This is a genomic window from Aeromonas cavernicola (assembly GCF_002795305.1).
Lineage (GTDB): Bacteria > Pseudomonadota > Gammaproteobacteria > Enterobacterales > Aeromonadaceae > Aeromonas > Aeromonas cavernicola.
This window is the reverse complement of record NZ_PGGC01000097.1, coordinates 1-52,381: the sequence shown is the minus strand read 5'-3', so window position 1 is coordinate 52,381 and position 52,381 is coordinate 1. Positions and strand designations below refer to the sequence as shown.

Genomic DNA, 52,381 nt, shown 5'->3' with positions numbered 1-52,381 from the left:
CAGGCGGATAGAAAGAGCCCACGGACAGGGGGGCAGGGGGTGGATGGCGTCCCCGCCGCTGGCCTTTATGGCCAGGCTGGGCGCCACGTTTTTTACCGCAAGCCGGACGCAGCCGGGCAGATGGCGTGCTTCCCGGCCCGTCACTGGAGGGGGGCTTGGAAGAGTTGCCACTGTGCTGATTGAGGCGGTCCTCCAACTCGGTAATACGGTCCAGCAGCTTATGTATCAGCTCGTGGGCCTGTTCGAGGGTGAGTGAATTAACGGCCGGTGTCGGGTGCTTTTTGGTCATGCCAGTGATGATGCAACACGAGCGGGATCATGCAAGAGGCAAAGGCGGATCAAGAGACGATCGTCTCTTTTTTCCTGTCAAGCCACTCTCGGTGAACGGTTACCCCTTGGCGGGGAACATCCGAATGCCAAGATCAGCATATTCACCAATCTGTTGCCCCCAAATACCCGCGGCGTTGATCACCTCTTGGCACTCGACCTCGAATGCCTCGCCGGTGCGGGTGTTGATCGCCTTGACGCCATGGACTCGCGCCTGATCGCGCAGTAATCCCACCACCTGACTGTGGGTGAAGATCCGCGCGCCATGCTCTTTGGCGTCCAGCACGTTAGCGGCCGCGAGGCGGAACGGATCGACTGTGCCATCTGGCACATGGATAGCGCCGATCATCGCTGGGTTGGCGTTGGGCTCAAGCCGCAGCGCTTCGTGAGGCTCAAGCTGGCGAGTGTCGATACCGGCTAAGGTACAGGCGTCCATAAAGGTGTTCTGAAACCCAATATCATCTTCTGGCAGGGTGATGAAGAGGCCGCCAGTGTCTTCGACACAGTGACTGGCAATCCGTTTGAGGATGCGGTTCTCCTGAATACACTCGCGGGCGGATTCTTGATCCGTCACCGCGTAGCGCGCCCCCGAGTGGAGCAGGCCGTGGTTGCGGCCGGTGGTGCCAGCTGCGATATCATCGCGCTCGAGTAAGATGCAATCGATACCGCGCAGTGCACAATCGCGCATGATGCCAGCGCCGGTCGCGCCGCCGCCGATGATCACGACTTGGGTGGTAATTCTCTTCATGGGTGCCCGTCTTTGCTCTGTCAGAGGCACCAGTATCACCAACAATGAGCGAAAATGTTTGATATGGGCCAATAATATGTTCGATATCGAGCGCCATTAAGCCTTGTGATGAGGGTTCTGTGATGTTCATCACGCCCGACAGTGTAGCGTGCCGCCGGCGATGGCCGACAAGAGAGCAGAAAACAGCAGAAAGTGGGCAGGTGGTAATAAGGGGAGGATAACGGTGGTGGCTAATGGAGGCGTTCGTGAGCCAATCCCCCCCGACACAAGGTCGGGGGGAACAGGGCAAGCTTAGTGAAGGTTGCCCTGTGCGAGTGGGAAAATGCTTAGTTAATGACCCGTTTTAGCAGCAGCGCATCCATGTTATAGGGATCGGTAGAATCGCCTGGTGAACCGGCCATGATACTCACCGCGATCACATCCTGCGGCTTTAACTGAGTATTGATAGTGATCACCACAGCATCAGGGGCGGATGTATTAGTACTAAGGTAGTAACTAGTACCGTTTTTAAACTCCCCCAAGTAATCCCCATTTTTAGTGAACACGACCCGATTGCCACTGAAATAGAGGCTCTTGGGTAAGGTGACACTGAAACCACTATTCGTTAATGACAAAGAAATATTGTCATAGGCATATTGGTTTTTATCGGCAGTGGCAAATTTATTAGCAGCTAATAAGGTACCTTTAGCTAGGTCAATAGATTCGCCAGGTGAGCCGGGGACATTATATACGGTGACATTATCGCCGTTATTGAGCGTGACACCGGCATTAAAGTTAAGTCGGTTATTATTGATTTGTGAAGACATGTAATACAGGGTGCCGCGATGGCTTTCTCCCATATAACGGCCATTCAAAAAGAAAATAATCCGGCTGTTGCTGTTGAACAGACCTAGATCCATGCTGCCAGAGAAGCCATTTTCAGTAGCAGTAAGATTTACGGGGCCTGTCACAATAGTTGACGCCAAGCGTGTGCTACTGGCTAGATTGATCGCCTCACCGGGTCTGCCTGGTACCAAATAAACGCTCACATTGGCGCCATAGGCTAGGTTGCTATTCCCATATTCAACGGTGGATGAGTAAGGGCTTGGCTTATACATACTGGCGTAATAAGCAGTCCGGTTATAAGTTTCAAAGGCATAGTTACCGTTGATAAAAGTGACGATACGCTTGTTGTTGAGCCATTCATCGCTCAGGGTCAGACTGATTTTGTTAGCGGCGGTCTTCAATACCGGCACGATAACTGGATTGGTATCGGTGCTCTTCCAAATTTCTCTATCGAGCACATTCAAATTCAGTTGTTGAATCGCGATTTTGGTATTGTTGGCGATCGGCATTCCCCACATTTCAAAGAATTTGGTCAAGTCATAGCCAGACACTTTGGCGGCAAGATACATAAAAATCTGATCTTTACCATACAGAGCAATGGTATCCCGTGCAGTTTCACGGTAGGCACGATGTAAATTAGGGAAGAATTGCTCGCCAAAGCTCAAGGTGAGCTGGTGTAGCATTCCCAGTTTAATAAACAGGTCTGGCTGGTTGTGATAGTTTTTATTTTGGCTCGGCTGATTAAGGTATGCAAAAATCTTGGAGTAAGTATCTTCAACAGTCAGTCGCGACCTATTTTCGATGACTTTCTCGGCCGCTAAACTGAACGTATTAACGGTTACTTCGGTCATATTATGGAATGTCATGGGCTCAATTTGTTGCAGGTGCCCATTTTCATGGTACAAGCCCCAGTGCTGGCCGTTCAGGATTAACTTCATGGCATCGTTGACATATGCAGTGCGATAGGATGTCGCATACATATATAAGCTGCCTCTGGTATCTTGAATCATATGCAAATAATGACGATCTTGCTGATGAACACCTGGCTTGTCGTCATAACCAGCGACTCGGTTTTGCGCTGCGATCATATCGTCAACCCGTTGCAAGAAGAGTTGCGGCTCGATTGCATTGCGCTGGAAAAAATAATCTGCAATGGTTTTATAAGTGGCAGTGACTAGCCCTTTGCTACTGACAAATTCAATATAAGGAGCGCTTGGATATTTATTGAGCATTGCCGCCAAATCACTGCGAGTATGATAGCCCTTTTCAAACACAGGGAAATGGCTGCCCCCTCTGACAGACATCGTTACACTACCAGCACTATTTTCATTGGCGAGGTAGAGAATACCGTTTTTGGGGGCGGTGATCGTATTATCCCCCTGTACTAATTTAAACTGAGTTTCATCCCAAGAATTGCCAGAGCCGTGCAGCGCATATGCTTGGATAAAGGCATATGCGTTGGCATCGCTTGATAGATTGATGACCAGCTGCTGACCTTGGGTAACGTAAATACCCGTTGGCTCATATCTACTCCATGAGCGGCGCATCTGTTTTTTAGCGATCTCAATCGCATTACCTTTCCCCTGGATCTGAAAGGTTCGCTGCTCATAAATATGGGGAACTGTATTAGCTAGGGCATTCGATAACACCGTTAGAGATAACCCTAACAGTATAAATAAGGGTAAAAAATATTTTTTTATCATCATAATTCTCCTCCATGGCATATTTACACTGTTTTTTAAAACAGTAAATATTGACGCAAAATGATTGTTAGCCTTTATTAAAAACAACTGTCTATTAAATAAGAAAGCACCATTTATATGGTGCTTAAATAATATTGTTTCAGTATTTTTAGGTTTCTAACAGGAATTTTTTGTAGGAAAAGTATGATTTTAAAGAATGCGCGCATGTGGTTATTTAATGATCACGGGGTCACTGGGAATAGTTCAGAAAGTAATTTCACCCCGTTGGTGAGATAATGGAAACGAATATTTCGCCAGCGTTTATCACTATCGCCTTAACGCTGCTCTCGCAACGTAAAATTGCGAGAAGCAGAGAAGAGATAAGCAGCTACCTCGAATGCCGTTTATGGGGGAGCATGATCTCCCCATTGGTATAGACCCAGCGTCCGTCAAAACGCACAAACTGAGAGCGTTCATGGAGGCAACGACGCTGACCATCCTCTTGAAACCAGGCTTTGAACTCGACTATGCCCGTCTGATCTTGCGCCCCGTCTGAGCTGGTGATGATGTCGAGGCCATCCCACTGGGTATCGATGTGAGAGAGATCGTGCGCATTTAGCCCCCCAAGATAATCAGGGTGCCAGCTATAGACTAAGTAGTCGCCAAGGCCAAGCACAAAGGCGCTGTAGCGCGAGCGCATTAACTGTTCTGGGGTGTGGGCCGGTGCGCCTTGGTGCAGCGCGCCACAGCAGCGTGCGAGAGGGAGGGTGGAACCACAAGGGCAAATGGTCATTAGCGGCGGTGCCTGTGTCAGGGATTCAGAGGGCCGATTGTAGCGAAAGTGCCTCTGTTTCGGCCAGTGCAGCAGTGTTTTTGGCTTCGTTTGGAGTGATATCAGCCGCGATAAGCTGCGGGTGGCTCTGCGTTACAAGGCGCGGCGTGCGCTTTATTTGGGGATTACCCGATAGTGTGTGAAAATTGCGGCCATCTTCATTGCTGTTAATCCGCACTTTCATGAATGAGATCGTCAAAGGCAGTATCGATTTGATCCGCCAGCTCAATTACGGTCTGGTCTATGCCAGCCTAGAAGAGCACAAGGAGCTGTCGCGCACTGACCTCGCTCGTCTAACTGGCCTCTCGCCAGCCAGCATTACCAAAATTACCCGTGAGCTGCTCGATGGTGGTCTGGTGGTGCCTTGCGGCGAAAGCTCGGTGGGGCGTGGCCGTCGTCAGACTCTGCTACGGATCAATGAACGCCGATTTCAGTTTCTCTCGATGCGGCTGGGACGCGGTTATGTGGATATGGCGTTGTTTGACTTCACGGGCCGTTCCTTAGCTCGCCATCGGCACCCTTTTGGCAAGACGGAGCAGACCGATCTGCTGGCGAGTCTGGTGCATGCCATCAAGGCATTTTTGCCCAAAAAAGCCCTTAATCTGGCCTGTATTGCCCTTTGCCTGCCGGGTCAAGTAGAGCGCCATTCAGGCATGGTCAAGCACTTCCCTTTCTATGATCTGCGCAACTGGCCACTGGGGCCCACACTGCAACAGGCGTTCGCGGTACCGGTGCTGGTCAGTGGCGACGTGCGCACTTGGATTCAGGCTGAGCGCGAGTGGGGAGCCGCCAAAAATTGTGCCGATGCGGTGTTGGTGTTCGTCCACAACGACATTGGAGTGGGCATGGTGGTCAATGGTCAGTTGATTGAGAGCGAGAGCGCGCTGCTTGGGGATTTGAGTCACTTGCAGCTTGAGCCCTATGGCCCGCGTTGTTACTGCGGTGGGTTTGGTTGCGCCTCGACGCTGGTGACCAATCAGGCGCTGGAGGCGCAATATCGGGATTTACGCGAGCGGATGCAAGAGCATGATTTGCCGCACAGCGTCACTATCCGTGAGCTGTGCGAGCTGGCATTGGCGGGCAATATGCTATGTCAGGATATTCTGCATCAGGCCGCAGGGCGGCTCGCTAAGGTGCTGGCTCACCTCATTGGCTTACTCAATCCGGGCAAGTTGCTGCTGGGGGGCGAAATCACCCGCGCTGATCGGCTGCTGTTTCCTATGCTGCACCAGTCGCTGGCCAGCCAGTTACCCGCCGACTATCTGGTGCGGCTGCAGATAGAGTCCACTCACTTTTATGAAGATCCCACCAAGCCTACCTCGGTACAGGTGCACAAGGCGCTGCGCGATGGCAGCCTGCTGCTGGCCCTGCTCAGGGGAAGTCAGGGGGGACGTTGACCCGCTAGCTTACTCGGATCGAATCAAAAGGCATGGTTGGCAGGATGATCTGCTCGCCGTTATCTGTTAAAGCCTGATCCATTATCTCGTTAATTGATGAGGTCGTGACGACTCCTCTCTCGTCGCGATCGTTGCCCTAGCCTTGAGTTATTAACCTAGATGAAGCCTGTTCCTGATCACGCCGTCAACCGCCTGCGGGCCTGGCGCAAGAGTATCTCTACCCGACCGTTTCTTGCTCGTGGCGGCACCCTAGCCCGCTGTCCGGCCTGTCAGCTGCGCGAGGATTGGTGTGCCTGCGAGTGGCGCCCCGAGCTCAAAGCCGAGGCCGGTTTCTGCCTGCTGATGTATGACAGCGAGCCAATGAAGCCCTCCAACACCGGTCGCCTCATCGCCGATGTGTTACCGGACACCACCTGGGCATTTCTCTGGTCACGTACCCAGCCCCATCCCGAGTTGCTGGCCCTGCTGGCCGATCCCGCCTGGCAGCCCTATGTGGTCTTTCCCGCCTGTGAGAAGGAGCCTGCCCGCCTGACCGGCGAAGTGACGTTGGCGCCGGGTAAAAAGCCGCTCTTTATCCTGCTCGATGGCACCTGGCCAGAAGCGCGTAAGATGTTCAACAAGAGCCCTTATCTCGACGGTTTTCCGGTGCTCGCCATCCAGCCCGATGCACTTTCTACTTACGGCATGCGGGTCGCCAACTGCGATGAGCACCTCTGCACTGCCGAGGTGGCGGCTTGCGTGCTGGAAGTGGCGGGGGAGCTCAAAGCGGGGCAGGGGTTGCAACTCTGGTTTAACCTGTTTAGCCGCCGTTATATGGCAGGCCGCATGAGTTGCCACCCTGCCGCAGATGAAGCGCCGCTGTTGCACGGGCTCACGGCCTTGAAGGCTGCCACCGGTGCGCAGCAGCCTTGACCCTGTTGGGGGATGGCCCCCAGGCAATTATCTGGCCATGGCCCCTTAGGGCGGCTTTTTTTATGAGGTTGATGGATGGAATTAGAACTCGTTACTCTGTTTGCCCTGTTCGGTGTGGCCCTTGTCGCCGGTTTTATTGATGCCATCGCCGGCGGCGGCGGTTTGCTGACGGTGCCAGCGCTGCTCGCCACCGGTATGCCGCCGGCGCTGGTGCTCGGCACCAACAAGTTGCAGAGCAGTTTCGGCTCCTTCTCTGCCACTTGGTTTTATGCCCGCAGGGGGCTGCTAGAGTGGGCGATGATCTGGCCTGTGGTGATCTGCACCTTTATCGGCGCGGCCATCGGCACGCTGGCAGTACAGACCATCGATGCCGCCATGCTTGAGCGCCTGCTCCCTTTCCTGCTGATGGCCTTTGCCTGCTACTTCTACTTCTCGCCACGGGTAAGCGATGCCGAGAGTTCCCGCCGTCTGACTCCCATGCTGTTTGCGCTGCTGGTGGGAGGCGGTGTCGGCTTTTATGACGGCTTCTTCGGGCCGGGCACAGGTTCGTTTTTTGCCATCGGTTTCGTGGCGCTGGCGGGTTTTGGCATGGCGCGTGCCACTGCCCACACCAAGCTGCTCAACTTCACCTCCAACATCGCTTCCCTGCTGTTCTTTGCTCTGGGTGGCAAGGTGGTGTGGAGCGTTGGCTTTTGCATGGCGCTGGGCCAGTTTATCGGCGCCCGTTTTGGATCCAAAATGGTGCTAAAGCAAGGGGTCAAGCTCATTAAACCGCTGCTGGTAACCGTCTCTCTGCTGATGTCTGCCAAGCTGGTTTGGAGCCAGTATCCCGAGCTGTTTACTTGGATCTGAGTCGCGGCGAGTGTGCGAAAAATTGGATGTTTACGGGGCCCTTGGGTCCCGTAAACATTTCTGGTGGGCTGAGACAGCTAGCGCGACGCGTCGCTGTAGTGGCGTGTTGGTGCAGAGCGCTCACCAGCCTGGCAATCCGCTTGCTTATCGCTATCAGAATCGTCACTGATTGGATCAGCGCGACCTTAGGGGCTGGTTCAGGAGCAAGTGTCGTTTGTCGCCTTGAATGGGCCAATGCGCCAGCGCTTCAAAGGCGGTGCGAAGATCACCAGATTGCCGATCAGGCTGATCACCACCCCGGCCACCGAGACCGGCTGCCAGACAAAGCCTTCATAGAAGGTGGAGAGGGTAAGCGCCACCAACGGAAAGAGCACGGTGGCGTAGGAGGCCTTGCTGGCACCGATGCGCCCCACCAGCGTCAGGTAGGCGGTAAAGGCTATCACCGAGCCAAACAGGGCGAGATAGACCATGGCCGCCAGATAGTAGCCATCGGTCGGCACCACCAGCTGCTGGCCGAGCAATGTGACCCAGCCTAGCAACAGCACCACGCCGTAAACCATGCCCCAGGGCACCAGTTGCAGTACGTGGTAGCCGTGGCGCTGGCCGCGGGCCGAGACCAGATTGCCCAGCGAAAAGCAGAGGGTGCCGCCGCAGGCGAGCAGCAGCCCCTTCCAGCCATTTGCACCCAGTTGCGCATCTGCCAGCACCGGCCAAAACAGCAGCAGGGTGCCCAAGAGCCCCAGCAGGGAGCCTTGCAGCCAGCGCAGGGTGGGGCGCTTGCGCTCGAACAGCCAGAGGTTGAGGCCGTTGAAGATGCTGGCGCTGGCGAAGATCACCGCCGACATGCCGCTCGGGATATAACGGGTGGCGTGGTAGAAGCAGAGAAAGTTGGTGGAAAAGAGCAGGGCGCCGAGCAGCATTGCATAACGCTGGCCGTGCCATGGGAGGCGCACAAAGCGGCCGCTGGCAGTGAGCAGGGCAAACAGCGCTACTGCCGCCAGCAAGAAGCGGTAGAGCACCGACACCTCGATGGGGATGGGGCCAAGTTGCCAAGTAATGGCAATCCAAGTGCTGCCCCAGATAAGCACGGTGGCAAGGTAGAGTATTAGGTTCATCACAGTTCCGGTGAGTGAGAGGGCGAGATAACCCACTATGGGGCGAGTCACGGTGGCTAGATTGCACCATCTTGCGGTTTTTCATCGCCTCGCGCTGTCATCTGCGGGCGCGGTCGGTAAGATGGATGGAGTGCGGGATAACCCGTACGCATGACCAGAACAGGGGGCGGTGGCGAATGAAAACAGCAGGGGTATTTGATGCACTGGTCAGCACCGGCGCCCGGCTGGAGGACGCCTGCTGGCTTGAACCCGGGCTCGGGGTGGCCAGTTGGCGCAACTGCTATGACCAGACCCGCTATCACAAGCCGGGCCACCACACCCTGAGCGTCTATCTGCAAGGAGGTGAGCAGACCGAGCGACTCGATGGGCCGGGTGGCCACGGCGGTACCGGCAAGGTGTGCATCATGCCGGATCACCACAGATCCGAGTGGCTGGTACGCGAAGAGTTTCGCTTCTTTCATCTCTACTTCACCCCAGCTCACCTCACCCGCATCGCTGAGGAGGTGTGTGACAAGGAGGGGCGCCACCTGCAACTGGTGGACAAGACCTTTATCGACGATCCGCTGGCGGCCGGGCTGGTGCAGCGCCAGCTGATGCAGCTGAAGTGGCAGCACGGGGTTGATCGGCTGGCACTCTCCCACGGTGCTTGGATGTTGATCCTCCACGCCTACCGCCACCACACCGAGGAGGCTCCCGGTTTGCCGCCGCTGCGCGGCGGACTGGCGCCTGTGGTGATCAAACGGGTGCAAGAGTATCTGCAAGCCCATCTGGCTGACTCGGTCACGCTGGCAGAGCTGGCCCAGCAGGCGGGGCTGAGCGAGTATCACTTTGCCCGCATGTTCGGCCAGAGTCTCGGCTGCCCGCCCCACCGCTATCTGCTTGGGCTGCGGCTCAAACGGGCCAAGCTGCTGCTGGCTGGCCCTGAGCCGCTGGCCAGCATCGCCAGTCAGTGTGGTTTCTCTTCTCAAGCCCATTTTGGCAACCGTTTTCGCGAGGCATTTGGTCTGACGCCGGGACAGTGGCGCGCACAATTGTCATCTTCCTGTCACAGATAACCCTGAGGCTTTGGCCAAAAGAGGTGTACTCTCTACCACTTATCCATTGAAAGGAATGCCCATTGAATTATCGCAAACGTCAAATCCGTACCCGTCACCTTTGGTTCAGCCACTGGAATGCTCCCCAAGATCGTACCGCTGTTGTTACCCCTCCCGAACCTGTTGTGCCTCAACGTTCACGTTGAAAAAGTCCCGCCTGCGATAGGATTTTTCCGGTAACTTTGCCACTATTGCCCCATCACCATGATGTGGACATGGCTGGATGTTTCTGGAACAGATTGAAGTCAACGGTTTTCGCGGTATTAATCGGTTATCGCTGGGGCTAGATCACAGCACGGTGCTGATCGGCGAGAATAGGTGGGGCAAATCGAGCCTACTGCGCGCCCTGTGGTGCCTGCTGGGACAAGAGGCTGAGCCCTATCAGTTCACCGTCGCGGATTTCCACCAACCAGAAAACCCCACATTAGCGCCTGCCCGCCATCTGCAATTGGTATTGACCTTTCGTGAAGATCAGCCTCAGCTTTGCCTGCAATCCCGCCGTTTGGCCCGGCTCAGCCCCGCGTGGGTGCTGCACAAGGACAAATTCCATCGTCTGCACTACCGTGCCAGTGCCGAATGGCGGGCGGATGGCTCGGTGCTGACACAGCATGATTTTCTTGATGGGTTGGGAAAAAGCCTGCCGATTGCCGATGTACCGCACTTGGTGGAGCTGCTCATCACCATGAATCCAGTGTTTCGTCTGCGTGATGCGCGCAGTACCGAGCATCGGGCTGACCCCTTGCAGTGGGGAACCTTGGGGGAGCAGCAGTTGATCGCACTGGCTGACAAGCTGGTGGATAACGGCGCTGACGCCCCCTTGCGCATGGGGGATCCGGAGCTCAATGAGGCACTGCAGGCCGTGCGCCAGTTGATGGGTCACTACTTTAATGCCCTCGCGCCAATCAAACACAAACCACGTAGTCAACGTGACATCGTGAATCACCCGATCACCTTACGTTACCCAGGCAATCTGCAAACATTACTGCGGGGGGCGGATCATCGCGCGTTGCAGCTAGCGATGGCGGGGATGGCCGCTACCCTGCTGCAGGCGCGGGGCAACCGCGAGCTGGAGGAGGGGGCCCGCCCCATCATGATCCTCGAAGATCCAGAAAGCCGGCTGCATCCGACCATGCTGGCGCTAGCGTGGGGGCTGCTGGAACAACTGCCGGGGCAGAAGCTGCTTACCACCAACTCGGGAGATCTGCTCTCTTCTTTGCCACTCAATCAGGTGCGGCGGTTGGTGCGCCGTCAGCAGGATATCCTCTGTCACCAGCTGGGCGGCGAGCGCTACAGTAGCGACGATCTGCGCAAAATAGCCTTTCATGTGCGGATCAACCGTCCCATGTCGCTGTTTGCCCGCTGCTGGTTACTGGTGGAGGGGGAGACTGAGATCTGGCTGCTCTCCGAGCTGGCGCAAATCTGCGGTTACAGTTTACGGGCGGAAGGAATACGGGTGATTGAGTTTGCCCAGTGCGGCCAGTCGCCGCTGATCAAGGTTGCGCGAGATTTTGGCATCGAGTGGCACCTGCTGACCGATGGTGACGAGGCGGGGCTCAAGTATGCCGCCTCGGCCAAGGCTCAGCTTAAGGGGGAGCGAGAGCAAGATCGCCTGACCCAACTCCCAGCTGCGGATATTGAGCACTATCTCTTCCATCACGGTTTTGAAGAGGTCTATCGCCGCGAGGCTGGGGTAGGGGGGCGCACCATGTGGAGTGCCCGCCACATCATTAACAAAGCGATTCATAAGCGCAGTAAACCGGGCATGGCGCTGGCGGTAGTGGAAGAGGCCGAACGGCTCGGCGCCGAGCATATTCCACCTGTGATCCGCCAGATGTTTGCCCAAGTGGTGACGCTGGCCCGCAGCCAAGGCTAGCCTCTGCGTTGACCAATCAATACTTGCTCGCCACCTTTGAGAATGAGGCGCCTGCATTTGGGATAGTCGCCGGTTTGGGTATACTCGGCCATCACGTGGGGCTCGTCTTGGCCCCCTCTCTGATCCTTTGCTGCAGGAGCATCCATGTTTACCCACCTCCCTTTTTGGCTCTTTCCACTGACCGGCCTGATGGCGTTTGGTGCGCTGGTGATTCTGGCGCTGGTACTGTGGCGGGGCGATCTCTGCCCGGGGCAACGGGCGCGGATCACCACAGGGCTGTTCTCGGTCTGGGTCATTGGCGGGCTCTCTCTGATGCTGGCCATTGAAGCTAACGCGGCTAACTGGCTGATCGGGTGTGCTACAGCGGCCCTGATCTTGGGGATTAGCCTGTCGCTTATTCAATCCCGATTGGCAGGCAAGCGGGCCCTCTCTGTTCACCTACTCTGGCTCCCCGCGCTACCGCTGGCGGTCTACGTGGTCGGCTTATTGCAAACGCAAGGGTGGGTCAGCGGTAGCTTGCAGGCCGTGATCCTCGGCGCGGCATTTGCTCACCTGATCTTGCTGCGGGCACGTCATCGCTTGCAGGCATTTAACCTGTTGTTGCCAGTCGCGGCACTGGTAGCCACGGTAGTGAGCTTGCTGTGGCTGGCGCTGCAGGTGGTGTGGCAGAGTCATCTTGTGGGGCTTGATGTGTTGATCCCTGGGGTCGTGACCCAAGCCATCTTGCTCATTGCTGCGCTGCTGCTCTGGTTTAGCCCGCTCTATCTGCACAAGGAGACCGCTCCCGTGGTGGTCTCCACCTCACTGTGTGGTTTGCTGATTGCCCAAATCGCGGCGACCAGCGTATTACAGCAGCTAACGTAAGCCTGCGACGTGGGCTGTTAGGCTAGAGCAATCATCTGCTGACCTGCAGTGCAGCCCATCTCTATCAGCATCATGAGCCTATTAATGGCAGTGGCGAGGCTGGTGCATCGAATATGATTGGGTGCTGAGGGGGTATTGATAGGGGATAGAGGAAAGGCCGCTTAAAAAGGCATCATTGTGCTGTAAAATTCTGCATCTGTAGCCCTAATAAGCGATAAAGCAGCATTTTTTGAAATATCTTCTTGCAATCTGAGCGTTGATCCCTATTATTAGCCTCCTCAGACGCGGGGTGGAGCAGCTCGGTAGCTCGTCGGGCTCATAACCCGAAGGTCGTCAGTTCAAATCTGGCCCCCGCAACCATCTGAGTATCAGCGCTAATAAGGTGGCTAACATCTTGATAGTAAAGATAATTCGTACAGGTGCATGATAGGCTTGCACGAATACATGGACGCGGGGTGGAGCAGCTCGGTAGCTCGTCGGGCTCATAACCCGAAGGTCGTCAGTTCAAATCTGGCCCCCGCAACCAATCACTCTTGTAATAAGCAAGTCATGTTGTTAAGCATGAATACTTATAACAAGAGATAAATAACCGGTAAGCAACTGCTCGGCTTACAGGGAACAATTCGGACGCGGGGTGGAGCAGCTCGGTAGCTCGTCGGGCTCATAACCCGAAGGTCGTCAGTTCAAATCTGGCCCCCGCAACCAATAACTCTTGTGATAAGTAAGTCGTGTTGTTAAGCATGAATACTTATAAAAAGAGATAAATAATCGGTAAGCAACTGCTCGGCTTACAGGTAACAATTCGGACGCGGGGTGGAGCAGCTCGGTAGCTCGTCGGGCTCATAACCCGAAGGTCGTCAGTTCAAATCTGGCCCCCGCAACCATTCTCTGACAGATTATTCTCTCCCTTTTACCTCCCCATATTTGCGTCATCATAAATCGATTTTTTATCGCTGCGTGTTAACATTGAGTAGATAAAAATCAATGTGTTATGGTGCCACAGCTGGATGCTGTGTCCCTCAGTGGGCCATGATTCTCTGCCCAATAGATTCTGTTTGTCGTCTTGGTCGAGGAGTGTGTAACATCCTGACCTGCAATAGGTGGGCGTGGGTTGCCTGTGCACCATTGGCGGTGTCCATCACACCTACCTGAATAGGCACTATTTGCGAGGCTCCCTGTGCAAAAACAACGCTACGACTGGGTGTTATTTGATCTGGATGAGACCCTGTTTGATTTTCCGGTTGCTATGGCCCTTGAGCAGACCTTGCGCCAATATGGCATCCAGCCAACCGATGCCCAGATGGCGCAGTACCATCAACTCAACCATGCGCTATGGCAGCAATATAACAACGCCGAGATCGACGCGCTGACCCTACAGCAAACCCGTTTTTCACTGTTTGCTGATCAAGTTGGGGTCGATGCTAAAGCGATCAATGATGCTTTTCTGGTACGGATCATTGCGCTCAGTGTGCCCCTTGATGGGGTCAGCGACACCTTACAGTTGATCCGATCACGGGTGCGGATGGGGATTATCACCAATGGCTTTAGTGCACCTCAGCGAGGACGCTTGGCGAAGTTAGGGTGGCATGAGTGGTTTGATCCCTTGGTCGTCTCCGACGAGGTGGCGGTGACCAAACCGGATGCGGCGATTTTTCAGCACGCACTGGCGCAGATGGGGCAGCCATCCCCAGCACGGGTATTGATGGTGGGGGACAACCTCAGCACCGACATTGCGGGCGCGGCAGCACAAGGGATCGCGACCTGCTGGTATAACCCAAAGCGGGTCCCTTCGGATGGCGTGGCGACCCATGAAATTCACCACTTTAGTGAACTTGCTGCCCTGCTGTGTGAGCCATCACCGCTGGGGTGACTCGGGCCCTCTGCTACCCAGTGGATGAGCGGCTGTGTGGGCGTCATCCTATCGCCCCCCCTCATCAAATCAGTCCGTCGTCAACACCAGCCCGCAAATACGAGCACCCATGCCGGCGTCACAAGACGGCGGCAACTGGGGCTTGGGTTGATCTCTTTATAACTCGTGGCCGTGGAACCCTTTGCGATAACGGGCGTCGCAGTGTGGACAACGTTGCGCCGTTGGGTCTTGCGCTAATTGGGCGTCGCTTAAGGGCTCTTCGCAATCAGCGCACAGGCCATAGAGGCCAAGATCCATCTGACAGAGGGCTGCATCAATACGTTTGAGGCGTGCCATCGCTTGCGTGACGGTGGGCAGATCCCATTGACTGATCAGATCTAGCAGTTGGTCGTGTTCGCACAGAGCAATCTGCTTTGCCCATCGATCCTGATGGCAAGCGTGCAGTTGATTGACCAGGGTCTCCTTGACATGCGCCCAGTCAGTTAGCAAGTTGTCACGCCAGACCGCTAACTTTGTTTGCGTCATTTCACTCACATTGCGTCCTTACTATTGACCCATTTGCAAGCAAGTATAAGGACGTGACTGGTCTATCAGGATGATATGTGTCAAGTAATGAGCGGTTAGATCTGAGTTTGAGCCGCATGTAGCAAGGCATCGCGAATGGGGTGAGTCTCTTTGAGCACTCGGATATCACGAAAGAGGAGGTCAGCTGCTGGGTATTCTCGCCTGAGGTAGCTGAACCATTGCTTGATACGACTGGGATAATAGTCGGCTTTCTCGCTGGCTAAATCTTGTTCGGTATAGCGCACCATTAGTTGCAATACGTCGCCCCAACCAAGATGAGCACAGCCGGTTTTCATCACGTCGGCCAGATTGGGTAACGACAGGGCTCCGCGCCCCACCATCAGGGTCTCACAGCCGCTCACCCGGGCACAGGCGATAGCATCAGCGTGGTTCCAGATTTCGCCATTCGCCGTGACCGGGATCGGCAGCGCACGACGAATATCATCCACATATTGCCAATGGGCAGGGGCTTTGTAGCCTTCGACCTTGGTCCGGGCATGCACCGCTAGCTCGTCGGCACCGCCTTGCCAAGCGGCGTGTGCATTCTCCATGTAGAGGGCTTTGTCCTCATAACCGAGGCGTATTTTAGCGCTGACGGGGAGATGAGCAGGCACGGCCTCGCGCACCGCGTTGACGATGCGATAGAGGGTCTCGGGTTCTTTGAGCAGCACCGCGCCCCCTTTGCTCTTGTTGACCGTGGGGGCGGGGCAGCCAAAGTTCAGATCCACCCCCGGCGAGCCTAGCTCAATGGCGCGTAGGGCATTTTCAGCCAACCATTCGGGATGTTGCCCCAGCAGCTGTACGCGCACCGGGGTGCCTGCTCGGGTCTTGCCCCCTTGCTTAAGCTCAGGGCAGAGCCGATAAAACACTTTCTCTGGCAACAGTTGATCGACGACCCGAATAAACTCGCTGATACACAGGTCATAGTCGTTGATGGAGGTCAGCACCTCTCGCATCAAATGATCCAGCACTCCCTGCATAGGGGCCAATACAACGCGCATAACCAATTCCGAACGGCAAGAGGATAAAAAGAGCGCAGATTGTAGTGGCAATAGGGGACGCTGTCAGCTTCTGCTGGTGGCGTGCTGTGAGCAGGGGACACGACGGCTGCGGCATCCAAGGCTGGTCTGTTATCGGGCACACCAGTGGCCGGCCTCGCCACTGGTGGTTGCCTAGGGGGATAAGGCGCGGTCAGTCGTGGGCGGGGCGGGTAAAGGTGACCATATAATTGACGTCCACATTGGCGCCGAGTTTGAAGCGGTTAGTCAGTGGGGCATAGTGCACGCCACTCATGTCTTGCACCACTAAGCCCGCGCTTTCTGCCATCCGGCACAGCTCGGCTGGGGTAATGAATTTCTGGTGATTGTGGGTGCCTTTGGGAACCATTTTTAGCAAATACTCGGCGCCGATGATCATCATCAGGTAAGACTTAGGGTTGCGGTTAATGGTCGAGACAAACACTCGGCCGCCCGGGCGAACCAAGTTGGCGATAGCGCGCAACACGGAAGCGGGGTCCGGCACGTGCTCCAGCATCTCCATACAGGTGACGATGTCATATTGGCCAGCAGCCTGCTCGGCATGTTGCTCTGCCGTCATCTGCTGATAGTCCAGCTCAACCCCTTGTTCCAACGCGTGCAGGCGGGCGACGCCGAGCGGCTCTTTACCCATGTCGATACCGGTCACGATGGCGCCACGGCGAGCCATGCTCTCCGATAAAATACCGCCGCCGCAGCCAATATCGACAATCCGTTTGCCAAACAGGCCGCCGCTGTGGTCGGTGATCCAGTCAAGACGCACTGGATTGATCTGGTGCAAGGGTTTGAACTCCCCTTCCATGTCCCACCAGCGGGAGGCGATGGCCTCAAATTTGGCGATCTCGGTCAGATCGACATTCGCATCACTGTTCATTTTTCGAAGATCCTGTAACAAGGGCACGCAGGCTGGATGGAATACGCGCCATCAAGGGTGTTGGCGGGCATTATAACGAACCCACTTTGCCAGGCCAGCCCGATTTGTGGCTTAAGAAATCGGCCCTGCTGTGTTACCATGGCGCGCTGTTTAAGCCCAAAGAACAACTAATTAGGGATAAAGCTTTCTATGAGCGATCTGGCCAGAGAGATCACGCCGATCAACATCGAAGAAGAGCTCAAAAGTTCCTATCTCGATTACGCCATGAGCGTGATCGTAGGACGAGCGCTACCCGATGTGCGTGATGGCTTGAAACCGGTTCACCGCCGCGTTCTGTTTGCTATGAACGAGTTGGGGAACGACTGGAACAAGCCCTATAAAAAATCGGCCCGTGTGGTCGGTGACGTAATCGGTAAATATCACCCCCATGGCGATAGCGCCGTGTATGACACCATTGTCCGGATGGCGCAGGATTTCTCCATGCGTTACATGTTGGTCGATGGTCAAGGTAACTTCGGGTCGGTCGATGGCGACAGCGCTGCGGCCATGCGTTATACCGAAGTGCGGATGGCCCGTATCTCCCACGAGCTGCTGGCCGATCTGGACAAAGAGACCGTCGATTGGGTGCCGAACTACGACGGCACCGAGATGATCCCGGCGGTCATGCCCACCAAGGTGCCGAACCTACTGGTGAATGGCTCCTCTGGGATCGCCGTGGGCATGGCGACCAACATTCCGCCGCACAACCTCACCGAAATCGTTAATGGCTGTCTGGCGCTGATCGAAAATGGCTCGCTCACTATTGACGAGTTGATGACCTATATCACCGGCCCGGATTTCCCCACTGGCGGCATCATCAACGGTCGTTCCGGCATCGTGCAGGCATACCGTACCGGTCGTGGTTCCGTTTATGTACGGGCCAAAGCCGAAGTGGAAGTGGACGAGAAGACCAGTCGCGAAACCATCATCGTTCATGAGCTTCCCTATCAGGTAAACAAAGCGCGGCTGATCGAGAAGATCGCCGAGCTGGTTAAAGAGAAAAAGATCGAGGGCATCAGTGCCCTGCGCGATGAGTCTGACAAAGACGGTATGCGCATCGTTATCGAGATCAAGCGTGGCGAGTCTGGTGAGATTGTACTTAACAATCTCTACAAGCAGACCCAGATGCAGACTACTTTCGGCATCAACATGGTGGCGCTCGATAATAACCAGCCTAAGGTGATGAACCTTAAGGACATCTTGGATGCATTCCTGCTGCACCGCCGTGAAGTGGTGACCCGCCGGACGGTGTTCGAACTGCGCAAGGCGCGGGATCGGGCGCACATCTTGGAAGGTCTGGCGGTCGCGCTGGCTAACATTGACCCTATCATCGAGCTGATCCGCCACTCCGATACGCCTGCAGATGCCAAAGTCAAGTTAGTCGCCCGTGGTTGGGAGCTCGGTAATGTGGCTGCCATGCTGGAAAAAGCGGGCGACGACGCGGCTCGTCCCGAGTGGTTAGAGCCACAGTTTGGTATTCGTGAAGGGCAATACTTCCTGACCGAACAGCAAGCTCAGGCCATTTTGGATCTTCGTCTGCATAAGCTGACTGGCCTTGAGCACGAGAAGATCCTGGAAGAGTACCAAGCTCTGCTGGATCAAATTGCCGAGCTGCTGTTCATTCTGGCGAGCCCAGAGCGCTTGATGGAAGTGATCCGCGATGAGCTGCTGGCGGTGCGCGATCAATATGGCGATGAGCGTCGTACCGAGATCAGCATGTCCAGTGCTGAGATCAACATCGAAGACCTGATCACCCCAGAAGACGTAGTGGTCACTCTGTCTCACCAGGGTTATGTCAAGTATCAGCCGATCAGTGATTACGAGGCGCAGCGTCGTGGTGGCCGTGGCAAGTCGGCCACCCGGATCAAGGAAGAGGACTTTGTGGAGCGTTTGTTGGTGGCTAACACCCACGACACCATTTTGTGCTTCTCCACCCGCGGCAAGGTCTACTGGCTCAAGGTCTATCAGCTGCCGGAAGCGTCCCGTGGTGCCCGTGGCCGCCCGATCATCAACCTATTGCCGCTCGATGAGGGTGAGCGCATCACCGCCATCCTGCCGGTGAAGGAATATGATGCCGAGAAGTATGTCTTCTTCGCCACCGCCAACGGGACCGTGAAGAAGACCAGCCTGTCTGATTTCAGCCGTCCGCTCTCCTCTGGTATCCGTGCCATCAACCTCAAAGAGGGTGATGAGCTGATCGGGGTGGATATCACCGACGGCAGCAACGAGATCATGCTGTTCTCCGATGCGGGTAAAGTGGTTCGCTTCGCGGAAGGCAGTGGTCGCGCTGATGCCAGCGATGACGTGGAAACCGACGACGATGTTGGTAACGACGATGATGGCAGCGACAACGGTGAGGCTGACGGCAGCGAGAGCACCGAAAGCAAGGGCACCTTCAAGGGTGTGCGCCCAATGGGCCGTACTGCCGCTGGGGTGCGTGGTATCAAGCTGGCCGCTGGCGACAAGGTGGTTTCCCTTATCGTGCCGCGTGGTGAAGGGGCCATCCTCACTGCGACCGAGAACGGGTATGGCAAGCGTACCGCGCTGGCCGAGTACCCGACCAAGAGTCGCGGCACCCAAGGCGTTATCTCCATCAAGGTGGACGAGCGTAACGGCAAGGTGATCGATGCGATTCAGGTCGAAGAGAGCGATCAGATCATGTTGATCACCAACGGTGGCACCTTGGTGCGTACCCGTGTTGCCGAGGTGAGCGTCATTGGCCGTAACACCGGCGGGGTGCGACTGATCCGTACCGGTGAAGACGAGACCGTGGTCGGTTTGCAGCGCATCGCTGAAAGCGATGAAGATGACACCGATGATGGGTTGGTTGATGGTGAGCTGTCAGGAGATGCCACTGGCAGCGATGGCACTGAGGCCACTGACCAGTAACACCATGCTACAGAGGCGGTTTCACTAAGCCTATAACCCCCGGATTGTGCTCGTCACACCGGGGGTTTTTTTATGGCTTGTTATACCCATGTACGGCCTAGGAGATAGAGATATAGCGCGGGTGGCGGCAGTGCAAGCGAGCTGGTCATCAAGGGGTTGGCAAGGGAGAGAAGGTGAGGGCGGATCATGGTCATGAAAGGTTGAGCCTCAAAAGAATCTGCGTTATCAACAAAAACGATCGAATTCATTTTCTATTTCGCCATGAATTTCATCACTGGAGATAACAATGAAACATACCAACACACGCAAGAATATTACGCAGGTGCCCCACTTAAGCCTGCTTGCACTGGCCCTGTTAGCAGGCAGTGGTCATGCCGAAGACATCGGTGAACGTAGCGCTCAAGGTATTGCCATGTTGGCCAGCTTGCCCTCTGAGCTGGGGGTGACTTACCTCAACGCCAAGGTGTGGGTGGCAGGAGAAGAGGCCCATCTCCTGCCCATCAGTCGTGACCAACTGCGCGAACGGGTGCTGACGAAGGGAGAGACCTTGCTTATCGATTTTAGCGAGCTGACCGACTCATCTCGGCGGCAGCAAGCTAAAAAAGCGATGGAACAGCTGGCTGGTGTTTCGTTTGATGCGAATGTTGTGCTGGTCTCTGCCTATAAAGGGGAGATGCTGTTTACCCCATTGAGCGGCATGGATGACCCCGCTTTTTACCAGACCATGGCGCGCGCGGAGAGCCTGGTCGCATATCAAGACTCCCAAGCCCGCCCAACCGCTGGAGAGACGGGTCTACCGCACGTGGCTTTTTACCTCAATGTGAATCGCCCGATCAGCGCAGCCGAGTGTACTTTTCCCCGCTCGCGCACGTGGGACCGAGGTAGCCGGGTGTTCTGTGACTCGGCCAATATCTCGCTGGTGTATCGGGTAACGCTGGAGCGCTCCTTGCAGTTTGGCAACACAGGGGCAGCCACCCCGGATGCCAAGATCGTCAGAATTTCACTGGATGAAGAGTCAGCAGGGGCCGGTATCCAGCTCAATGAGACGCTAGGCTGGGTCGAAAATAGTGCCGATTACCTCGTGCTTGATGGTTGGGCCAAAGATTATGCCACTGATGCCATTGCCCAAGATTACCGATTAACGATTGCAGCTTCCAATACCAAGGCGACCTTGCTCAGGAGCACGCCAGGCAACCTCAATAGTAATTATGAGCATCGGGAAATCTCTGGCTTCCAAATAGGTGTCACGGGCGGGGCCGAGGTGAGCAAAGAGGGGCCGAAAGCCAAGTTAGAAGCGTCAGCCACATTTAGCCAACAGCGTCAGCTTGCCTATAACACCCAAGATTATCGGATCGAGCACTCAGCGCCCAACGCGCAGCGCGTCAGTTTTAGTTGGGTGCGAGAGCAGTACGCCACGGCGGAATCGTTACTGGCGAGTAAGACGGCGACCGTATGGGGCATGGGATACAACGTGGATCACACCCGCATTAAGCCGCTGAGCTATCAAGGTTTCGTCCCCAATCTGGATGTCATTTACAAAGCGGCGCCTGATGAGCAGGGCAGCACAGCCTTTAACATCGACTCATCGGTCAATATCCGGCCTCTCTATACTGGGATCTACAAGCATTACTATGTGTTCGGTGGTCATATCTCGTTCCAAGGTTTCGATGATGCCGATAAACGCAGACGAGTCACCGCCTCAGAAACATTTACGGTGAACTGGAATCATCCGGTGTTTACAGGGGGCAGGCCGGTCAATGTGCAATTAGGGAGCTTTGACAATCGCTGCCTAAGCGCAGATAGCCAACACACGCTCAGTGCGGTGACCTGTGATGAGACCTCGGTCGCTCAATCGTTCATCTACGACCAAAATGGCCGCTATGTTAGCGCACAAGATACCCGCTTCTGTCTGGATGGTAACAATCTCGAGCAGCTGCAGCGTTGCAGCCAGAGCTTGGGGCAGCGTTGGGAGTGGCAGCAAAACAGTGATCAGCTACGTAACCTGCGCAACCACCAACAGCTAGGCCATGACAAGCAAACGGGCGCATTGGCGCTTTACGATGAAAACGGTGAGCCGAGTCATGTCAGCGTGCGGACGTTGACCTCTTATACCCGAATCTTCTCCGCGCCAGATCGGGCCCAACAAACGTACTAAGAGCAATAACGGCCCCGAGAGAAGAGAGTAATGCCAGCGCAATGCTGGCATTTTTCTTGGTCAATCATGGTCAGGCAGCCAGTTGGTTGGTTCAGCTACACCTCACGCATGGCCATGGTGCTTGGCTTGCCGGATGACGATGGGTACGCTGGGCAACACAGACAAGGGATGTGCTGTGCTGTGCTCTGAGACGTCAGGGCGGTAAACTGGTCGATATGTTGACGTCAGTCCGCCGCAACCTGCTCGGCCACGACCGTTGCTGAGGCTGCACAGGCGTGAGCTCAGCATGATAGGGTGTCAACAGCGCATGCGTCGTCAGCGTGGCTGATGTTTGCACTGCATACCGGGTATGACAGCCTTTTTCGCCTTCAATCAGTACGGAAGCTAACCATAATGACCGATACACCTGAGACCATGACGGCACAATACCGCCAAGATTACCGAGCCCCTGATTATTTTATCGATACGATCGATCTCGATGTGCAATTGCAAGAGCCAATGACGGAAGTGACCGCCATTACCAGGGTCCGTCGCCAAGGGGAGCACCAGCAGCCATTAATCCTCAATGGTGAGCAGCTGATCCTTAAGCGCCTAGCGGTAGATGGTCTTCCTTACCACAGCTACGAGGTCAGTGAACATCACCTGACGCTGTTTAACCTGCCGGCAGAGTGCGTGATCACCATAGTGACGGAGCTTGATCCTGCTGCGAACAGTGCGCTCTCTGGGCTGTATAAATCGGGCGATGCCTACTGCACCCAGTGTGAAGCCGAAGGGTTTCGGCGTATTACCTATTATTTGGACCGTCCAGATATATTGGCCCGCTACAGCACCCGTATCACTGCCGACAAGGCCAAATACCCTTATCTGCTCTCCAATGGCAACAAGGTTGCCAGCGGTGCATTGGACGGCGGTCGGCACTTTGTGCAGTGGCAGGACCCGTTCCCCAAACCGAGCTACCTGTTTGCATTGGTGGCCGGTGATTTCGATGTGGAACGCAGCCACTACGTGACCCGAAGCGGGCGCAAGGTGGCCCTTGAGATCTTCGTCGACAAGGGCAACCTCGACCGTGCTGGCTTTGCTATGGAGAGCCTTATCAACTCGATGCGCTGGGACGAGCAGCGTTTTGGTCTTGAGTATGATCTCGACATCTACATGATCGTGGCGGTGGATTTTTTCAACATGGGCGCCATGGAGAACAAGGGGCTCAATGTCTTCAATGCCAAGTTCGTGTTGGCCAACCCCGCGACGGCCACCGACGGCGACTACCACGGTATCGAGCGGGTGATCGGCCACGAATATTTCCACAACTGGACTGGCAACCGCGTCACCTGTCGTGATTGGTTCCAGCTCAGTTTGAAAGAGGGGCTGACGGTGTTTCGGGATCAGGAGTTTTCCTCCGATCTGGGCTCCCGTGGCGTCAACCGCATCAACAACGTGCGTACGGTGCGTGGCCCGCAGTTTGCCGAAGATGCGGGTCCCATGGCGCACCCGATCCGCCCGGATGTGGTGATCGAGATGAACAACTTCTACACCCTTACCGTTTACGAGAAGGGCTCGGAAGTGATCCGGATGATGCACACCCTGCTGGGGGAAGCGGCCTTTCAAGCGGGGATGCGTTTCTACTTCGAGCGTCACGACGGCTCGGCTGCCACCTGCGATGATTTTGTGCAGGCGATGGAGGAGGCTTCCGGGGTGGATCTGACCCGTTTCCGCCGCTGGTATAGCCAGTCCGGCACGCCGGAACTCACCGTCACCGACGAGTACGATGCCGCCAGCGGTATCTATCGCCTCCACGTACGCCAACATACGCCGCCGACGCAGGATCAGCCACAGAAACTGCCGCTGCATATCCCGCTCGACATCGAGCTCTATGACCAACAAGGTGCCGCCATCCCGCTGCAATATCAGGGCAAGGCCATTGGCAACGTGCTTAATGTGTTGGACGCCGCGCACACCTTCGAATTCGAGCAGGTGCCGGTTAAGCCGATACCCTCCCTGCTGCGAGACTTCTCGGCGCCGGTCAAGTTGCACTATGACTACAGCGACGAGGCGCTCGCCTTCTTGATGCGCTTTGCCCGCAACGAGTTTGCCCGCTGGGATGCGGCCCAGATGCTGATCAACAAGGCGGTCATTGAAGGGGTAGCGCAGGTACAGCGCGGGCAGGGGGTCGAGCTCTCCCAAACCCTGCTGGCAGCCTTCGTCGCCATTGTGGATGATGGTGAACTCGATCCGGCGCTCAAAGCGGAGATCCTCGCGCTGCCCAGCGAATCCACGCTGGCTGAGCTGTTTGACGTGGCCGATATCGATGCCATTCATCAGGTGCGCGACGCGATCCACACCCGTCTTGCTGAGGCCTTTGGCGCGCGGCTGGTCGCTACCTATCAGAGCTTGCGTCTGGACGGCTATCAGGTGGTGCATGCCGATATGGCCAAGCGGGCCCTCAAAGGGGTGGTACTCGGCTATCTGGCGGCGCTGAATGCGGAGCATGCCGATGCGCTGGTGCGCGAGCAGTATCGGGCCGCCGACAACATGACCGACACCTTGGCGGCGCTGCAGGTGGCCAACAGCTATTTGCTGCCATGCCGCGCCGCGCTGCTGGCCGATTTTGAGGGCAAGTGGGCCAAGGATGGACTGGTGCTGGATAACTGGCTGCGGCTGATTGGCAGCAAACCGGCTGCCGATGTGCTTAGCGAAGTGAAACAGGCGATGAATCACCCCACCTTCAGCATTCGCAACCCGAACCGGCTGCGAGCGCTTGCCGGCAGCTTTGCCATGAGCAATCCGGTGCAGTTCCATGCGGTGGATGGCAGCGGTTACCGTTTCCTGACCGATCTGCTGATCGAGCTTAACGAGGTCAACCCGCAGGTGGCATCCCGCCTCATCACTCCGCTTATCCAGTTCAAGCGACTGGATGGAGCGCGCAAGGCCCTGATCCGCGCCGAGCTGACCCGTCTGGCCAAGCTTGAGGGGCTGGCACGGGATCTGTTTGAGAAGGTAAGTAAGGCGCTGGCGCAGTAAGTGATTATCGGGTTGGGGAGTGCGCTCGCCAACCCGATCGTGTGCAAGCCATCTGTTATCAGGAGTGAACGTGAAGCAGTTTACTTTTCGGTTATCGCTTTCTAGCGAGGAGATCATGCTGATGTATCAAGGCCACGTCCGGCGGCTGGTGGTGCGCTGTGAGCAAGGGTTAACCCTTGAGCTGGCCCTGGAGAAATTGCGGCCTTTTATCTCCATCAGCGGGGTGCATGGCTATTTTCGCTTGAACACCCAAGATGATCACCGTTTTGTCAGTCTTGAGCGCATCAAGTAAGCCGCAGTGAGCGGTTATCTGCATATTGATCGGGATATTGCTGCTATTCATCCGCATTATTGCCAAAAACGTAGTGAAAACGTCTGGTTTTTTGTTTTTTGGTAAAACATACCAGACGTTAAGCTGGGATCTTTACCGATTTTTTAACATCTCATTAGCATCCCTGCTCGCCTTACCTTATCGAAGCCATTACACTTCGCAACAATACTGCCTCAGCGAGCCACTTAGCTGGCGGTCGCTGTGGCAGTGGTTAATGTCATCCGATAAGGAAGCTCACCATGGCATTGAAAGACGCCCCGATCTCCGTCCTGCTTGAAAACGTTATCACGCTTGTGCAACAGAAACTTCCCCCTGCCAGTGCCCCGCTCATCAGTGGGTTTGTGGCCAAGTTCTACGGCAACATGGCCAGTTCTGATTTACATGACCGCAATGATAGTGATCTTTACGGCGCCGCCTTGAGCTTGTGGAATGCCCTCAATCAACGCACTACCACCGAGCCGTATATTCACGTTTACAATCCCGAGTTGACTCGCCATGGCTGGCAATCGCCACACACCATTGTCGAGATCATTTTGCAAGACACCCCTTTCTTGGTGGACTCCATCCGGATGGCGCTCAAGCGCTTGAACATCACGGCGCACATGATGCTGCACCAACCGTTGCATCTGGTGCGGGGGGATGATGGCAAGATCAGCGCGATGTTAGGTCTTGAAAACAGCGCCGCACAAACATCGGTCGAGACGGTCTTCCTGATTGAGATCGATCACCTGACCTGCGAGGCGCAGATGGCCGAGCTGACCACAGAGCTCAGGTCGGTGGCCGATGAGGTGGCGCTGGCGGTGGGGGATTGGCAGCCCATGCTGGCGCGTCTGAACGAGATCATCGCGGAGCTGCCCAAACGCAAGCATCCGGCCAGCCAAGCCGAGATTGACTCGTGCGTGGCCTTTCTCAAGTGGGTGGCGGCGCACAATTTTACCCTGATGGGCTATCGCCGCTATGACGTTCAGGCGATAGGGGGGGATCATGAAATCTTGCCCCAAGCGAGCTCTAGCCTAGGGTTGATGAAAAACTCCATCAAGGAGGTGGGGCAGCGCTTGGGGGATATGCCCGCCAGCGCTCGTCATGCGGCCCTGAGTCGCTCTTTATTGATCCTCACCAAATCCAACAGCAAATCACGGGTGCATCGCCCAGCCTATGTGGATTACATCGGTATCAAACGGTTTGACGATGAGGGCAAAGTGGTGGGGGAAGATCGCTTTATCGGGCTGTATGCCTCCTCCATCTATAACACCAGCGCGACCCAGATCCCGCTGATCAGCCATCGACTGGCGCGGATCATGGCGGCTTCTGGCCATGAGAAGGGCTCCCATGCCTACAAGGCGCTGCTCAATGTGCTGGAAACCTATCCTCGGGACGAGCTGATCCAAGCGCAAGAGGAGGAGCTGCTCGCCACCGGTCTTGGGGTGTTGGAGATGCAGGAGCGGGACATGCTGCGGTTGTTCGTGCGCCGAGATCTCTATGGCCGTTTCTTCTCCTGCATGGTCTATGTGACCAAGGAGCGTTACAACACGGCGCTGCGGATCAAGACCCAGCAAATCTTGCAGGCTTATTTCGGCAGCAGTTTTGATGTGGAGTTTAATGTCTACTTCACCGAAGGGGTGCTCGCACGCACGCACTACATCGTGCGGGTCAACAACAACAACGTCGACGTGGATGTGAACGAAGTGCAAAACAACCTGATTGAAGCGGCGCGCAGTTGGGATGACCGACTCGATGCAGCCCTGCTCTCCCATTATGGCGAAGCCCGTGGTAATACCCTGCGTCGCCGGTTCAGTGCGGCGTTTCCGCGAGCTTATAAAGAAGAGGTGTTACCGAGCGCAGCCGTTGCGGACATCATGGCGCTGGATAACCTCAGTGAAACCGAGCCGCTTGGCATGTTGTTTTACCGCGCGCAGGAGGAGCAAAACGACCGGCGGGTACGGCTTAAGCTGTTTCATCGCAGCGAGCCCATCTTCCTCTCAGACGTGCTGCCGATGTTGGAAAATATGGGACTGCGGATCATTGGTGAGACGCCCTATCAGGTGCGAACGCCAGCGGACGAGATGTTCTGGGTCCTCGATTTTTCCATGTTGCTCCATGGTGATCAGCCATTTAGCCTTGAACAGAGCCAGCAGCGTTTTCAGCAGGCGTTTGCGGCGGTGTGGTACAAACAGCTGGAAGATGACGGTTTTAACCGCTTAGTGCTGGGGGCTGGCCTGACCGGCCGTCAAGTCTCGGTGCTGCGTGCGTATGCCAAATACATGCGTCAGACTGGCGTCTCCTTCAGTCAGGCGTATATCGAAGAGGTGCTCACCCGTTACCCGGATATCGCCGAGCAGCTGTTTGCCCTGTTTGAGCTGCGGCTTAATCCTGCAGGCTTGCAGGATGAACAGGCCCACACTCGGCTGCGCGAGGCGCTGGCCGCCAAGCTCGATCAGGTCGCCAACCTCGATGACGATCGCATCATCCGCCGTTATGTGGAGATGATCGATGCCACCTTACGCACTAACTACTACCAGCTAGATAGCGCGGGGAACATCAAGCCCTACATTTCCTTCAAGCTGGCCCCCGCCTCGATCAGTGAGATGCCGCTGCCGCTGCCGAAATTTGAGATTTTTGTCTATTCACCGCGGGTAGAGGGGGTCCATCTGCGCTGGGGGAAGGTGGCCCGAGGTGGCCTGCGCTGGTCCGATCGTAAAGAGGATTTTCGCACCGAGGTGCTGGGATTGGTCAAGGCACAGCAGGTCAAGAACACGGTGATCGTGCCGGTCGGCGCCAAGGGCGGCTTCTATTGTAAACAGATGCCGCAGGGGGCGCCTCGTACCACGGTGTTGGAGGAGGGGAAGGCCTGCTACCGCCTGTTTATCCGTGGCCTGCTCGATGTGACCGATAACATCATCGGCGGTGAGGTGATACCGCCGAAATCCATGGTGCGTCACGACGAGGATGACTACTACCTAGTGGTTGCTGCCGACAAGGGCACCGCGACCTTCTCCGATATAGCCAACGAGATCAGCCTTGAATATGGCCACTGGCTGGGCGATGCGTTTGCCTCGGGTGGTTCAGTTGGCTATGACCATAAAAAAATGGGGATCACCGCCCGTGGTGCTTGGGAGTCGGTGAAACGCCATTTTCGTGAAATGGGCATCAACTGTCAGACCACCGATTTTAGCTGTGTGGGTATTGGCGATATGGCGGGCGATGTGTTTGGTAACGGCATGTTGCTCTGCGAACACACTCGGTTGGTGGGGGCGTTCAACCATCAGCATATTTTTATCGATCCTGATCCCGATGCCGCCAAGAGTGTTGTTGAGCGGCGGCGGCTGTTTGAGTTGCCAGGCTCAAGTTGGGATGACTATGACCGTACGCTCATCTCAGCGGGCGGCGGGATCTTCCTGCGCTCGGCAAAATCGATTCCGTTGACGCCCCAGATCCAGGCATTACTTGGCTGCGACAAGGCCAGCATGGCACCCAACGAGCTGATCAAGGCCCTGCTCTGTTTGGATGTGGATCTGCTGTGGAACGGGGGGATCGGCACCTATGTCAAAAGCGCTCGTGAGAGTGATGCCGACGTTGGCGACCGCAGTAATGACGGGCTGCGGGTCAATGGCCGCGACGTGCGAGCACGGATCGTCGGCGAGGGGGGCAACCTCGGTTTTACCCAGCTAGGGCGGGTGGAGTATGCCAGCCAAGGTGGTCGGATCAACACCGATTTTACTGACAACGTCGGCGGGGTGGATTGTTCCGACAACGAGGTCAACATCAAAATTTTGCTCAACCAGTTGGTGGCGGCGGGGGACCTGACCCTCAAGCAGCGTAACCAGATGCTCTATGAGATGACCGACGACGTTGCACACATTGTGATCACCAACGCCTATCGCCAGTCGCAATCGATCTCGGTGACCCGTGTCGGCGGGCCCGATCAGCTCAAGGAGCAGCAGCGCTTTATCCAAACGCTTGAACGGGAAGGTAAACTGGACCGCAATCTTGAGTTCCTCCCCTCTGATGAAGAGCTCGCCGAGCGGATGGCGGCGGGGCAGGGCCTGACTCGGCCTGAGCTGGCGGTGCTGGTGGCCTATGGCAAGATGGTGTTAAAAGAGCAACTTAACTGCCCAGAGATCACCGACGAGCCGTTTTTGGCGAACTTGCTTGTCACCAGTTTCCCCGCCCAGCTACAAGCCCGATTTGGCGCCCAATTAGCCCAGCATCCCCTGCGTGGAGAGATCATTGCTACCCGCGTGGCGAACATGTTGGTCAATGACATGGGGCTTAACTTTGCCAGCCGAATGCAGGATGAGACTGGGGCGTCGGTCGCCGATATCGCTTGCTGTTTTGCCATGGCCCGCGAGGTCTTCGGCATGGAGACCTTATGGCGTGAGCTGGAACAGGCCGATAACCAGCTCGATGCCAGCACCCAGCTAGCGCTGATGTTTTACAGCCGCCGTATCGTGCGGCGGGCGACCCGCTGGTTTTTGCGGGCTCGTCAGCGCAGTTGGAGCATCCGCGACAACATTGCCTTTTTCCGTCCCGCCTTTGAGACCCTTAGCCAACATCTGTACGAGGTGATGGATGAGAGTGAGGTGGCCGAGCATCGTCAAGCTGTCGCGGCATGGGTTGCAAAGCAGGTGCCGAGTGCCATTGCGCGTCAGGTGGCCCACATGAGCAGCCTCTTTTCTAGTTTGGATTTGGCGCAAATCGCGGCGCAGCATCAAACCGATCTGCTGCGGGCTGCCAATGTGTACTACCAATTAGGCGTCAAGCTCGATTTGCATTGGTTCTTAGAGCAGATCAATGGCCAGCCAGTGGGTAACCATTGGCAAGCGATGGCCCGCGCCTCGTTTCGTGAAGAGCTCGACTGGCAGCAGCGTAGCCTCACCGCGGTGGTACTCGAAGGGTACAAAGGGGAGGGTGAATGCGCTACCATACTGGCCGATTGGATTGCGGAGCATGAGCAACTGTTATCTCGCTGGCGTCATATGCTGGCGGATTTTAAGACCAGCAGTACCCATGAGTTTGCCAAATTTTCGGTAGCCCTGCGGGAGTTGAACCTGCTCCAGTTACATTGCCGCCCCCTTTAATCATCACGTTAAAGGCATTACCGCAAAAGCCTTGGCCTGGAGCCAAGGCTTTTTTAAGGAGCAACTATGCTGTACCCCCTCGCTAGGCATTTCCTGTTCAAACTCGATCCTGAGCAGGCACATGATCTTTCGATGAAATACTTGCCGCGTCTGCTCGGTACCCCTCTTGAGTATTTTTTCCGCCAGCACCTTCCTGCTCGTCCCGTGACGGTCATGGGCCTCTCGTTTGCTAATCCTGTTGGCTTGGCGGCTGGCTTGGATAAGGATGGGGAGTGTATCGATGCGCTGGGTGCGATGGGCTTTGGCTTTCTTGAAGTGGGCACCGTGACCCCTAAACCACAAAGTGGCAATGATAAACCGCGCTTATTTCGGGTTATTCCGGCGGAAGGGATCATCAACCGGATGGGGTTTAACAACAAGGGGGTGGATCACCTGATTGAGCGAGTGAAAGCAGCAAAATATCAAGGGGTGATTGGCATTAATATCGGCAAAAACAAAGATACGCCGATCGAGCAGGGTAAAGACGATTATCTGATCTGCATGGACAAAGTTTATGATCATGCCGGTTATATCGCCGTGAATATCTCTTCTCCCAACACGCCAGGGTTACGTCAACTGCAATATGGTGAAGCACTCGATGAATTGCTGGCAGCCCTTAAGCTTCGCCAGCAAGAGCTCGCCGCCAAATATAATAAATACGTTCCTCTGGCAGTTAAAATTGCGCCAGATCTTAGCTTTGATGAAATTAATCAAGTGGCAGCATCGTTGATCAAAAATAAGATCGATGGGGTTATCGCCACCAACACCACGCTGGAACGGGAGATGATTTATGACCTGCCCCATGCGGGGGAGGCGGGGGGGCTCAGTGGGCGTCCTTTGCAGCATAAGAGTACGGAACTTATCCGCCGGCTCGCCCAAGCCTTACAAGGTGCGTTACCCATCATCGGGGTGGGTGGTATTGATAGCGCCATGGCGGCTCGGGAGAAATTAGCGGCTGGGGCTAGTTTGGTGCAAATTTATAGCGGCTTTATTTATAAAGGGCCTAAATTGGTGAAAGAGATCGTCAGCAATATATAAAACATGGTTCGGGGCCTTTTATTTGACGTTGCTGATTTTAGCAACATACAATAAAGTCAAATAAGATTATTCAAATAAGGGCTCCGACATGTTTATTCAACCAACAGATTGCTGGCAGTGGTACTACGATGGTCAAACTGATCGGCTTATGTTGGAGCTATCGGATAACATGCTATTTGCCACCGAATATAAAGGGCGGCAATTGATACCAAGTGCATTTAGCTTGCAAGCGTTTAGTGTCGATGACACCGCCCTTTATTATCAACTTTTTGATCAATTGCCCGAGTTAATGTTAACGGTGCCACAGCAAGTACAATTAGTGCTTAATGCCATTGCGGTCAGTCGATTTTATAAACCGTTAATGCCACAAAGCTGGTTTTTTAATGAACAGCTTGGCCAATTTACACCATCGGTTGGCGAATTAGTGGTGATGACAACGTCTCATAGCTCAGGGGAGTTCATGGTGATTGAGGCTGGTGCTCAAGCTAGCGTTTGTATGAATGTCGGCGCCTCCCTGATTCTGACCACCAGTAAGACCTTACCCTGTTTTGGGGTTATCAAAGTGATGAATAATCGTATGCAGGCGCGGCTGCCCAGCAACAAATTCTTGCGCCAAGTCAGCTAATTAACCTAATGTCGTGCCCCGTTTGAGTTGACATCATTGCCACCTGCATTATCACCAGTCGCCGGCTCGTTATCATACCGCCTCACTACCCCTTATCGCAGATTAGCTCTCGTTTGTTCGACCACTTGCCTTTGCTGACTTAGTACATGCTCCCCCTCTGCCGATGAGGTATAATGCGCCACTATTTTTATGGCTGCCCCGTGAGCGTGATGAAAGAATTCTTTGCAACCTGCCCCAAAGGGCTGGAAAACCTGTTGGCCGACGAGCTGACTAAACTAGGCGCTGAGCAGGTCCGTGAGACGGTGGCTGGCGTTCATTTCAAAGGTGAACTGGCGGTTGGCTATAAGGCCTGTCTGTGGAGCCGCCTAGCATCACGCATCGTGCTGGTGCTGTCTGAATTCCAGATGAATGACGATCTGGATCTCTATTTGGGTGCCCATACCATCCCCTGGGAAGAGCACTTCTCAGGTACTTCGACCATAGCGGTGGATTTCACTGGCACCAACCCCGCCATTCGTAATACCCAATATGGTGCGCTGAAGATCAAGGATGCCATTGTCGACCGCTTCACCAAGCGTGGTCATGTGCGTCCTGACGTGGATAAGAAGTCGCCGGATATCCGGATCATGGCCCATCTGGGCAAGGGCAAGGCCAATATCACGCTGGACTTGTCAGGCCCTGCACTGCACCAGCGCTTCTATCGTCAGGGCACTGGTGAAGCCCCGCTTAAAGAGAACTTGGCGGTGGCCATGATTGCCCGTAGCGGCTGGGCTGGCGAGCCGATGATGGACCCCATGTGCGGCTCCGGTACTTTGCTGATTGAAGCAGCCTTTATCGCTGCCGACATGGCACCGGCCTTGCGCCGCGAGCGCTTCGGTTTCGATCGCTGGCTGCAGCACGATAGCGAGCTGTGGCAGAGCCTGCTGATGGAGGCGCAAGTGCGCGCCAAACGCGGCATGCAGCGCTGCGACGTGAAGCTGTTTGGTTGTGATGCTGACAGCCGAGTGCTGCTCAAAGCCCGTGACAATGCCAAAGCGGCCGGTGTGGCTCACCTCATCACTTTCAAGCAAGCCGATGTGACGGCGCTGGCAAACCCGCTGCCGATGCCGATGCCAGCGCTGGACGCCGAGGCACAGCAGGACGTGCCACAAAGCGCACGGCAGATCGGGATGCTGATATCCAACCCGCCCTACGGCGAGCGCCTTGGCGAGTTCCCGGCCCTGCTGGAAGTGCATCAGGCCCTCGGCGATGCCCTGCGTCGCAGTTTTCAGGGCTGGAAAGTTTCCATTCTTTCTGCCTCCCCTGAGCTGCTGAGCTGCCTGCGCCTGCGTGCCGACAAGCAATACCGCCTGTTCAACGGGGCCCTTGAGTGTCAACTGCGCAACTACCAGATTGCTCTTGACTCGGTGGCTTCGCAAAAAGAGGTGGCGCAGGACTTTGCCAACCGTCTGCGCAAGAATCTGAAAACCCTCGAGAAGTGGGCCAACAAAGAGGGTATTGATTGCTATCGCCTCTATGATGCCGACTTGCCGGAATACAACGCCGCCATCGACCGTTATCAGGACTATCTAGTGGTGCAAGAGTACGCCGCGCCCAAGGACATTCCGGCTCAGAAGACTCGCCAGCGTCTGCTTGACATGGTACAGGCCGCTATCAAGGTGACCGGCATGGATGGTGAGAAGGTGATCCTCAAAGTGCGTGAGCGTCAGGAGGGTAAGCAGCAGTACCAGAAGCTCTCCGAAGAGCAGCACCGGATGGAAGTGCAAGAGTATGGCGCCCGTCTGTGGGTCAACCTCTACGACTATCTGGATACCGGTCTGTTCCTCGACCACCGTCAGACTCGCCGGATGCTGGGTCAGATGGCCAAGGGCAAGCGCTTCCTGAACCTGTTCGCCTATACCGGCAGTGCTACCGTGCACGCAGGTCTTGGCGGTGCCAGCGAGACCACCACGGTTGACATGTCCCACACCTACCTGAACTGGGCGCAGGACAACATGCGTCTCAATTCGCTGGTGGGCCGTCAGCACCAGTTTGTCCAGGCCGACTGCTTGAAGTGGTTGTCTGAAGCGGATGAGCAGTACGATCTCATCTTTATCGATCCGCCTACTTTCTCGAACTCCAAGCGGATGGACGAGAGCTTCGACGTGCAGCGCGACCACCTGTTGCTGATGCAGCACTTAAAGCGCTTGCTAGCCGCGGATGGCACCTTGGTCTTCTCCAACAATAAGCGTCACTTCAAGATGGATTTAGCGGGGCTGGAGGCCACCGGTCTCAAGGCCCAGAACATCACCCAGAAGACACGGCCGAAGGATTTTGAGCGCAACCCGCATATCCACAACTGCTGGATCATCACCCATGCCGCTAGTGAGGCCAACGCCTGATGCTGACCCTGTTTCACACCGATGGCTGCCACCTGTGCGAGCAGGCCTGGGCGCTGGTGGTGCAGGCGGGGCTTGCCGCTACCACCCGCCAGTGTGACATCATGGAGGATGAGCAGTGGCTAGCGGCCTATCGGGTGCGGATTCCGGTACTGCGCGATGAGGCGGGGCGTGAGCTGGGCTGGCCCTTTACGTTGTCCGAGTTGCAGGGATGGCTGGCTCACGATTGAGTTAAGATTTAGCGCTAAAAACGGGAACAGACCCAGTCTGTTGCCCGTTTTTTCATATTGAGATAAGGAACGAACATGGCTCTTTTAACATTGCACGGCGCCTATCTGTCGTTCAGTGATTTCCCGCTGCTCGACAATGCAGAACTGACCATCGAGCGGGGCGAGCGCCTCTGTCTGGTTGGCCGTAACGGAGCGGGCAAGTCTACCCTGATGAAGGTCATTGCCAGCGAATTGCCGCTGGACGACGGGCGTCTGGTGCTGCAGCAAGATTTGAAAGTGACCCGCCTTGAGCAGGATCCGCCAGCTTCCAGCGAACTGACGGTATTTGACTATGCTGCCGAAGGGCTGGCGGGGGTGGGTGAGCTGCTCAAGCAGTACCACCACATATCCATGGAGCTGGCGAGCGATCCGTCAGATGCCAACATCCGCAAGATGAGCGAGCTGCAAGAGCAGCTCGACTATCAGAACGGCTGGCAGTTCGAGACCCGCATTAGTCAGGTATTGACCCTGCTGGGGCTGGATCCCGACGTGACCCTCGACAGCCTCTCCGGCGGCTGGCTGCGCAAAGTGGCGCTGGCCCGTGCACTAGCCTGCGACCCAGATTTGCTGCTGCTGGACGAGCCGACTAACCATCTCGATATTGACGCCATCCACTGGTTGGAAGAGTTCCTTAAGGATTTTCGCGGTGCCATCGTCTTTATCTCTCACGACCGAGAGTTTATCCACAAGCTAGCGACGCGGATCATTGATCTCGATCGCGGTGAAATCACCTCGTGGCCGGGCAACTACGACGAGTACCTGCAGGGGAAAGAGGAGTGGCTGCGGGTTGAAGAGCTGAAAAATGCCGAGTTCGACCGCAAACTGGCGCAGGAAGAGGTGTGGGTGCGTCAGGGCATCAAGGCCCGCCGTACTCGTAACGAGGGACGGGTACGAGCACTTAAGGCGATGCGGATGGAGCGGACTCAGCGCCGTGAACTGCAAGGTAAAGCCAAGTTGCAACTCGATGAGGTGAATCGGTCTGGCAAGCTGGTGTTCGAAGCACAAGAGCTGGGACTCGATTTTGCGGATCGCACCCTGTTCGATGGACTTGATCTGCAGGTGCTGCGTGGCGACAAGATTGCGCTGGTCGGCCCTAATGGTTGTGGCAAATCGACCCTGATCAAGCTCTTGCTCGGTCAGCTTGAGCCGACTCGTGGCACCGTCAAGGGGGGCACCAATTTGGAGGTGGCCTACTTTGATCAGTACCGCGAGCAGCTCGATCCCGAGCAGACCGTAGTGGACAACGTGGGGGAGGGCAAGCAGGAGGTGATGGTCCGTGGTCGTTCCCGTCATATCCTCGGTTACCTGCAGGACTTCTTGTTCGAGCCCAAGCGGGCCCGTACGCCGGTCAAGGCGCTCTCTGGCGGTGAGAAAAACCGGCTGCTGTTGGCCAAACTGTTCCTCAAGCCCAGCAATCTGCTGATCCTCGATGAACCGACCAACGATCTCGATGTAGAGACCCTAGAGCTGCTGGAAGAGCTGCTCGCCGACTACCCCGGCACCCTGTTGCTGGTCAGTCACGATCGTCGCTTTATCGACAACACGGTGACCGGCTGCTGGCTGTTTGAGGGGGATGGTCGCATCAGCGACTACGTAGGTGGCTATGCCGATATGATGGCAACGCGCGAGCAGCAGAATGCCCAGCAGCAGGCCAAGAGTGCACCGCTGAAGGTCCCCGAGCCGCCAGTGGCGGTGGCCAACGAGGTGTCGAAGAAGGGTAAGAAGCTCTCCTATAAGTTGCAGTTAGAACTAGATAACTTGCCTGCTCGTCTTGAGCAGCTAGAAGCGGAACTTGATGCCCTGCAAGCTGAGATCAATCAGCCCGGCTTCTTTTCCCTATCTAGTGAGCAGACCCAGTCCAAATTAGCAGCATTGAGTGCAGCTGAAGTGGCATTGGAAGTGGCATTTGCCCGTTGGGAAGAGCTGGAGGGACTCAAAAATCAGGAATAAGTTTCCTGTCACTGAAATTTAATTGAGTTCAGTGTCTTATGTCACAGAGGGGCTGAATGATAGAAATTTTTGTTTGACCCTGCCTCGTGGCAGGAGTAAAGATGAAAGCGACCGGTGAAAATTTGGTCGCTTTTTTGTTCCACGAAGAGGGTCAGAAATGATGAAGAGACAGAAGCGGGACCGTCTGGAAAGAGCTCGTGCTCGTGGTTATCAGGCTGGCGTGGTCGGCAAACAGAAAGAAGCATGTCCATATGAAAGCTTGGATGCTCGCGGGCATTGGCTTGGAGGTTGGCGAGAAGCCATGGAAGGGCGGGGCTCAGGCCTCTTCATGAAGTAGCGTACTTCATCACTTATTACAAAAGGAAAGGGGCCATGAAATGGCCCCTTTGCGTTACTGCGATCCCGATGAGTTCAATCAGAATGCAGTGGTGTCTTTAAACAAGCCCACTTTTAGGTCGGTCGCGCAGTAGATCGGACGGCCATCAACTTCGACCACTCCGTCGGCGATCCCCATCACTAACTTGCGATTGATGACTCGTTTGAAGGTGATCTTGTAGGTCACTTTCTTGGCAGTCGGTAGGATCTGGCCGGTGAATTTTACCTCACCCACGCCTAGCGCACGGCCTTTACCTGGGCCACCTTTCCAACCGAGAAAGAAACCAACCAGCTGCCACATGGCATCCAAACCAAGGCAACCAGGCATCACAGGATCGCCAGGAAAGTGACAATCGAAGAACCAGAGATCGGGGGTGATGTCGAGTTCTGCTAGGATCTCGCCCTTACCGTGTTCCCCACCATCGTCATTAATCTTGACGATGCGATCCATCATCAACATGTTGGGGGCAGGCAGTTGACTGTTACCCTCACCAAACAGTTCACCACGGCTACACGCCAGTAACTCTTCTCGGGTAAAAGCGTGCTTGCCCTGTTCGCACAGAGAGAGGCTGGCTTCCATGGTTGGATTGTCTACGGTCACACTGAGTTTCCTTCAAAATGAGTCAAAGCTGCGACAATTTAGCGTACAAGTGTTCGCTAAACAACTCCGATCACTTTATTCTCTGCCAAGAAGACGCTCGAATATGCTGCGAAAGAGCCCCATTTTGGCCCTAGTTCCGTTTAATTCATCGAGTCTTTCTTGAATACGGCCAAACAGGGTATTGGGCATGTCTGGTTCACCGGCGATGCAGCCTGTCAGTAGCTCGATGGCCTCTTCGACATGGTTAACCGGATGGATATGGAATAAACCCGCTTCTACGGCGGCGATCACCTCATCCGAGAGATTCAATTGTTGGGCATTGGTACCTGGCAGCAATACCCCCTGCTTACCAGTCAGACCATGGATCTCACATACTCGAAAGAAGCCTTCAATCTTTTCGTTTACCCCACCAACGGCTTGTACGTTGCCAAACTGATCCACCGCCCCTGTTACCGCAAAGTGCTGATAAATAGGCTGGCGGGCGAGGGCTGAGAGCAGGGCGCATAAACCGGTTAAAGAGGCGCTATCACCATCGATCTCGTGATAGGACTGCTCAAACACCAAATTAGCGGAAAGGGGGGAGGGGTTTTCAGCGCCAAACTTGTTGGAGAGATAGCCGTGAATAATCATCATCGCCTTGGCATGGATATGACCAGCAAGCTCGGCTTTACGCTCAATATCAGCAACATCACCATCACCCAAATGCACGGTGGCGGTGAGACGTACCGGTTCGCCAAAATCATAAGGGTGACCGGACACCTGAATGACCGAGAGGCCGTTGATTTGACCCATCTCTTCACCATCTGTTTGGAGCAAAATCTGACCGTCAATGACCCCCTGATCTGACTGTTCAACCAGATAATTAAGGCGGTAATCCTGCTCTTCCAAGGCGCCACGGATGTGTTCATCGGTGACCACGTTGGCCTCCAGCTCGCGAGCTAGGCTATCTGCCATTCGCATGATAGCGGAGAGTTGAACTTCGGAGAGGGAGAGCCACTCTTGGTGATCGCATAGGCGGCTGGCATGGCGGCAGATAGCGGCGAGGGCTGCAGGGGTAAAGTCGAGCAGGTTCCAGCGCTGGCGTAACCATGCTAAGTATTGCAAGAATGCGGTGAGATCGTCCTCGATGTTCACTTCAGAGACGAGATCGGCACGCAGGAAGATCCGCTCAGACATATCGCGATCCAACATCTGGAATTCGGCCACATCTAGCCTGTCACCCACCAAAATCAGCTTGAGCTTGATGGGGGTCGCCTCTGGGGTAAAAAAGGGCGTGAGCGTTTTGCCTTCTTGATAAGCATTCCAGTCCAGCTCGCCTTTTTGCATGGCGTTTTTAAGCTTGAACCAGAGATGAGGCTGATCAAGCAGCTCATCGAGCTGCAGGATCAGATAACCGCCATTGGCCTGGCGCAGCAGGCCAGGCTCCAATAGATGCTGGTTTGCGTACACAGAGCCCTGTTCTGTTTGATAGTTAATGGAGCCAAACAGGGTATCCCAGTTAAGGTCTCTACCATAAATAACTGGCGCTTGTTGCTCTTGGTGATGAATGAGCAAATTAATCAGCACAGGATGTTGAAATTCCAGACCGAGTGCGACGTGGGCGGCTAGGTCGGAGAGAAAATCATCGATTTTGGGATCGCCATTTTGCTTGCGCATAATCCGAGTGACCAGACGTTCGGCATCAAGGTGGTGGCTCATCAGCTTGTGTAATTCGCCAACCATCTCGCAAAATTCAACCCCTGTGCCAGGTTGCAATCGTAGCCAAATGGGTTTGAATGGATTGTTGAGATTCTCGGTGTAGCAAAGGTCGAACAGATCGCTATCTTTGCCGTTAGAGTCTGCAATCAGGATACGGCACACATCCTCGTAATCGACGCCAGGAAAACCATTGAGCAGCATCACGGGGCAATCGCCATCAAAGCTGGCTAGTCGTTTAACTGCAGAAATCGCCCTCGGTTGGAGAGCCGCAAAAGGGATCGGCTCCAGCTCGCTTAGCATAGAGAACTGTTCAATCGTAAAGGCAGGTTTTAATTGTTCTGTTTTTAATTCAGCCACTTAAGATATCCGGTCAAAGAGGGGATCAATGATCGCCATTATACACAGTTCAAAAAGTGGTGATAGGAAACGTCTTGGGCGATATGAGCCAAATAGGCCAGTGTATCGCCAGGTTTGCGCCGTTGACGCAATAACGCTAGTGAGAGAGGAGATGTCGTCTAGCTGACGACAGCCATGCTAACCGAATAGGCCTCCACGGTGTTGTGATGACCATTCAACGGCGCAAACATGAAGTAAAATCCAGCGAGTAGGTAGGGAGAGTGAGAGGGTGCACTAGTTGCATCCAATACACCGCTCTACTTAGTCATTTTTTAACATATGGTCGAGTTTGTCTGCTTTTGTGGAAAGATAGAACGCATTGTGGGGATTCTTTCCTTCTTGCAGTGGCACTCGCTCGGTAATAGTCAGACCAAAATGTTCCATGGCTTTAACTTTGCGTGGATTGTTGGTCATGAGACGCAGAGAGCCGACCTCCAGCAGTTTAAGCATGTCTGCACAGATAGTGTAATCGCGCATATCAGCGGCAAAGCCCAATGCGACGTTGGCTTCTACGGTATCTGCACCGAGATCTTGCAGATGATAAGCGCGGATCTTATTGAGTAGACCGATGCCCCGACCTTCTTGGCGCACATATAGTAAGACCCCTCGCCCTACTTTGGCGATTTTTTCCAGTGCGGCCTGTAACTGAAAACCACAATCACAACGTAAGCTAAACAGCGCATCACCCGTTAAACATTCCGAGTGAATTCGGCTCAACACTGGCTCTGAACCAGTGATATCGCCCATCACTAAAGCAGCATGATCTTTGTCTGAACCGTGTTCTTGAAAGCCGATCAGGGTAAATGTTCCCCACGGGGTAGGTAATTTGGATCTAGCGATCAGGCTGACGCTACTCATGAATAGATGCTCCTTAACTTCAGGCACTCAAACCATGGCGGTTCAAAAAAGAGCACGTAGTCTAGCTTGTTTGTGGTGTCATCACCATAAGAAGAGGTGAGCAGGTAAAGGCCAAGCACAATGACTGCCAGCGCCACCACATTCGGGTATAATCGGCGCCTATGTACCCATGTTCAAAAATGGGAGCAACCTACAGCAGGAGGAATGTTATGTCGAATGTGGCCCCCGTGATTACGATTGACGGTCCCAGTGGTGCTGGCAAGGGCACTTTATGTCAGTTGTTGGCCGCAAAATTGGGTTGGCATTTGCTCGATTCTGGTGCCATCTACCGAGTGTTATCACTTGCGGCCTTACATCACGACGTTGATATTGATTCTGAGTCTGCCTTAGTCCCATTGGCCGCTAATCTAGATGTGCGATTTCAGATTGATGGGCACCAAGCAAAAGTCATTTTAGAAGGTGAGGATGTGTCCCGTACCATTCGTACCGAGCAAGTTGGAAATGCAGCGAGTAAAATAGCGGCTTTCCCGCGAGTACGAGAAGCTTTATTGCGTCGTCAGCGAGCATTCAGGAATGGCCCAGGTTTAATTGCCGATGGTCGCGATATGGGGACGGTGGTATTCCCTGATGCGAACGTCAAAATATTCCTTGATGCCAGTGCCGAGGAGAGGGCTCAGCGCCGCTATAAGCAGTTGCAAGATAAGGGCTTTGATGCTAAATTTGAGTGTCTTTTAGCCGAAATTCAAGAGCGCGATGACCGCGATAGAAATCGTCTCGTTGCCCCTTTGAAAGCCGCAGAAGATGCTCTAGTTGTAGACTCTACGACCATGTCAATAGATGATGTATTGGCTGCTGTACTTGTCTACGCGGAGCAACAACTTGGGGATATCAGCGCAAGTTGATATCTGGTCGTCTGCCCCATGGATGGGGTGGATAATTAAAAACAGCCCCGCTTGTGCTGGATTGCAAGTGGATGTTTCATTTGTGACATAAACAATGATCGAATCTTTTGCTCAACTCTTTGAAGAGTCCTTAAATGCTGTTGAAACCCGTCAAGGTTCCATCGTCAAGGGCACTGTCGTTGCTATCGAGAATGGTTTTGTACTGGTTGATGCCGGTCTGAAATCTGAGTCAGCTATCCCTGCTGAAGAGTTTAAAAACGCCCTTGGCGAGCTCGAAATCAATGTTGGTGACTCCGTTGATGTAGCTCTGGATTCTATCGAAGATGGTTTCGGCGAAACCAAGCTGTCCCGCGAAAAAGCTAAGCGCCACGAAGCTTGGCTGCAGCTTGAGAAGGCTTACGAAGAGCAAGCTACCGTTATCGGTATCATCAACGGCAAGGTCAAGGGTGGTTTCACTGTTGAACTGAACGGCATCCGTGCCTTCCTGCCGGGTTCTCTGGTTGACGTGCGTCCGATCCGTGACACCGCTCACCTGGAAAACAAAGAACTCGAGTTCAAAGTCATCAAGCTGGACCAGAAGCGCAACAACGTTGTTGTTTCTCGTCGTGCAGTGATTGAGACCGAGAATACCTCTGAGCGTGAAAGCCTGCTGGCTAACCTGCAAGAAGGTCAAGAAGTTAAGGGTATCGTCAAGAACTTGACCGACTACGGTGCATTCGTAGATCTGGGTGGTGTTGACGGTCTGCTGCACATCACCGACATGGCGTGGAAGCGTGTTAAGCATCCTTCCGAAATCGTCAATGTTGGCGACGAAATCGCGGTCAAGGTTCTGAAGTTCGACCGTGAGCGTACCCGCGTCTCCTTGGGGCTGAAGCAGCTGGGCGAAGATCCTTGGGTTGCTATTGCTAAGCGTTACCCAGAGACGGCTCGCCTTTCTGGTCGCGTAACTAACTTGACTGACTACGGCTGCTTCGTTGAAATCGAAGAGGGTGTTGAGGGTCTGGTACATGTATCCGAAATGGATTGGACCAACAAAAACATCCACCCATCCAAGGTCGTCAACGTTGGTGATGTGGTTGATGTGATGGTTCTGGACATCGATGAGGAACGTCGTCGTATTTCCTTGGGCCTCAAGCAGTGCAAATCTAACCCATGGCAGCTGTTTGCCGAAACTCACGCCAAGGGCGACCGTGTTTCAGGCAAGATCAAGTCCATCACTGACTTCGGTATCTTCATTGGTCTGGATGGCGGCATCGACGGCCTGGTTCACCTGTCTGACATCTCCTGGAACAACCAGGGCGAAGAAGCCGTGCGTGAATTCAAGAAAGGCGACGAGATTGAAGCCGTTGTTCTGCAAGTGGATCCTGAGCGTGAGCGCATCTCCTTGGGTGTCAAGCAGATCGAAGAAGACCCATTCAACAAGTACCTGGCTGACAACAAGAAAGGTGCTATCGTGAAGGGTAAGGTTACCGAGGTTGATGCCAAAGGTGCCGTTATCGAACTGGCTGACGGCGTAGAAGGCTACCTGCGTGCCTCTGATGCTGCTCGTGATCGTGTAGAAGATGCGACACTGGTACTAGCTGTTGGTGACGAAGTTGAAGCTAAGTTCATGGGCGTTGATCGTAAGAACCGCACTGTAAGCTTGTCTGTCCGTGCTAAGGACGAAGCTGATGAGCGTGTTGCTATCGATAGTCTGAACCAACAAGAAGAAGTTGTGTTTAGCAATGCCATGGCAGAAGCGTTCAAAGCCGCTAAGGGTGAGTAATCCTTAATGCAAAAAAAGGGCGGCATCACGCCGCCCTTTTTTATCTTGGCGTAAACGAATATTGCATGTGATCGGGGAAGGAGATTTAACGTTATGACCAAATCAGATCTCATCGAACAATTGGCAGCCAGCCGCATGCATATGCCGGCCAAGGATGTTGAAGCAGCCATCAAGGAAATCCTTGAGCAGATGGCGTCGACCTTGCAAAACGGCGATCGGATTGAAATTCGCGGATTTGGCAGTTTTTCGCTGCATTACCGCGCCCCTCGAGTGGGCCGCAATCCCAAAACTGGGGATAAAGTGGAATTAACAGGAAAATATGTCCCGCATTTTAAGCCCGGTAAAGAGCTACGCGAGCGAGTCAATATTATTGAATAGTGGGTAAGGCGGCATACTTGGGTGTGCCGCTTTTGTTTTTGCTTGGTGACACCGATAGTTAATCCTCTTTATTACACTCTTTTCCTATTCGCTCTAGAGTCTGCCTGTAATTTTAAGGATAATCAGCCTTTCATTAGATACTGACAGGGAGCTTTTATGAAGCGTATCTTAGCCCTCATTCCACTGGTGCTGGTATTTGTTTTGACCCTAGCGTTAGGTTCACAGAATGGCCAGCTAGTGCAGTTTAATTACCTGATTGCTCAGGGGGAGTTTTCTTTATCCCTATTGTTAGGGCTTTTTTTTGCTGGTGGCTTTTGTGTCGGGTGGTTGGTATTTGGTCTGTTGTTTTTACGCCTGAAAATGCAGAACCGGACCCTCAACCGCACTATGCGTCGTCAATCCCGTGAGTTGGAGCTGACCCGGACTTCGGGTAAGGAATAATGTTCCTCCATGCTTGAACTGCTTTTCCTGTTGTTACCCATTGCGGCTGGCTATGGCTGGTATATGGGGCGCAGGAGTGTTCGTCAGGACACCCAAGAAAGAAGTAACCAGTTTTCTCGTCAATACGTGGCAGGACTGAATTACCTACTATCTGATGAGTCTGATAAAGCGGTAGACCTTTTTATTCAGCTGCTAGAAGTTGATAACGAGACTATTGAGACACACCTCTCTCTTGGCAATTTATTTCGCCAGCGTGGGGAGGTCGAACGGGCAATAAAAATCCACCAAAATCTTGTCGCTCGCCAGCTGACCCGTGAGCAACGACAGCTTGCTTTGCAAGAACTGGCGCGTGATTTCCTTGCTGCAGGCCTACTTGATAGAGCGGAGACGCTCTGGCGCGAGTTGTGCGAAGACGATGATTTTGCAGAGACCGCATTGACTCAATTGCTGGTTATTCATCAGCAATTACGGGATTGGGATAACGCGATTGATACCGCGGTGAAACTGCAAAAATTCCAAGGAAAAAAATTAGCTGAGCCTATTTCTCACTTTTACTGCGAACAGGCTGAACATGCTCTGTGTGAAGGTAATGCAGGAGAGGGGATCGCCAAATTAAAGCGTGCCCTGAGTGTAAATCCTGCGTGTGCGCGAGCCAGTCTGCGGTTAGCTGAGCTCGCCATGGCAGCGGGGGAGTATGAGCAGGCCAGCAAGGAGTTACTGCGGGTATTCGAGCAGGATATCGACTTTGCGTCCGAGGCCATGCCCAAATTGCTCGAGTGCTATCAGCAACTGGGCCGCACGCCTGCGTTGATCCCGCTGCTTGAAAAGGCGGTGGAAGATCACGCCGGCGTCAGCGTGACTCTTGCCCTTGCCAAGCTGATTGAAGAGCGTGATGGCTTGAGCCAGGCACGTTCACTGGTGCTGCGTCAGCTGCGTCGTCATCCTTCGATGAAAGGCTTTTACCAGCTGGTGGGCTTTCAGTTGGCCAGTGCGGAGGAGGGGCCTGCCAAGGAGAGCCTCGAATTGCTGCAACAACTGGTCGGCGAGCAGATCAAAATCAAGTCAACCCACAAGTGTCGGCAGTGCGGCTTCGCCACTCACTCGCTGTTCTGGCAATGCCCATCTTGTCGTCAGTGGGGTTCCATCAAGCCGATCCGTGGTCTGGACGGTGAATAACAAGCAATAGGATGTGAGATGCAAGATCCCAAAGTACTGGTAGCGCTGGATTATCAGCACGAGGCAGACGCCTTAGCGTTCGTTGAACGTATCTCTCCGGCCCAGTGCCGTCTCAAGGTAGGCAAGGAGATGTTTACCCTGTTTGGCCCGCAGTTTGTGCGCCAACTAGTGGCTAAGGGATTCGATGTCTTTTTGGATCTGAAGTTTCACGATATTCCCAATACCGTCGCCAAAGCGGTGGCAGCCAGTGCCGAACTTGGCGTTTGGATGGTCAATGTGCATGCCAGCGGTGGTGAACGCATGATGCGTGCCGCCGTCGATGCGCTGCAGCCCTATGGTGACAAGGCGCCTTTGCTGATCGGAGTGACCGTGCTGACCAGCATGGAGCAATCAGACATGGCTCCCATTGGTCTCAATATGAGCCCCGCGGAACAGGTGATCCGTTTAGCGACGCTGGCCAAAAAGGCCGGTTTGGCTGGGGTGGTCTGTTCTGCCAATGAAGCGTCCGTGCTAAAGAGCGAGCTTGGGAGCGATTTTAAATTAGTGACCCCAGGGATCCGCCCCACTGGGTCTGCAGCCGGTGATCAGCGCCGAGTGATGACGCCGCGAGCGGCTATTGAAGCCGGTTCAGATTACCTCGTGATTGGCCGCCCCATCACCCAAGCGACCGATCCTGCGGCGATGCTGCTGGCGATCAATGCGGAGCTTGCGGGCGGCTAAGAGAGACGGGGAGTAGGCCAAGGATCAGGCCTGCTCCCGCCCCGATCAGATGAGATTCGATATGCACGCGGGCACCGATGAGCTGGGCAACCGGGCCGTCCCCAGCCTGATACAAATCCATGGCCAGTTTAACCATTATCCCCAGCAGCATCATGGCCCCTGATATTCTGCGCTGGTGATGCACATCTTGGATTGCGCCCCAGACCAACAAACCGTGCAGTGCACCAGAGAGCCCCATATACCATTGGGTTTGCGGGCACCACCACCAGATCCCAAGCCCCACTGCAGATCCGAGCAGCAGCATCAGTAATGGCAGTCGGGACTGTCCCAGATAGTCGCGAAAAAGACCATAAAGCAGGGTGAGCCCCGCAAGATTGAGCAGCAGATGCCACACATTGGTGTGTACCCAATTGCCTGTTATGATCCGCCACCCTGCACCTTGAGCAATCTCACCGCGATCAAAGGCGAGATCACCATTTTGGACGGTAAAAAACAGCAACAAGCAGATGAGTGAGAGCGTGATAACCCAGAGTAATCCAGACCTTTCTGACCACATAACACAGCCCTGCCATAACAAGAGTCGATACTGTACACGTTGTGCCCGAGCCCTCAAAGCGTGCCTGTGTCAATACATTGTCCCCTTGGCGAATAGGGCGCCGCTCTATATTCTGCAACATCCCAATGAAGTGGCGCATCCGAAAGGAACCGCCGCCCTGTTATCTGCGTCCCTCACTCAGTGTGAGGTGCATGTCGCCGAACAGTGCGGGCAGGATACTTGGCTCGATAGCCGACTCGCTGACCCCACACGCCGTTGCTACTTACTGTGGCCAGATGAACAGGCGATACCACTGCAACAACTACAGACAGCGGTGGCGGACCCTGCCTCGGTGGCGTTTATGATCCTCGACGGCACTTGGCGCAAAGCGTATCGGATGCTGCACAGTCATCCCGTGCTGGCTCAGCTACCTCGGGTCACCTTGGGGCCGATCAAAGGGAGTTATGCCATTCGCAAGGCGCCGTTTGCTGGCGCCTTATCGACCCTTGAAACAGGATATTATTTGCTGTCGCAGTGGGAGCAAGACCCTGTGCGTTATGCCCCCTTGCTCACCCTCTTTAAGCAGCTAAATACCCAGTGGCAGGACTTTGCCGAAGGCCGTCGCGCGTGACATGTCAAGGAGTTAGCAAGATGAACAAAGCAGTCGTGGTTTTCAGTGGCGGTCAGGACAGCACTACCTGTCTGGTGCAGGCATTGGCCCAGTATGATGAAGTGCACGCCATCACCTTCGACTATGGCCAGCGCCATCGCCAAGAGATCGACACCGCACGTGACTTAGCCAAGAAACTCGGAGTGACCGCCCACAAGGTGATGGATGCCAACATGTTGGGGGAATTGGCAGTCTCTGCCTTGACCCGTGACGATATTCCCGTGAGCGGTGAGTTGCAGGATAACGGCCTACCCAACACCTTTGTGCCGGGCCGCAACATCCTGTTTCTAACCTTAGCCGCTATCTATGCCTACCAAGTTGGGGCCCAAGTGGTCATTACTGGGGTATGTGAAACCGACTTTTCCGGCTATCCCGATTGCCGTAACGAGTTCGTCAAATCCCTCAATCAGGCAGTGTCGCTCGGGCTGGATCGCACCATCCGTTTTGCAACCCCCTTGATGTGGCTTGACAAGGCCGAGACCTGGGCGCTGGCGGATCACTATGGTCACCTCGACACCGTGCGCCAGCATACCCTGACCTGCTACAACGGCATTGCCGGTGACGGCTGTGGCACTTGCCCTGCCTGTGAGCTGCGCGGACGTGGCTTAGCCCGTTATCTCGCCGATAAGGGCGGCGTACAAGCGACCTTGCGTAAGAAGCTGGGCTTGCAGTAAATAACGCTGCTCTCATGCTCGGCATTGCACCTAGTATTTTGCATCCATCGCGGTAGATTGAGCCCTAATTCTTTATTCCATGAAAAATTTGAAATTTAATTCTGGTTAGGAAGGGGGAATGGCGTAACTCACACATCAGGAGGAAGGTGCGCAAGCCGTTGCAATGGAGCTTATCGATAAAGGCCGCAAGAATGTTTGCGTGGAGCTGAGTGGCGACAAGATTTGTCCAGTATTCAGGATGGAGCATTTTTAACCAAACGAACTGATCATTGAACGAATAGTTAGTGTCTAAAATATTGATATATATAAAATTATAGACAGGTGTTCCTTCCCATTCATTTTCCCGAGCAATTAGAATATCCAAACGAAAATCCATTTCTCGGGAGAACATTATGAAAGCGATTGCTGCGATCTTGCAGGTTAAAAACAGCGGATTGGGCTGGTGCGGTAACGTGGTTTTGTAGGGCAAAGCGTAGCGAAGCCCAACATATGAGATTAAGGGCGGTTATCAGGAATAATGTCATGATCAAGATAGAAATCTTATCGGTCAGAGATCCGCAATGGGCTGACGAGAAGCGTAGTGCGATTAACTGCTATGTCAGAACAAACACATTTGAACAAGAGATGCCCTTCACAGCAGCCCCTGATGATCCGGAGCTACACGGGAGAGAAGTCTTCAGAAGGTGCCGAATCGGCGAGTTTGGTGAAGTTGCGGACCCAGAACAGCGACAGTTGCCTGAGCCTTCGCCACCTGCCGAGGTCCCTGTCCACTTAAAGCGGCTGGAGAAGTTTCTTAGCTACACCAATCTCGAAAATACGAGGAAGTCATTTCGTAGCGTCATCATTATCTGGGCGTCATTTCTCGACGCTCTGCTCGATGAACTGCTAGAAGCTGAGGCGTTACGGGTTTCCTCTGCGGGGGACACGGTCAGCAAGCCACCTCGAACCTTCAACGGCCGGATTAACCATGCTTTTGCTGCTGGCATCATCGATCAGGAAGAAGAGAACAGGTGTCACATCATAAGACGTATACGGAATGCAGCAGCCCATGATTGGGAGTTAACTCTTGAGACCAAAGGAATTCGCTCGGGCCTTTTGGCACTTTATGAAGCGGATCATTCTGGCATGTTGATTTTCCATGAGGACTTGGATTATTTGATCCAGCAGGTCTATAGCCCCTCGTGTGCCACGTTCATCATCCAGCTTCTCAACCGTCTATAGATAGGAAATTAGGCCGATATTTGAACACCCACTTTTCTGATTTAATCCACTGCCTAGCCAATACACGGGATATCTGAGTTTCCTTACCTTTATTTATTAGGCCAATGATGATCGTCTATCTGCTTTTACTGCTGCTATTTTCACCCCATACACAAGCTCTTGAACCGGTCTCGGTCGCTATTTCACTTGAACCACGCCATGGGGTTTCTCTCACCCCGCAGGTGAAATTGAGTCAGCAAGCAAACAAAATAACGCTGCGCTGTGCCAATCAAACACTGACGGTCGAGCAGGAGGGTATGGGGGATATCAACAACTTGGTGCAACGCTACGACTATGCGCGTTTTAGTCTGCTGACACTGCCAGTCAGCTCGGGTTATGGCGGGGTAAATATTTTCTACCGTCTGGTGAGATTAGTGGGTAACGATTGCTCGCTCGCCAGCCACCATGACCTTGTCAATCCCGAACTGATGTCAGACAAGGTTGCTAGTTCAATGAAATCCGGCCCCAGATATATTGATCGCACTTATCAGCTCAATACTGACGGTGCGCTGACACTTGTCAGCGAGCGGGAGAATTACGCCTATTTCTGTCTTGAAATCTTGGATCCGCTCGACATTGCCGCTATCGACTGCAATAGCCGCCGCTCAGATATCGACTTTACGGTCGGTGCGCCACGAGCCTCTTTTTATGCCAGCGCTGAGAGCGAGAGTCCACGTAAGAGTTACCTGATAAAGGGCGATCGGGTACACCTGCTTGATTTTAGTTTTGCATATGCGCGCTACAAAGTGGCATTTCACGGCAAGACGATCACCACCGGCTGGATTGATGCCGCCGCAATCGATTTGCCGCAATAAAGCAATATTCAGCTTAATTACTGAATATTAATAAAAATGTACAGTATTTTTATTGTTCTCTTTAACGTTTTGTACATGAATTAAATATAATGGTGCTGGGTAAATTATAAATTATGGTGACACAGTAACATGTGCATAATTAAAGTTAAAAACTGTACCACCATAGCCGCTACTATTATTGCTTTGGTATATTCTTAATTCGGTAAAGTATACACCCCCGACACTCGCAAAATATCCCCAAGAGCTACTTGGATTAGCGGTAATGAGGTTGCCATTTAACGTTGGTCTATTACATCCAGTATAATTAGCGCCAGCGTTAAAGGTACCAAAAATAGAGACTTTTGATGCTGCATTAGTGCTGATATTAACTGTTTCTCCCGAGTCCATTCCAAAGGCCACTATTTTGATATTGGTCACGGGTACACTGAAGCGTATTATCAATTCGGCAGAGTTATTGAGCCAAACGCCACCGACCGCATTGGGATAAGTGGTGCCACAATACGAACTGGCAGTTCCACCGTAGCCGTCGTAATTAATTCCCCCATATTGAGCTACCGTTACCGTCACGGGGCGTCCATCCATGGTATATGTTCCCCCGATATCATTATACCCGCGCCACTGGTCGGTTGGTGGTGTACTGGTGGCTGAGTACGGAATCGTGAAGCTATTTGATGCGGCAACCGCAGATGTAGCCGTTTCAATGGGGAAGCTACGGGTTTCGGTTAAGCCTTTGACCTTCAGTTGAACACTACGTCCTCTCATTGCACCTGTCGGTGTCAAGTTGGGGATTGTGGTCAGAATATTGGTGGTCTGTTCGCTACCTGATCCAGCGACTTCCCATACATAAGTCCAGCCGATATGAGCATCATTATCTTGATCTTTCACTGTTGGTAATTGAGTGACTGAAATAGTACTGCCATTGGTTGTGATGGTGAGGGGCCCCTCTAATGTGACTTGGCGGCCATAAACAGCCATTGTGCTGTTGCTTGGCATGGCTTGGGCACCTTGCCCCAACACCAAGTAAAGTCCGCCAGCTACCAGCGAAAAAGATAGCCACTGTGGCGCAGCTGAATATTTTTTTGCTTATATATCATGTTGTTATCCTCCCCAGTAACTGACTTTAGCGACTAGGGCGAACGCACGAATGCTCTTCGAATAAAAATGTTCATGAAACAACCACACTCAGGTTGTTAAATGCACGGTTTTGATTCTTAAGACACAAGATGTGAGTGTTGACTTTATTGGTAGTAATTCACTCACTCATGCGTTTGCCTTGCGTGAACAGACCTCCTCCACCAGTATGAAATATTTTTCGCATGCTGAGACAAAAAGCCCCGTTGGCATTAGTTTGGGTCATGGGCCGGATACAAAAACAGACAAAGGGAGGCAAATGCCTCCCTTTGTCTGTTTTTGTTCGCTAGTGGACTAATGGTGGGCTGAATATAGGCTGATAAAACAGCCTACTTGCCCTCAGTACCCCAGGGTAAAGCGCTGGCGTAGGTGCGCCGGTTTTTCTGCTTCGTTGACGATGCCATCGGCCAGATCGCTGACGGTGATCCCGGCAGGCTGCTCGCCACTAAACAGCACCTGATCGGCACCGAGGCGGTAGCCCCCGCGCTTCTCACCCGGCTCAAGGAACACGGGGGGAGAGACAAAACGCCAGTCGAGGGCCGTTTCACGGCGCAGGGCGGTCAGGCCATCGCGGGCGGCCAGTGCACCTTGTTTCCACTCGGCTGGAAACTCGGGGGTGTCCACCAGTTGCAGGCCGGGAGCCACTTCCAAGCTACCAGCACCGCCCACCACTAGCAGCCAGCTATCGGTCACCTTGGCAGCCGCCACAATGGCGCTCGCCCCTTTGAGGTACTGATTAAAAATATCCGAATTGGTCCAGCCGGGGTTGTAGGCGCTGATCACCCGATCGTGTCCCTTGAGCACTTCGGCCAGTGCCTGCGGGTCTTGGGCATCGACGGCGACCGCCGTGACCTGGGGATGGTCGGCCACTTTGCTCACGTCACGCACGATGGCAGTGATTTGATGACCACGGCTGATGGCCTCACCGAGGATGGCTGAACCGACAAAACCGCTGGCACCGATCAGGGCAATTTTCATGGGGTATTCTCCTTCACTGTTGCAATGAGGCTATCCTACGCCGTCGGATATGATTTAATAATTACCTATAAAATGCATTCACTTGTAAGTTGAGCTTAACAATGGAACAGCTTAGACGTTATGCCATCTTTGCCGCTGTGGTGGAAGCAGACAGCATGACGGGGGCGGCCAAAGTCCTCGGCATGACCCCGTCTGCGGTCAGCCAGCATGTCAGCCAGCTGGAGAGCCAGCTCGGGCTCACTCTGCTTCATCGCTCCACCCGCCGCCTGAGCCTGACCGAAGCGGGGGAAGTGGTGTGGCAGGGGTGCCGAGCCCTGCAGCAGACGTTAAGCGACA

The 52,381-nt window shown here is 54.3% G+C and carries 43 protein-coding genes, 4 tRNA genes and 1 pseudogene; 33 read left to right on the top strand and 15 right to left on the bottom strand.

The window, feature by feature from the left end; genetic code table 11:
• The 5 genes and pseudogenes from CUC53_RS11545 to CUC53_RS11525 form a co-directional block, all read right to left on the bottom strand.
• A partial coding sequence (locus tag CUC53_RS11545; RefSeq protein WP_236757866.1) for a DUF6444 domain-containing protein occupies positions 1–289 on the bottom strand: 289 nt, incomplete at its 3' end.
• A 102-nt stretch (positions 290–391) separates the two neighbouring features.
• A pseudogene (locus tag CUC53_RS11540) lies at positions 392–1,075 on the bottom strand (FAD-dependent oxidoreductase); the annotation flags it as partial.
• A 326-nt stretch (positions 1,076–1,401) separates the two neighbouring features.
• The gene (locus CUC53_RS11535) at positions 1,402–3,606 is read right to left on the bottom strand and encodes a M60 family metallopeptidase (protein ID WP_157798259.1); all 2,205 of its coding nucleotides are present in this window, start codon (positions 3,604–3,606) and stop codon (positions 1,402–1,404) included.
• A 364-nt stretch (positions 3,607–3,970) separates the two neighbouring features.
• On the bottom strand, positions 3,971–4,375 hold the full coding sequence (locus CUC53_RS11530; RefSeq protein WP_167386740.1) for a YchJ family protein: 405 nt from the start codon (positions 4,373–4,375) through the stop codon (positions 3,971–3,973).
• Between the two features lie 25 nt (positions 4,376–4,400).
• A complete protein-coding gene (locus CUC53_RS11525; protein WP_100294297.1) occupies positions 4,401–4,598 on the bottom strand; it encodes a hypothetical protein in 198 nt (65 codons plus the stop codon).
• Between CUC53_RS11525 and CUC53_RS11520 the strand changes: the two genes are divergently transcribed.
• The 3 genes from CUC53_RS11520 (at position 4,597) to CUC53_RS11510 (ending at position 7,575) form a co-directional block, all read left to right on the top strand.
• Positions 4,597–5,811, top strand: a complete 1,215-nt coding sequence (locus tag CUC53_RS11520) for an ROK family protein (protein ID WP_100294296.1) — start codon at positions 4,597–4,599, stop codon at positions 5,809–5,811. The genes CUC53_RS11525 and CUC53_RS11520 overlap by 2 nt on opposite strands.
• Before the next feature lie 159 nt (positions 5,812–5,970).
• Entirely contained in the window at positions 5,971–6,723 is a 753-nt protein-coding gene (locus CUC53_RS11515) for a tRNA-uridine aminocarboxypropyltransferase (protein ID WP_100294295.1), read from the top strand.
• A gap of 75 nt (positions 6,724–6,798) precedes the next feature.
• Positions 6,799–7,575, top strand: coding sequence for a TSUP family transporter (locus tag CUC53_RS11510; protein ID WP_100294294.1), 777 nt, complete (start codon positions 6,799–6,801; stop codon positions 7,573–7,575).
• Positions 7,576–7,772: 197 nt separating this feature from the next.
• On the opposite strand, the gene CUC53_RS11505 is transcribed toward CUC53_RS11510, so the two are convergent.
• Positions 7,773–8,690, bottom strand: coding sequence for a DMT family transporter (locus tag CUC53_RS11505; protein WP_100294293.1), 918 nt, complete (start codon positions 8,688–8,690; stop codon positions 7,773–7,775).
• A 176-nt stretch (positions 8,691–8,866) separates the two neighbouring features.
• Between CUC53_RS11505 and CUC53_RS11500 the strand changes: the two genes are divergently transcribed.
• The 8 genes from CUC53_RS11500 (at position 8,867) to yjjG (ending at position 14,391) form a co-directional block, all read left to right on the top strand.
• Positions 8,867–9,745, top strand: a complete 879-nt coding sequence (locus tag CUC53_RS11500) for a helix-turn-helix domain-containing protein (protein WP_100294292.1) — start codon at positions 8,867–8,869, stop codon at positions 9,743–9,745.
• A 262-nt stretch (positions 9,746–10,007) separates the two neighbouring features.
• A complete protein-coding gene (locus CUC53_RS11495) occupies positions 10,008–11,657 on the top strand; it encodes an ATP-dependent endonuclease (protein WP_100294291.1) in 1,650 nt (549 codons plus the stop codon).
• Between the two features lie 144 nt (positions 11,658–11,801).
• Complete coding sequence (locus tag CUC53_RS11490; protein ID WP_100294290.1) at positions 11,802–12,521, top strand: hypothetical protein; 720 nt, start codon at positions 11,802–11,804, stop codon at positions 12,519–12,521.
• Positions 12,522–12,804: 283 nt separating this feature from the next.
• Positions 12,805–12,881: transfer RNA gene (locus tag CUC53_RS11485), tRNA-Met, on the top strand.
• An 89-nt stretch (positions 12,882–12,970) separates the two neighbouring features.
• A tRNA-Met gene (locus tag CUC53_RS11480) sits at positions 12,971–13,047 on the top strand.
• Positions 13,048–13,149: 102 nt separating this feature from the next.
• A tRNA-Met gene (locus CUC53_RS11475) sits at positions 13,150–13,226 on the top strand.
• 102 nt (positions 13,227–13,328) lie between these two features.
• Positions 13,329–13,405, top strand: a tRNA-Met gene (locus CUC53_RS11470).
• Positions 13,406–13,698: 293 nt separating this feature from the next.
• Positions 13,699–14,391 (top strand): pyrimidine 5'-nucleotidase, encoded by a 693-nt coding sequence (gene yjjG / locus CUC53_RS11465; RefSeq protein WP_100294289.1) that lies wholly within the window; start codon positions 13,699–13,701, stop codon positions 14,389–14,391.
• Between the two features lie 156 nt (positions 14,392–14,547).
• On the opposite strand, the gene CUC53_RS11460 is transcribed toward yjjG, so the two are convergent.
• The 3 genes from CUC53_RS11460 to ubiG all read right to left on the bottom strand — a co-directional run bounded on the left by CUC53_RS11460 (position 14,548) and on the right by ubiG (position 16,863).
• Complete coding sequence (locus tag CUC53_RS11460; RefSeq protein WP_100294288.1) at positions 14,548–14,916, bottom strand: TraR/DksA family transcriptional regulator; 369 nt, start codon at positions 14,914–14,916, stop codon at positions 14,548–14,550.
• 95 nt (positions 14,917–15,011) lie between these two features.
• Positions 15,012–15,956, bottom strand: a complete 945-nt coding sequence (gene dusC / locus CUC53_RS11455) for a tRNA dihydrouridine(16) synthase DusC (RefSeq protein ID WP_100294287.1) — start codon at positions 15,954–15,956, stop codon at positions 15,012–15,014.
• A gap of 190 nt (positions 15,957–16,146) precedes the next feature.
• On the bottom strand, positions 16,147–16,863 hold the full coding sequence (ubiG, locus tag CUC53_RS11450) for a bifunctional 2-polyprenyl-6-hydroxyphenol methylase/3-demethylubiquinol 3-O-methyltransferase UbiG (RefSeq protein ID WP_100294286.1): 717 nt from the start codon (positions 16,861–16,863) through the stop codon (positions 16,147–16,149).
• 189 nt (positions 16,864–17,052) lie between these two features.
• Between ubiG and gyrA the strand changes: the two genes are divergently transcribed.
• From gyrA to rmf, 11 genes are all read left to right on the top strand, one after another.
• Positions 17,053–19,791, top strand: a complete 2,739-nt coding sequence (gyrA, locus tag CUC53_RS11445; protein WP_100294285.1) for a DNA topoisomerase (ATP-hydrolyzing) subunit A — start codon at positions 17,053–17,055, stop codon at positions 19,789–19,791.
• A gap of 286 nt (positions 19,792–20,077) precedes the next feature.
• Positions 20,078–21,946 (top strand): leukocidin family pore-forming toxin, encoded by a 1,869-nt coding sequence (locus CUC53_RS11440; RefSeq protein WP_100294284.1) that lies wholly within the window; start codon positions 20,078–20,080, stop codon positions 21,944–21,946.
• A gap of 393 nt (positions 21,947–22,339) precedes the next feature.
• Positions 22,340–24,964, top strand: a complete 2,625-nt coding sequence (gene pepN / locus CUC53_RS11435) for an aminopeptidase N (RefSeq protein WP_100294283.1) — start codon at positions 22,340–22,342, stop codon at positions 24,962–24,964.
• Positions 24,965–25,034: 70 nt separating this feature from the next.
• On the top strand, positions 25,035–25,256 hold the full coding sequence (locus tag CUC53_RS11430; RefSeq protein WP_100294282.1) for a DUF2835 family protein: 222 nt from the start codon (positions 25,035–25,037) through the stop codon (positions 25,254–25,256).
• A gap of 278 nt (positions 25,257–25,534) precedes the next feature.
• Positions 25,535–30,373, top strand: a complete 4,839-nt coding sequence (locus CUC53_RS11425) for an NAD-glutamate dehydrogenase (RefSeq protein ID WP_100294281.1) — start codon at positions 25,535–25,537, stop codon at positions 30,371–30,373.
• 66 nt (positions 30,374–30,439) lie between these two features.
• Entirely contained in the window at positions 30,440–31,450 is a 1,011-nt protein-coding gene (gene pyrD, locus CUC53_RS11420) for a quinone-dependent dihydroorotate dehydrogenase (RefSeq protein ID WP_100294280.1), read from the top strand.
• 88 nt (positions 31,451–31,538) lie between these two features.
• Positions 31,539–32,075, top strand: a complete 537-nt coding sequence (locus CUC53_RS11415) for a cell division protein ZapC (protein ID WP_100294279.1) — start codon at positions 31,539–31,541, stop codon at positions 32,073–32,075.
• A 173-nt stretch (positions 32,076–32,248) separates the two neighbouring features.
• Positions 32,249–34,456, top strand: a complete 2,208-nt coding sequence (rlmKL, locus tag CUC53_RS11410) for a bifunctional 23S rRNA (guanine(2069)-N(7))-methyltransferase RlmK/23S rRNA (guanine(2445)-N(2))-methyltransferase RlmL (protein WP_167386739.1) — start codon at positions 32,249–32,251, stop codon at positions 34,454–34,456.
• Positions 34,456–34,683, top strand: a complete 228-nt coding sequence (locus tag CUC53_RS11405) for a glutaredoxin family protein (RefSeq protein ID WP_100294278.1) — start codon at positions 34,456–34,458, stop codon at positions 34,681–34,683. Before rlmKL ends, CUC53_RS11405 begins: the two co-directional genes overlap by 1 nt.
• Before the next feature lie 75 nt (positions 34,684–34,758).
• Complete coding sequence (gene uup, locus CUC53_RS11400) at positions 34,759–36,672, top strand: ATP-binding cassette ATPase Uup (protein ID WP_100294277.1); 1,914 nt, start codon at positions 34,759–34,761, stop codon at positions 36,670–36,672.
• Positions 36,673–36,829: 157 nt separating this feature from the next.
• Positions 36,830–37,009, top strand: coding sequence for a ribosome modulation factor (gene rmf / locus CUC53_RS11395; RefSeq protein ID WP_201796755.1), 180 nt, complete (start codon positions 36,830–36,832; stop codon positions 37,007–37,009).
• Positions 37,010–37,087: 78 nt separating this feature from the next.
• On the opposite strand, the gene fabA is transcribed toward rmf, so the two are convergent.
• The 3 genes from fabA to ribA form a co-directional block, all read right to left on the bottom strand.
• Positions 37,088–37,648, bottom strand: coding sequence for a 3-hydroxyacyl-[acyl-carrier-protein] dehydratase FabA (fabA, locus tag CUC53_RS11390; RefSeq protein WP_100294276.1), 561 nt, complete (start codon positions 37,646–37,648; stop codon positions 37,088–37,090).
• 75 nt (positions 37,649–37,723) lie between these two features.
• Positions 37,724–39,703 carry a Lon protease family protein gene (locus tag CUC53_RS11385; protein ID WP_100294275.1) on the bottom strand — a complete coding sequence of 660 codons (1,980 nt, stop codon included), beginning with the start codon at positions 39,701–39,703 and terminating at the stop codon, positions 37,724–37,726.
• Positions 39,704–40,003: 300 nt separating this feature from the next.
• Complete coding sequence (gene ribA, locus CUC53_RS11380; RefSeq protein WP_100294274.1) at positions 40,004–40,600, bottom strand: GTP cyclohydrolase II; 597 nt, start codon at positions 40,598–40,600, stop codon at positions 40,004–40,006.
• Positions 40,601–40,809: 209 nt separating this feature from the next.
• Between ribA and cmk the strand changes: the two genes are divergently transcribed.
• From cmk to pyrF, 6 genes are all read left to right on the top strand, one after another.
• A complete protein-coding gene (gene cmk, locus CUC53_RS11375) occupies positions 40,810–41,502 on the top strand; it encodes a (d)CMP kinase (RefSeq protein ID WP_100294273.1) in 693 nt (230 codons plus the stop codon).
• A 94-nt stretch (positions 41,503–41,596) separates the two neighbouring features.
• Positions 41,597–43,267, top strand: coding sequence for a 30S ribosomal protein S1 (rpsA, locus tag CUC53_RS11370; RefSeq protein WP_100294272.1), 1,671 nt, complete (start codon positions 41,597–41,599; stop codon positions 43,265–43,267).
• 93 nt (positions 43,268–43,360) lie between these two features.
• Entirely contained in the window at positions 43,361–43,645 is a 285-nt protein-coding gene (ihfB, locus tag CUC53_RS11365) for an integration host factor subunit beta (RefSeq protein ID WP_005299934.1), read from the top strand.
• A 156-nt stretch (positions 43,646–43,801) separates the two neighbouring features.
• On the top strand, positions 43,802–44,086 hold the full coding sequence (locus tag CUC53_RS11360) for a LapA family protein (protein ID WP_100294271.1): 285 nt from the start codon (positions 43,802–43,804) through the stop codon (positions 44,084–44,086).
• Between the two features lie 9 nt (positions 44,087–44,095).
• Positions 44,096–45,262: a lipopolysaccharide assembly protein LapB gene (lapB, locus tag CUC53_RS11355; protein ID WP_100294270.1), complete on the top strand. Its 1,167-nt coding sequence runs from the start codon at positions 44,096–44,098 to the stop codon at positions 45,260–45,262.
• Positions 45,263–45,280: 18 nt separating this feature from the next.
• A complete protein-coding gene (gene pyrF, locus CUC53_RS11350; protein ID WP_100294269.1) occupies positions 45,281–45,982 on the top strand; it encodes an orotidine-5'-phosphate decarboxylase in 702 nt (233 codons plus the stop codon).
• Here pyrF and rrtA read toward each other — a convergent pair.
• Positions 45,957–46,538 carry a rhombosortase gene (gene rrtA / locus CUC53_RS11345; protein ID WP_100294300.1) on the bottom strand — a complete coding sequence of 194 codons (582 nt, stop codon included), beginning with the start codon at positions 46,536–46,538 and terminating at the stop codon, positions 45,957–45,959. The two genes, pyrF and rrtA, sit on opposite strands and share 26 nt — an antisense overlap.
• Here rrtA and CUC53_RS11340 point away from each other — a divergent pair.
• The 4 genes from CUC53_RS11340 (at position 46,489) to CUC53_RS11320 (ending at position 49,936) form a co-directional block, all read left to right on the top strand.
• Positions 46,489–47,148 carry a tRNA-uridine aminocarboxypropyltransferase gene (locus CUC53_RS11340; RefSeq protein ID WP_100294268.1) on the top strand — a complete coding sequence of 220 codons (660 nt, stop codon included), beginning with the start codon at positions 46,489–46,491 and terminating at the stop codon, positions 47,146–47,148. The two genes, rrtA and CUC53_RS11340, sit on opposite strands and share 50 nt — an antisense overlap.
• 20 nt (positions 47,149–47,168) lie before the next feature.
• Positions 47,169–47,861: a 7-cyano-7-deazaguanine synthase QueC gene (gene queC, locus CUC53_RS11335; RefSeq protein ID WP_100294267.1), complete on the top strand. Its 693-nt coding sequence runs from the start codon at positions 47,169–47,171 to the stop codon at positions 47,859–47,861.
• A gap of 522 nt (positions 47,862–48,383) precedes the next feature.
• Positions 48,384–49,082 carry a DUF4145 domain-containing protein gene (locus tag CUC53_RS19625; RefSeq protein ID WP_236757912.1) on the top strand — a complete coding sequence of 233 codons (699 nt, stop codon included), beginning with the start codon at positions 48,384–48,386 and terminating at the stop codon, positions 49,080–49,082.
• A 107-nt stretch (positions 49,083–49,189) separates the two neighbouring features.
• Positions 49,190–49,936: a hypothetical protein gene (locus CUC53_RS11320; protein WP_157798258.1), complete on the top strand. Its 747-nt coding sequence runs from the start codon at positions 49,190–49,192 to the stop codon at positions 49,934–49,936.
• A 111-nt stretch (positions 49,937–50,047) separates the two neighbouring features.
• Here CUC53_RS11320 and CUC53_RS18880 read toward each other — a convergent pair whose 3' ends face one another.
• The gene (locus CUC53_RS18880; protein ID WP_157798257.1) at positions 50,048–50,929 is read right to left on the bottom strand and encodes a hypothetical protein; all 882 of its coding nucleotides are present in this window, start codon (positions 50,927–50,929) and stop codon (positions 50,048–50,050) included.
• A gap of 477 nt (positions 50,930–51,406) precedes the next feature.
• Positions 51,407–52,045, bottom strand: a complete 639-nt coding sequence (locus CUC53_RS11315; protein ID WP_100294264.1) for an NAD(P)-dependent oxidoreductase — start codon at positions 52,043–52,045, stop codon at positions 51,407–51,409.
• A gap of 101 nt (positions 52,046–52,146) precedes the next feature.
• On the opposite strand from CUC53_RS11315, the gene CUC53_RS11310 reads away from it, so the two are divergent.
• Positions 52,147–52,381, top strand: a 235-nt coding sequence (locus CUC53_RS11310; protein WP_157798256.1) for a LysR family transcriptional regulator, incomplete at its 3' end; no start/stop codon positions are given.

Coding starts and splice junctions, on each gene's coding strand:
- CUC53_RS11535 (WP_157798259.1), bottom strand. CDS start 3,606: ATGATGATAAAAAAATATTTTTTACCCTTATTTATACTGTTAGGGTTA.
- CUC53_RS11530 (WP_167386740.1), bottom strand. CDS start 4,375: ATGACCATTTGCCCTTGTGGTTCCACCCTCCCTCTCGCACGCTGCTGT.
- CUC53_RS11520 (WP_100294296.1), top strand. CDS start 4,597: ATGAATGAGATCGTCAAAGGCAGTATCGATTTGATCCGCCAGCTCAAT.
- CUC53_RS11525 (WP_100294297.1), bottom strand. CDS start 4,598: ATGAAAGTGCGGATTAACAGCAATGAAGATGGCCGCAATTTTCACACA.
- CUC53_RS11515 (WP_100294295.1), top strand. CDS start 5,971: ATGAAGCCTGTTCCTGATCACGCCGTCAACCGCCTGCGGGCCTGGCGC.
- CUC53_RS11510 (WP_100294294.1), top strand. CDS start 6,799: ATGGAATTAGAACTCGTTACTCTGTTTGCCCTGTTCGGTGTGGCCCTT.
- CUC53_RS11505 (WP_100294293.1), bottom strand. CDS start 8,690: ATGAACCTAATACTCTACCTTGCCACCGTGCTTATCTGGGGCAGCACT.
- CUC53_RS11500 (WP_100294292.1), top strand. CDS start 8,867: ATGAAAACAGCAGGGGTATTTGATGCACTGGTCAGCACCGGCGCCCGG.
- CUC53_RS11495 (WP_100294291.1), top strand. CDS start 10,008: ATGTTTCTGGAACAGATTGAAGTCAACGGTTTTCGCGGTATTAATCGG.
- CUC53_RS11490 (WP_100294290.1), top strand. CDS start 11,802: ATGTTTACCCACCTCCCTTTTTGGCTCTTTCCACTGACCGGCCTGATG.
- CUC53_RS11460 (WP_100294288.1), bottom strand. CDS start 14,916: ATGACGCAAACAAAGTTAGCGGTCTGGCGTGACAACTTGCTAACTGAC.
- dusC (WP_100294287.1), bottom strand. CDS start 15,956: ATGCGCGTTGTATTGGCCCCTATGCAGGGAGTGCTGGATCATTTGATG.
- ubiG (WP_100294286.1), bottom strand. CDS start 16,863: ATGAACAGTGATGCGAATGTCGATCTGACCGAGATCGCCAAATTTGAG.
- gyrA (WP_100294285.1), top strand. CDS start 17,053: ATGAGCGATCTGGCCAGAGAGATCACGCCGATCAACATCGAAGAAGAG.
- CUC53_RS11440 (WP_100294284.1), top strand. CDS start 20,078: ATGAAACATACCAACACACGCAAGAATATTACGCAGGTGCCCCACTTA.
- pepN (WP_100294283.1), top strand. CDS start 22,340: ATGACCGATACACCTGAGACCATGACGGCACAATACCGCCAAGATTAC.
- CUC53_RS11425 (WP_100294281.1), top strand. CDS start 25,535: ATGGCATTGAAAGACGCCCCGATCTCCGTCCTGCTTGAAAACGTTATC.
- pyrD (WP_100294280.1), top strand. CDS start 30,440: ATGCTGTACCCCCTCGCTAGGCATTTCCTGTTCAAACTCGATCCTGAG.
- CUC53_RS11415 (WP_100294279.1), top strand. CDS start 31,539: ATGTTTATTCAACCAACAGATTGCTGGCAGTGGTACTACGATGGTCAA.
- rlmKL (WP_167386739.1), top strand. CDS start 32,249: ATGCGCCACTATTTTTATGGCTGCCCCGTGAGCGTGATGAAAGAATTC.
- CUC53_RS11405 (WP_100294278.1), top strand. CDS start 34,456: ATGCTGACCCTGTTTCACACCGATGGCTGCCACCTGTGCGAGCAGGCC.
- uup (WP_100294277.1), top strand. CDS start 34,759: ATGGCTCTTTTAACATTGCACGGCGCCTATCTGTCGTTCAGTGATTTC.
- rmf (WP_201796755.1), top strand. CDS start 36,830: ATGATGAAGAGACAGAAGCGGGACCGTCTGGAAAGAGCTCGTGCTCGT.
- ribA (WP_100294274.1), bottom strand. CDS start 40,600: ATGAGTAGCGTCAGCCTGATCGCTAGATCCAAATTACCTACCCCGTGG.
- cmk (WP_100294273.1), top strand. CDS start 40,810: ATGTCGAATGTGGCCCCCGTGATTACGATTGACGGTCCCAGTGGTGCT.
- rpsA (WP_100294272.1), top strand. CDS start 41,597: ATGATCGAATCTTTTGCTCAACTCTTTGAAGAGTCCTTAAATGCTGTT.
- ihfB (WP_005299934.1), top strand. CDS start 43,361: ATGACCAAATCAGATCTCATCGAACAATTGGCAGCCAGCCGCATGCAT.
- CUC53_RS11360 (WP_100294271.1), top strand. CDS start 43,802: ATGAAGCGTATCTTAGCCCTCATTCCACTGGTGCTGGTATTTGTTTTG.
- lapB (WP_100294270.1), top strand. CDS start 44,096: ATGCTTGAACTGCTTTTCCTGTTGTTACCCATTGCGGCTGGCTATGGC.
- pyrF (WP_100294269.1), top strand. CDS start 45,281: ATGCAAGATCCCAAAGTACTGGTAGCGCTGGATTATCAGCACGAGGCA.
- CUC53_RS11340 (WP_100294268.1), top strand. CDS start 46,489: ATGAGTGAGAGCGTGATAACCCAGAGTAATCCAGACCTTTCTGACCAC.
- rrtA (WP_100294300.1), bottom strand. CDS start 46,538: ATGTGGTCAGAAAGGTCTGGATTACTCTGGGTTATCACGCTCTCACTC.
- queC (WP_100294267.1), top strand. CDS start 47,169: ATGAACAAAGCAGTCGTGGTTTTCAGTGGCGGTCAGGACAGCACTACC.
- CUC53_RS19625 (WP_236757912.1), top strand. CDS start 48,384: ATGATCAAGATAGAAATCTTATCGGTCAGAGATCCGCAATGGGCTGAC.
- CUC53_RS11320 (WP_157798258.1), top strand. CDS start 49,190: ATGATCGTCTATCTGCTTTTACTGCTGCTATTTTCACCCCATACACAA.
- CUC53_RS18880 (WP_157798257.1), bottom strand. CDS start 50,929: ATGCCAAGCAACAGCACAATGGCTGTTTATGGCCGCCAAGTCACATTA.
- CUC53_RS11315 (WP_100294264.1), bottom strand. CDS start 52,045: ATGAAAATTGCCCTGATCGGTGCCAGCGGTTTTGTCGGTTCAGCCATC.